At 53.6% G+C, this 57,434-nt stretch carries 53 protein-coding genes and 1 riboswitch (2 of these 54 only partly in view); of the genes, 30 read left to right on the top strand and 23 right to left on the bottom strand.

Annotation, left to right across the window (positions count from 1 at the left end):
- A protein-coding gene (gene aroG / locus OGX94_RS02170) for a 3-deoxy-7-phosphoheptulonate synthase AroG (protein ID WP_003831449.1) crosses the window boundary here: on the top strand, positions 1-756 show its 3' portion. Its footprint begins 297 nt before the window's first position; only the last 756 of its 1,053 coding nucleotides appear in the window; the start codon falls outside the window, past its left edge; its stop codon occupies positions 754-756.
- A gap of 108 nt (positions 757-864) precedes the next feature.
- Here aroG and gpmA read toward each other — a convergent pair whose 3' ends face one another.
- From gpmA to modE, 7 genes are all read right to left on the bottom strand, one after another.
- Positions 865-1,617, bottom strand: a complete 753-nt coding sequence (gene gpmA, locus OGX94_RS02165; RefSeq protein WP_003022999.1) for a 2,3-diphosphoglycerate-dependent phosphoglycerate mutase — start codon at positions 1,615-1,617, stop codon at positions 865-867.
- 232 nt (positions 1,618-1,849) lie between these two features.
- Complete coding sequence (galM, locus tag OGX94_RS02160; RefSeq protein WP_126318791.1) at positions 1,850-2,890, bottom strand: galactose-1-epimerase; 1,041 nt, start codon at positions 2,888-2,890, stop codon at positions 1,850-1,852.
- Positions 2,884-4,032 (bottom strand): galactokinase, encoded by a 1,149-nt coding sequence (galK, locus tag OGX94_RS02155; protein ID WP_126318789.1) that lies wholly within the window; start codon positions 4,030-4,032, stop codon positions 2,884-2,886. The genes galM and galK overlap by 7 nt, the downstream gene beginning before the upstream one ends.
- A gap of 3 nt (positions 4,033-4,035) precedes the next feature.
- The gene (gene galT, locus OGX94_RS02150) at positions 4,036-5,082 is read right to left on the bottom strand and encodes a galactose-1-phosphate uridylyltransferase (protein ID WP_148362246.1); all 1,047 of its coding nucleotides are present in this window, start codon (positions 5,080-5,082) and stop codon (positions 4,036-4,038) included.
- A gap of 9 nt (positions 5,083-5,091) precedes the next feature.
- Positions 5,092-6,108 carry a UDP-glucose 4-epimerase GalE gene (galE, locus tag OGX94_RS02145; protein WP_003831462.1) on the bottom strand — a complete coding sequence of 339 codons (1,017 nt, stop codon included), beginning with the start codon at positions 6,106-6,108 and terminating at the stop codon, positions 5,092-5,094.
- 217 nt (positions 6,109-6,325) lie between these two features.
- The gene (gene modF, locus OGX94_RS02140; protein WP_003831463.1) at positions 6,326-7,798 is read right to left on the bottom strand and encodes a molybdate ABC transporter ATP-binding protein ModF; all 1,473 of its coding nucleotides are present in this window, start codon (positions 7,796-7,798) and stop codon (positions 6,326-6,328) included.
- A gap of 67 nt (positions 7,799-7,865) precedes the next feature.
- Entirely contained in the window at positions 7,866-8,654 is a 789-nt protein-coding gene (modE, locus tag OGX94_RS02135) for a molybdenum-dependent transcriptional regulator (RefSeq protein ID WP_257661503.1), read from the bottom strand.
- A gap of 129 nt (positions 8,655-8,783) precedes the next feature.
- Between modE and OGX94_RS02130 the strand changes: the two genes are divergently transcribed.
- From OGX94_RS02130 to modC, 4 genes are all read left to right on the top strand, one after another.
- Positions 8,784-8,933, top strand: coding sequence for an AcrZ family multidrug efflux pump-associated protein (locus OGX94_RS02130; protein WP_003023026.1), 150 nt, complete (start codon positions 8,784-8,786; stop codon positions 8,931-8,933).
- Positions 8,934-9,117: 184 nt separating this feature from the next.
- Positions 9,118-9,891 (top strand): molybdate ABC transporter substrate-binding protein, encoded by a 774-nt coding sequence (modA, locus tag OGX94_RS02125; RefSeq protein ID WP_257661504.1) that lies wholly within the window; start codon positions 9,118-9,120, stop codon positions 9,889-9,891.
- On the top strand, positions 9,891-10,580 hold the full coding sequence (modB, locus tag OGX94_RS02120; protein ID WP_008784169.1) for a molybdate ABC transporter permease subunit: 690 nt from the start codon (positions 9,891-9,893) through the stop codon (positions 10,578-10,580). The genes modA and modB overlap by 1 nt, the downstream gene beginning before the upstream one ends.
- A 2-nt stretch (positions 10,581-10,582) precedes the next feature.
- A complete protein-coding gene (gene modC / locus OGX94_RS02115) occupies positions 10,583-11,641 on the top strand; it encodes a molybdenum ABC transporter ATP-binding protein ModC (protein ID WP_003831474.1) in 1,059 nt (352 codons plus the stop codon).
- On the opposite strand, the gene OGX94_RS02110 is transcribed toward modC, so the two are convergent.
- Positions 11,642-12,460 (bottom strand): pyridoxal phosphatase, encoded by an 819-nt coding sequence (locus OGX94_RS02110; RefSeq protein ID WP_257661505.1) that lies wholly within the window; start codon positions 12,458-12,460, stop codon positions 11,642-11,644.
- Between the two features lie 165 nt (positions 12,461-12,625).
- Between OGX94_RS02110 and pgl the strand changes: the two genes are divergently transcribed.
- Entirely contained in the window at positions 12,626-13,621 is a 996-nt protein-coding gene (gene pgl / locus OGX94_RS02105; protein WP_257661506.1) for a 6-phosphogluconolactonase, read from the top strand.
- Positions 13,622-13,675: 54 nt separating this feature from the next.
- Here pgl and OGX94_RS02100 read toward each other — a convergent pair whose 3' ends face one another.
- Positions 13,676-14,626: a LysR family transcriptional regulator gene (locus OGX94_RS02100; protein WP_003831484.1), complete on the bottom strand. Its 951-nt coding sequence runs from the start codon at positions 14,624-14,626 to the stop codon at positions 13,676-13,678.
- Positions 14,627-14,807: 181 nt separating this feature from the next.
- Here OGX94_RS02100 and OGX94_RS02095 point away from each other — a divergent pair, with 181 nt between their 5' ends.
- The 3 genes from OGX94_RS02095 (at position 14,808) to OGX94_RS02085 (ending at position 19,708) form a co-directional block, all read left to right on the top strand.
- Positions 14,808-15,860: a 4-oxalomesaconate tautomerase gene (locus OGX94_RS02095; RefSeq protein ID WP_257661507.1), complete on the top strand. Its 1,053-nt coding sequence runs from the start codon at positions 14,808-14,810 to the stop codon at positions 15,858-15,860.
- A gap of 80 nt (positions 15,861-15,940) precedes the next feature.
- Positions 15,941-17,374, top strand: coding sequence for an anion permease (locus tag OGX94_RS02090; RefSeq protein WP_063940673.1), 1,434 nt, complete (start codon positions 15,941-15,943; stop codon positions 17,372-17,374).
- Positions 17,375-17,443: 69 nt separating this feature from the next.
- Positions 17,444-19,708, top strand: a complete 2,265-nt coding sequence (locus OGX94_RS02085; RefSeq protein ID WP_063940672.1) for a hydratase — start codon at positions 17,444-17,446, stop codon at positions 19,706-19,708.
- 95 nt (positions 19,709-19,803) lie between these two features.
- Here the strand turns inward: OGX94_RS02085 and OGX94_RS02080 are convergent, their stop codons facing one another.
- Positions 19,804-21,087: a putative acyl-CoA thioester hydrolase gene (locus OGX94_RS02080; RefSeq protein WP_032934550.1), complete on the bottom strand. Its 1,284-nt coding sequence runs from the start codon at positions 21,085-21,087 to the stop codon at positions 19,804-19,806.
- Between the two features lie 224 nt (positions 21,088-21,311).
- Between OGX94_RS02080 and hutI the strand changes: the two genes are divergently transcribed.
- From hutI to hutH, 5 genes are all read left to right on the top strand, one after another.
- Positions 21,312-22,535, top strand: a complete 1,224-nt coding sequence (hutI, locus tag OGX94_RS02075; protein WP_197385117.1) for an imidazolonepropionase — start codon at positions 21,312-21,314, stop codon at positions 22,533-22,535.
- On the top strand, positions 22,532-23,473 hold the full coding sequence (gene hutG / locus OGX94_RS02070) for a formimidoylglutamase (protein WP_126318775.1): 942 nt from the start codon (positions 22,532-22,534) through the stop codon (positions 23,471-23,473). Before hutI ends, hutG begins: the two co-directional genes overlap by 4 nt.
- 87 nt (positions 23,474-23,560) lie before the next feature.
- A complete protein-coding gene (locus OGX94_RS02065) occupies positions 23,561-24,280 on the top strand; it encodes a histidine utilization repressor (protein ID WP_003831502.1) in 720 nt (239 codons plus the stop codon).
- 136 nt (positions 24,281-24,416) lie between these two features.
- Positions 24,417-26,102: a urocanate hydratase gene (hutU, locus tag OGX94_RS02060; RefSeq protein ID WP_257661509.1), complete on the top strand. Its 1,686-nt coding sequence runs from the start codon at positions 24,417-24,419 to the stop codon at positions 26,100-26,102.
- A 1-nt stretch (position 26,103) separates the two neighbouring features.
- On the top strand, positions 26,104-27,624 hold the full coding sequence (hutH, locus tag OGX94_RS02055; protein ID WP_257661510.1) for a histidine ammonia-lyase: 1,521 nt from the start codon (positions 26,104-26,106) through the stop codon (positions 27,622-27,624).
- A gap of 95 nt (positions 27,625-27,719) precedes the next feature.
- Here the strand turns inward: hutH and OGX94_RS02050 are convergent, their stop codons facing one another.
- Both OGX94_RS02050 and bioA read right to left on the bottom strand, forming a co-directional pair.
- Entirely contained in the window at positions 27,720-28,196 is a 477-nt protein-coding gene (locus OGX94_RS02050) for a kinase inhibitor (protein ID WP_257661511.1), read from the bottom strand.
- A 57-nt stretch (positions 28,197-28,253) separates the two neighbouring features.
- A complete protein-coding gene (gene bioA, locus OGX94_RS02045) occupies positions 28,254-29,543 on the bottom strand; it encodes an adenosylmethionine--8-amino-7-oxononanoate transaminase (protein ID WP_126318767.1) in 1,290 nt (429 codons plus the stop codon).
- A 76-nt stretch (positions 29,544-29,619) separates the two neighbouring features.
- Here bioA and bioB point away from each other — a divergent pair, with 76 nt between their 5' ends.
- The 4 genes from bioB to bioD are packed head-to-tail and all read left to right on the top strand — an operon-like array spanning position 29,620 to position 33,244.
- Positions 29,620-30,660 (top strand): biotin synthase BioB, encoded by a 1,041-nt coding sequence (bioB, locus tag OGX94_RS02040; protein WP_008784180.1) that lies wholly within the window; start codon positions 29,620-29,622, stop codon positions 30,658-30,660.
- Complete coding sequence (gene bioF, locus OGX94_RS02035; protein ID WP_200920643.1) at positions 30,657-31,814, top strand: 8-amino-7-oxononanoate synthase; 1,158 nt, start codon at positions 30,657-30,659, stop codon at positions 31,812-31,814. Before bioB ends, bioF begins: the two co-directional genes overlap by 4 nt.
- Positions 31,798-32,553 carry a malonyl-ACP O-methyltransferase BioC gene (gene bioC / locus OGX94_RS02030; protein ID WP_003831518.1) on the top strand — a complete coding sequence of 252 codons (756 nt, stop codon included), beginning with the start codon at positions 31,798-31,800 and terminating at the stop codon, positions 32,551-32,553. The genes bioF and bioC overlap by 17 nt, the downstream gene beginning before the upstream one ends.
- Positions 32,546-33,244 (top strand): dethiobiotin synthase, encoded by a 699-nt coding sequence (bioD, locus tag OGX94_RS02025; RefSeq protein ID WP_257661512.1) that lies wholly within the window; start codon positions 32,546-32,548, stop codon positions 33,242-33,244. Before bioC ends, bioD begins: the two co-directional genes overlap by 8 nt.
- On the opposite strand, the gene OGX94_RS02020 is transcribed toward bioD, so the two are convergent.
- Positions 33,210-33,932, bottom strand: a complete 723-nt coding sequence (locus OGX94_RS02020) for an ABC transporter ATP-binding protein (protein ID WP_286568577.1) — start codon at positions 33,930-33,932, stop codon at positions 33,210-33,212. The genes bioD and OGX94_RS02020 overlap by 35 nt on opposite strands.
- A 768-nt stretch (positions 33,933-34,700) precedes the next feature.
- Between OGX94_RS02020 and uvrB the strand changes: the two genes are divergently transcribed.
- Positions 34,701-36,722 carry an excinuclease ABC subunit UvrB gene (uvrB, locus tag OGX94_RS02015; protein WP_008784186.1) on the top strand — a complete coding sequence of 674 codons (2,022 nt, stop codon included), beginning with the start codon at positions 34,701-34,703 and terminating at the stop codon, positions 36,720-36,722.
- Positions 36,723-36,944: 222 nt separating this feature from the next.
- On the opposite strand, the gene yvcK is transcribed toward uvrB, so the two are convergent.
- Complete coding sequence (yvcK, locus tag OGX94_RS02010; protein ID WP_257661514.1) at positions 36,945-37,853, bottom strand: uridine diphosphate-N-acetylglucosamine-binding protein YvcK; 909 nt, start codon at positions 37,851-37,853, stop codon at positions 36,945-36,947.
- Positions 37,854-38,182: 329 nt separating this feature from the next.
- A riboswitch (molybdenum cofactor riboswitch) is annotated at positions 38,183-38,328 on the top strand.
- Here yvcK and moaA point away from each other — a divergent pair.
- From moaA to OGX94_RS01980, 6 genes are all read left to right on the top strand, one after another.
- On the top strand, positions 38,316-39,305 hold the full coding sequence (moaA, locus tag OGX94_RS02005; protein ID WP_257661515.1) for a GTP 3',8-cyclase MoaA: 990 nt from the start codon (positions 38,316-38,318) through the stop codon (positions 39,303-39,305). (Overlaps the previous riboswitch by 13 nt.)
- 19 nt (positions 39,306-39,324) lie before the next feature.
- Positions 39,325-39,837, top strand: coding sequence for a molybdenum cofactor biosynthesis protein B (moaB, locus tag OGX94_RS02000; RefSeq protein WP_003035187.1), 513 nt, complete (start codon positions 39,325-39,327; stop codon positions 39,835-39,837).
- A gap of 2 nt (positions 39,838-39,839) precedes the next feature.
- Positions 39,840-40,325: a cyclic pyranopterin monophosphate synthase MoaC gene (moaC, locus tag OGX94_RS01995; protein WP_003831529.1), complete on the top strand. Its 486-nt coding sequence runs from the start codon at positions 39,840-39,842 to the stop codon at positions 40,323-40,325.
- The gene (gene moaD, locus OGX94_RS01990) at positions 40,318-40,563 is read left to right on the top strand and encodes a molybdopterin synthase sulfur carrier subunit (RefSeq protein ID WP_003831530.1); all 246 of its coding nucleotides are present in this window, start codon (positions 40,318-40,320) and stop codon (positions 40,561-40,563) included. Before moaC ends, moaD begins: the two co-directional genes overlap by 8 nt.
- A gap of 1 nt (position 40,564) precedes the next feature.
- Positions 40,565-41,017: a molybdopterin synthase catalytic subunit MoaE gene (gene moaE, locus OGX94_RS01985; protein WP_003831533.1), complete on the top strand. Its 453-nt coding sequence runs from the start codon at positions 40,565-40,567 to the stop codon at positions 41,015-41,017.
- Between the two features lie 41 nt (positions 41,018-41,058).
- The gene (locus OGX94_RS01980) at positions 41,059-41,763 is read left to right on the top strand and encodes a Bax inhibitor-1/YccA family protein (protein WP_003831536.1); all 705 of its coding nucleotides are present in this window, start codon (positions 41,059-41,061) and stop codon (positions 41,761-41,763) included.
- An 86-nt stretch (positions 41,764-41,849) separates the two neighbouring features.
- On the opposite strand, the gene OGX94_RS01975 is transcribed toward OGX94_RS01980, so the two are convergent.
- The 3 genes from OGX94_RS01975 to OGX94_RS01965 are packed head-to-tail and all read right to left on the bottom strand — an operon-like array spanning position 41,850 to position 44,811.
- Positions 41,850-42,812: a lysylphosphatidylglycerol synthase domain-containing protein gene (locus OGX94_RS01975; RefSeq protein ID WP_257661516.1), complete on the bottom strand. Its 963-nt coding sequence runs from the start codon at positions 42,810-42,812 to the stop codon at positions 41,850-41,852.
- Positions 42,812-44,053 (bottom strand): cardiolipin synthase ClsB, encoded by a 1,242-nt coding sequence (clsB, locus tag OGX94_RS01970; RefSeq protein ID WP_257661517.1) that lies wholly within the window; start codon positions 44,051-44,053, stop codon positions 42,812-42,814. The genes OGX94_RS01975 and clsB overlap by 1 nt, the downstream gene beginning before the upstream one ends.
- Positions 44,050-44,811 carry an endonuclease/exonuclease/phosphatase family protein gene (locus OGX94_RS01965; protein WP_126318751.1) on the bottom strand — a complete coding sequence of 254 codons (762 nt, stop codon included), beginning with the start codon at positions 44,809-44,811 and terminating at the stop codon, positions 44,050-44,052. Before OGX94_RS01965 ends, clsB begins: the two co-directional genes overlap by 4 nt.
- Positions 44,812-44,942: 131 nt before the next feature.
- Here OGX94_RS01965 and OGX94_RS01960 point away from each other — a divergent pair, with 131 nt between their 5' ends.
- Positions 44,943-45,353, top strand: coding sequence for a YbhQ family protein (locus OGX94_RS01960; RefSeq protein WP_003831542.1), 411 nt, complete (start codon positions 44,943-44,945; stop codon positions 45,351-45,353).
- Here OGX94_RS01960 and OGX94_RS01955 read toward each other — a convergent pair.
- The 5 genes from OGX94_RS01955 to cecR all read right to left on the bottom strand — a co-directional run bounded on the left by OGX94_RS01955 (position 45,315) and on the right by cecR (position 51,061).
- On the bottom strand, positions 45,315-46,421 hold the full coding sequence (locus OGX94_RS01955; RefSeq protein ID WP_003831543.1) for an ABC transporter permease: 1,107 nt from the start codon (positions 46,419-46,421) through the stop codon (positions 45,315-45,317). The two genes, OGX94_RS01960 and OGX94_RS01955, sit on opposite strands and share 39 nt — an antisense overlap.
- A 115-nt stretch (positions 46,422-46,536) precedes the next feature.
- Complete coding sequence (locus tag OGX94_RS01950) at positions 46,537-47,670, bottom strand: ABC transporter permease (RefSeq protein ID WP_286568573.1); 1,134 nt, start codon at positions 47,668-47,670, stop codon at positions 46,537-46,539.
- The gene (locus OGX94_RS01945; protein ID WP_003831546.1) at positions 47,663-49,399 is read right to left on the bottom strand and encodes an ATP-binding cassette domain-containing protein; all 1,737 of its coding nucleotides are present in this window, start codon (positions 49,397-49,399) and stop codon (positions 47,663-47,665) included. Before OGX94_RS01945 ends, OGX94_RS01950 begins: the two co-directional genes overlap by 8 nt.
- A complete protein-coding gene (gene hlyD, locus OGX94_RS01940; RefSeq protein ID WP_003831548.1) occupies positions 49,392-50,387 on the bottom strand; it encodes a secretion protein HlyD in 996 nt (331 codons plus the stop codon). The genes OGX94_RS01945 and hlyD overlap by 8 nt, the downstream gene beginning before the upstream one ends.
- Entirely contained in the window at positions 50,384-51,061 is a 678-nt protein-coding gene (cecR, locus tag OGX94_RS01935) for a transcriptional regulator CecR (protein ID WP_003831550.1), read from the bottom strand. Before cecR ends, hlyD begins: the two co-directional genes overlap by 4 nt.
- 221 nt (positions 51,062-51,282) lie before the next feature.
- Here cecR and rhlE point away from each other — a divergent pair, with 221 nt between their 5' ends.
- Complete coding sequence (gene rhlE, locus OGX94_RS01930) at positions 51,283-52,629, top strand: ATP-dependent RNA helicase RhlE (RefSeq protein ID WP_197385115.1); 1,347 nt, start codon at positions 51,283-51,285, stop codon at positions 52,627-52,629.
- A gap of 68 nt (positions 52,630-52,697) precedes the next feature.
- Here the strand turns inward: rhlE and OGX94_RS01925 are convergent, their stop codons facing one another.
- Entirely contained in the window at positions 52,698-53,432 is a 735-nt protein-coding gene (locus tag OGX94_RS01925; protein WP_003831553.1) for a GntR family transcriptional regulator, read from the bottom strand.
- A 203-nt stretch (positions 53,433-53,635) separates the two neighbouring features.
- Here OGX94_RS01925 and OGX94_RS01920 point away from each other — a divergent pair, with 203 nt between their 5' ends.
- The 3 genes from OGX94_RS01920 to dinG form a co-directional block, all read left to right on the top strand.
- Entirely contained in the window at positions 53,636-54,988 is a 1,353-nt protein-coding gene (locus tag OGX94_RS01920; protein WP_286568570.1) for a class-II fumarase/aspartase family protein, read from the top strand.
- A 33-nt stretch (positions 54,989-55,021) separates the two neighbouring features.
- Positions 55,022-56,443, top strand: coding sequence for a DASS family sodium-coupled anion symporter (locus tag OGX94_RS01915; RefSeq protein WP_003831557.1), 1,422 nt, complete (start codon positions 55,022-55,024; stop codon positions 56,441-56,443).
- Positions 56,444-56,620: 177 nt separating this feature from the next.
- Positions 56,621-57,434 carry the start of an ATP-dependent DNA helicase DinG gene (gene dinG / locus OGX94_RS01910; protein WP_071445151.1) on the top strand. The gene runs 1,337 nt beyond the window's last position, so only the first 814 of its 2,151 coding nucleotides appear in the window; its start codon is at positions 56,621-56,623; its stop codon lies off the right edge, out of view.

The following is a 57,434-nucleotide window of genomic DNA, read 5'->3' as shown; positions in this document are numbered from 1 at the left end:
ACTACCGTCGGCTGGAAAGGGCTTATCAACGATCCGCACATGGACAACAGCTTCCAGATCAACGATGGGCTGCGCATTGCGCGTAAACTGCTGCTGGATATCAATGACAGCGGATTGCCTGCTGCGGGTGAATTCCTCGATATGATTACGCCGCAATACCTCGCCGACCTGATGAGCTGGGGCGCGATTGGGGCACGTACCACAGAATCTCAAGTGCACCGCGAATTGGCGTCTGGTCTGTCCTGCCCGGTTGGCTTTAAAAACGGTACTGATGGCACGATAAAAGTAGCGATTGATGCGATTAACGCCGCGGGAGCGCCGCACTGCTTCCTGTCTGTGACCAAATGGGGCCATTCGGCGATCGTGAATACCAGTGGTAATGGCGATTGCCATATTATTCTGCGCGGCGGCAAAGAGCCGAACTACAGCGCTCAGCACGTTGCCGACGTGAAAGAAGGTCTGATCAAAGCAGGGCTTTCAGCGCAGGTGATGATCGACTTTAGCCATGCCAACTCCAGCAAGCAGTTCAAAAAGCAGATGGATGTTGCGAAAGATGTTTGCGGACAAGTTGCTGGGGGCGAAAAAGCAATTATTGGCGTGATGATCGAAAGCCATCTGGTAGAAGGTAATCAGAACCCGGATAGCGGTGAGCCGCTGACCTACGGTAAAAGTATCACTGACGCCTGCATTGGTTGGGAAGATACCGATGCGGTGTTGCGCCAGCTGGCGGATGCTGTAAAAGCGCGCCGCGGTTAAAAAATTCATCCGGGCTACGCTCGGTAGGCTGGATAAGGCAACGCCGTCATCCGGCAATAAAAAAGCGTGGAGCATTCCACGCTTTTTTCGTTTGACCCGGGAGGAAAATTACTTCGCTTTACCCTGGTTCGCAACGGCTGCCGCTTTTGCTGCGATCTCGTCAGCGTTACCCAGATAGTAGTGTTTGATTGGTTTGAAGTTTTCGTCGAACTCATATACCAGCGGTACGCCGGTCGGGATGTTCAGTTCAAGGATCTCATCTTCGCCCATGTTATCCAGGTATTTAACCAGCGCACGCAGAGAGTTACCGTGAGCGGCGATAATTACGCGCTCACCACTTTTCATACGCGGCAGAATGGTTTCGTTCCAGTAGGGGATAACGCGATCGATGGTCAGCGCCAGGCTTTCGGTAACCGGTAACTCTTTGTCGGTCAACTTCGCATAACGCGGATCGTGACCTGGATAACGCTCGTCATCTTTGGTCAGCTCCGGTGGTGTTACCGCAAAGCCGCGACGCCATTGCTTAACCTGCTCGTCACCGTATTTTTCAGCGGTTTCAGCTTTGTTCAGACCCTGCAGCGCGCCGTAATGACGTTCGTTCAGTTTCCAGGATTTTTCAACCGGCAGCCAGGCCTGATCCAGTTCGTCCAGTACGTTCCACAGGGTGTGGATGGCACGTTTCAGCACAGAGGTATAAGCAAAATCGAAGCTGTAGCCTTCTTCTTTCAGCAGTTTACCTGCCGCTTTTGCTTCGCCCACGCCTTTCTCTGACAGATCAACGTCATACCAACCGGTAAAACGGTTTTCGTTGTTCCACTGACTTTCACCGTGACGTACCAGAACCAGCTTAGTTACAGCCATACACTCACTCCTATAAATCATATTGAATGATAATAATTCTCATTATATTGCCGTAAAGCGTCAGCGGCAATGCTTACGCATAACCATAGCGAAAATAGCGCCACAGTGTAAGGTTCTTGTGAATTCAAGGTTGCGATTTTGTCTTTGAGTGGTGGGGATTTGAGCGGTTCTACTGTGATAAACAAATAACAGGCCCGCTACGTTACGTCATCGGGCCTGTGAGGGGAAAGGATCAGACTGGAATAAACTGATATTCCGTCACGCTGGCATATTCTTCGCCCGGACGCAGGAAGCAGTCCGGCTGCTGCCACTCAGGATGATTTGGGCTGTCCGGGAGAAACTCACTTTCCAGCGCCAGACCTTGCCAGTCTTCGTAGGCGTCTGGTCCGCGAGATGGTGTACCGCCGAGGAAGTTGCCGGAGTAAAACTGCAATGCCGGGGCGGAGGTGTATACCACCATCTGCAGTTTTTCATCCTGGGACCACAATCGAGCGACCGGCGTACGCGCATTGCCCTGTGCCTGAAGCAGGAAGGCGTGATCGTAACCTTTTACCTTGCGCTGATCGTCATCGGCAAGAAATTCACTGCTGATGATTTTAGGCGTGCGGAAATCGAAACTGCTACCAGCGACGGATTTCAGCCCGTCATGCGGGATGCCCATTTCATCAACCGGCAAGTACTCGTCTGCCATAATTTGCAGCTTATGCTGGCGCACATCTGTTTTGTCACCATCGAGGTTAAAATAAACGTGATTCGTCAGATTCACCGGACAGGGCTTATCGACCGTGGCGCGGTAGGTTATCGAAATACGATTATCGTCAGTCAGGCGATACTGCGCGGTGGCGCATAGATGGCCAGGGAAACCCTGGTCGCCATCGTCAGATGTTAAGGCGAACAGCACCTGACGGTCATTCTGATTGACTATCTGCCAGCGACGTTTGTCGAAACCGTCCGGCCCGCCGTGCAACTGGTTTTCACCCTGACTTGGTATTAATTCAACGGTTTCGCCGGCAAAGGTATAGCGGCTGTTGGCGATACGGTTAGCGTAGCGACCAATCGAAGCCCCCAGAAATGCAGCCTGCTCCGGGTATTGTTCCGGACTGGCGCACCCGAGCAATGCTTCGCGCACGCTGCCATCGCTAAGCGGAATACGTGCAGAGAGCAGTGTCGCGCCCCAGTCCATGAGCGTGACGACCATCCCTGCGTCATTGCGCAGGGTGAGCAGGCGAAACGGCTGACCGTCCGGAGCCTGCACCGGGATTTCGTTTAACATTGTCCTGCTCCTTGTGAAGGTTTGCAGACGTAGAATGTTTCTTTGATACCGGTTTTCGCTTCGTATTGTTCCGCGACGGCCTGCTGTACGGCAGGAACCAAATCTTGCGGGATCAGCGCCACGATGCAGCCGCCGAAGCCGCCACCGGTCATACGGACACCGCCTTTATCGCCAATGGTCGCTTTGACAATCTCTACCAGCGTATCAATTTGCGGCACGGTAATTTCAAAGTCATCGCGCATGGAGGCGTGAGATTCCTCCATCAATTGGCCCATACGCAGCAGGTCGCCTTTTTCCAGCGCCTGCGCGGCTTCAACGGTACGCGCATTTTCCGTGATCACGTGGCGAACGCGTTTGGCGACAATCGGATCCAGCTCGTGGGCGACGGCGTTAAACGCTTCAAGGCTGACATCACGCAGCGCTGGCTGTTGGAAGAAGCGCGCGCCGGTTTCACACTGTTCGCGACGGGTGTTGTATTCGCTACCGACCAATGTGCGTTTAAAGTTACTGTTGATGATCACCACCGCGACGCCCTCAGGCATGGAAACGGCTTTGGTGCCCAGCGTTCGGCAGTCGATCAGTAGCGCATGATCTTTCTTACCAAGTGCCGAGATCAACTGATCCATAATGCCGCAGTTACAGCCGACAAACTGGTTTTCAGCTTCCTGACCATTCAGGGCAATTTGCGCGCCGTCGAGCGGCAGATGATAGAGCTGCTGGAATACCGTACCAACAGCGACTTCCAGCGAGGCAGAAGAACTTAAGCCCGCACCCTGCGGGACATTACCGCTGATCACCAGATCAGCACCGCCAAAGGCGTTATTGCGCTTTTGCAGATGTTTCACTACGCCACGCACGTAGTTTGACCACTGTTGGCTGTCATGAGCGATAATCGGCGCATCAAGCGAGAACTCATCAACCTGATTCTCGTAATCAGCGGCGATCACACGGACTTTTCGATCGTCGCGTGCCGCACAGCTGATAACGGTTTGATAGTCGATAGCGCAGGGCAGAACGAAGCCGTCGTTATAATCGGTATGTTCACCGATCAGGTTCACACGACCCGGTGCCTGAATAGTATGGGTGGCAGGGTAGCCAAATGTTTCAGCAAACAGAGATTGTGTTTTTTCTTTCAGACTCATTATTTAAACTCCGGATTCGCGAAAATGGATGTCGCTGACCGCACGCAGTCGTTCAGCTGCTTGTTCGGCCGTCAGGTCGCGCTGGGTTTCTGCCAGCATTTCGTATCCGACCATAAATTTACGCACGGTCGCGGAACGCAGCAGCGGCGGATAAAAGTGTGCATGCAACTGCCAGTGTTGGTTTACTTCACCGTTGAACGGTGCGCCGTGCCAGCCCATGGAATAGGGGAATGAGCACTGGAACAGGTTGTCATAACGACTGGTCAGTTTTTTCAACGCCAGCGCCAGGTCAGCACGCTGTTCGTCGGTCAAATCGGTAATACGCAGCACATGCGCTTTCGGCAGCAGCAGCGTTTCGAACGGCCACGCGGCCCAGTAAGGTACAACCGCCAGCCAGTGCTCGGTTTCAACGACCGTACGGCTGCCATCCGCCAGTTCTCGCTGGACGTAATCAACGAGCATCGGCGCGCCTTGTTCGGCGAAGTACGCTTTCTGCAGGCGATCTTCACGTTCGGCTTCGTTAGGCAAAAAGCTGTTGGCCCAAATTTGTCCGTGTGGGTGCGGGTTCGAGCACCCCATCGCTGCGCCTTTATTCTCAAATACCTGCACCCAAGGGTAGGTTTTCCCTAAGTCTTCGGTCTGTTCCTGCCACGTTTTTACGATTTCTGTCAGTGCAGGGACGCTGAGTTCCGGCAACGTTTTGCTGTGATCGGGTGAGAAGCAAATCACACGGCTGGTACCGCGCGCGCTCTGGCAGCGCATCAACGGATCGTGACTGTCCGGTGCGTCCGGGGTATCGGACATCAGCGCCGCAAAGTCATTGGTAAAGACATAGGTCCCGGTGTAATCCGGGTTTTTGTCGCCGGTAACTCGCGTATTGCCAGCGCACAGGAAGCAGTCCGGGTCATGTGCAGGCAGTACCTGCTTAGACGGAGTTTCCTGCGCCCCTTGCCACGGGCGTTTGGCGCGATGCGGTGAGACGAGGATCCACTGCCCGGTGAGCGGGTTAAAACGGCGATGTGGATGATCGACAGGATTGAATTGCGTCATGATTGGTCCTTAATCCGAATATCCCTGCGGGTGGCGTGACTGCCAGTGCCAGGTATCTTGTGCCATTTCATCCAGTGTGCGGGTCACGCGCCAGTTGAGCTCGCGATCGGCTTTGCTGGCATCAGCCCAGTAGGCAGGAAGATCGCCATCACGGCGCGGGGCGAAATGGTAATTAACCGGTTTACCACAGGCTTTGCTGAAGGCGTTGACCACGTCCAGCACGCTGCTGCCGATGCCTGCACCGAGGTTATAAATATGCACACCCTGTTTGCCTGCCAGTTTTTCCATGGCGGCAACGTGGCCGTCGGCGAGATCCATCACGTGGATATAGTCGCGTACGCCGGTGCCATCTTCAGTAGGGTAGTCATTGCCAAATATGGCAAGAGACTCGCGGCGGCCAACGGCTACCTGCGCGATGTAAGGCATCAGGTTGTTTGGAATACCTTGCGGATCTTCCCCCATATCTCCCGATGGATGAGCACCAACCGGGTTAAAGTAGCGCAGCAGGGCAATGCTCCAGTCGGGCTGCGCTTTTTGCAGATCGGTCAGGATTTGTTCCACCATCAGCTTGCTTTTGCCGTACGGACTCTGCGGCGTGCCGGTGGGGAAGCTTTCAACGTAAGGAATTTGCGGCTGATCGCCATAGACGGTCGCGGAGGAGCTGAAAATGAAGTTTTTCACGTTAGCAGCGCGCATTGCATTCACCAGACGCAGAGTGCCGTTGACGTTGTTGTCATAGTACTCCAGCGGCTTGGCAACGGATTCTCCAACGGCTTTTAAACCGGCAAAATGGATGACCGTATCAATGGCATGATCGTGCAGAATTTCGGTTATCAGCGCTTCGTTACGGATGTCTCCTTCCACGAAGGTCGGATGCTTGCCGCCTAAACGCTCAATGACGGGCAGTACGCTGCGCTTGCTGTTGCAGAGATTGTCCAGGATCACCACTTCGTGACCGTTTTTCAGCAACTGCACGCAAGTGTGGCTTCCAATGTAACCGCTACCACCTGTAACCAATACTCTCATAATTCGCTCCGTTAAGCCTATGGTATGCAATAACCATAGCATAACAAAGATGCGAAAAGTGTGACACGGAATAAATTAGTGGAATCGTTTACACTCCGGTGTTTTCACTCGATGCTGCCAGTTACTTTATTATAAATCATTATGTTAGGTTGTTATTTCAGCACTTGTCTGAAAAAAAAGCAGAAAAAAGGGCGTGATAAACGCCCTGACATGAAAATTAACGCAGAGAGGTTTGTCGATAGGCGTAGATATCACCCTCGGGTACAAACTCTAGCCGATGGGTAATGCAGCCCGGGGCATCTTCGGCGTGATGAGAGACAAACAAAAGCTGAGTTTCACCTTCACCGATCAGGACATCCACAAACCGACGGATCAGTTGACGGTTGAGCGGATCTAATCCTTGCAACGGTTCATCGAGGATCAGCAACGTAGGATGTTTTACCAGTGCACGAACAATCAATGCCAGCCGCTGCTGCCCCCAGGAAAGACTATGAAATGGCGCATCCGCGGTACGTTTATCGATGCCCAGAATATCCAGCCACTGTTGTACCAGCTTGTGCTGCCTGTCGGAGACGGCCTGATAAATGCCGATTGAATCGAAATAACCGGAGAGAATAACGTTGCGAACTGTCGTACTTACCCGGTAATCCAGATGCAGGCTGCTGCTGACATAGCCAATGTGTTTTTTGATATCCCAGATAGTTTCACCGCTGCCCCGGCGGCGGCCAAACAGGGTCAGGTCGTTGCTATATCCCTGGGGATGATCGCCGGTGATTAAACTGAGCAGGGTTGATTTCCCCGCACCGTTGGGACCGATGATTTGCCAGTGTTCCCCCGGATTTACCCGCCAACTCAGATGATGCAGGATAGGGCGATCGTTATACGAGACGGTGCCGTCGTTAAGCACAATGCGCGGCTCGTTATCTGACAACGTGTGGCGCACCGAAGGCTCATCCGGTTCGGGTAACTGGATGCCTTCCAGCCGTTCGCTATGGGCAAGCTGAGCGATTAATGCCTGTTGCAGAAGGTCTGTTTTTGCGCCGGTTTCCGTCAGCGTGCAATCGGCAAGCACGCCGGCAAACTGCACGAACTCGGGAATTTCATCAAAGCGGTTTAGCACCAGCACCAGCGTTAAACCGGCCTGGTGCAACTCAGCGAGCAAATCTGCTAACTGGCGGCGGGACGCGACGTCCAGCCCGTCAAAGGGTTCATCAAGGATCAGCAAATCTGGCGTGGACATTAATGCCTGGCAGAGCAGAGTTTTGCGGGTTTCACCGGTGGAAAGGTATTTGAAACGCCTGTTGAGCAGGGCAGAAATGCCAAACTGCTGCGCCAGCGTAGCGCAGCGGGCGGGGTCGTGAACCTCATCCTGAATGATTTCTGCGGTGGTGCGCCCGGTGTCGTCTTCACCGGGACTAAGAAGATCGGTGTTGTTTCGCTGCCACTCGTCGCTGACCAGCTTTTGGAGCTGCTCAAAGGAGAGTCGGGTAATACGTGTGAACTGGCAGCGGCGTTCGCCTTTCAGGAGCGGCAACTCGCCCGCCAGCGCGCGGGCCAGCGCAGATTTCCCACTGCCGTTAGAGCCAACAAACGCCCAGCTATCACCCGCGTTTAACGTCAACGCATCTAACTGGAGCGTTTTTGTGTCGCTAAGACGAAACGTGCCTTGCGAAATTTGCAATGATGACATTTTGTATCCCATTATTTGCAGCGATGAATAACTGGGATACGTGTTCTTCAGGCTGATGTCAATTAACTCAGCACAGTGTGGCGATAATCACTCTGTCCGCATTAAAATATGCTGTGACGTTAGCGCCTTCCGTTAATGTGTGGGTCTGCTCTATCGGCAACGTCGCGCACAGCGTCTGGCCGTCTGGCAAGGTCATCAACACTTCACACTGCTCAGCTCCGCGTTCGATATGGCTAATTGTACCCTGCAACTGGTTATCGGCGGCCTGGGCAATGGCGTCGTCCTGAGTGATTCCCACCCACGGCGCTTTCAACAGAATCAGGACTTCTTTGCCTTCTTCAAGCCCGAGACGCTCGCCGCTTTGCGCAGTGATTGCTACTTTCAGGCGCGTTTCGCCATCCGCCAGCAGGACGTCGACATGCTGTTGGACCTGAACGTGGTCGCGGGCGGTAATGGTGCCAAACCACTGGTTACGGGCGCTGGTTTGCAGCGAAAAGCGAGAGATCGCCGCCAGCAGGCTATTGAGTGGCAGGGCATCGTCATCGCTCAAAACATCGAAGGCTTTCTGTTGGATTTGCGCTAATAAATCATACAGCTGGATTAAGCGTTGGCCATAGCGCGTTAACACCGCGCCGCCGCCGCCTTTGCCGCCAGTGGCGCGCTCAACCAGCGTTTGCTCACTGAGCTGGTTCATTTCGTTAATCGCATCCCAGGCGCTTTTATAACTGATACCTGCATCCTTTGCGCCCTGACTGATGGAGCCGGAAAGCGCAATGTGTTTAAGCAGAGAAATGCGACGGGGATCGGCAAACAGTTTTTGCTGAAGTTTCAGCGTAAGAAGGATTTCGGCCTGCATCACAAGCTCCTGGCAAAAGGGGTATTGTGACGGAAAACCGCGCGCGCGCAAAGCCAACCGCACAAAAGGGGAGTGCTTTTCTGTGTTATGTGGTTAGAATACAACTAAGGACTATATCTGGAGTTGACCATGTTAGAGTTATTGAAAAGTCTGGTATTCGCCGTAATCATGGTACCTGTGGTAATGGCCATCATTCTGGGTCTGATTTACGGACTGGGTGAAGTGTTTAACATTTTCTCCGGTATCGGTCAGAAAGACCAGTCCAGACAGAATCATTGATTCCCCAAACGCCCGCTCAGTCGGGCGTTTATATTTTTTGCCTGCCAACTCGTTTTCTCAAGATCTTGCTTTCCCTGCCGATATTTTCTTTGTGTAACCTCTAATTGGTATCAATAACCACTGGGAAAATCCTGATTTACTCGCTATATTTGCGCCTACATAACGAAACGCAAAGGAGTTACAGATGGCACGTACATGGTTACGCTTGTTTGCAGGGGCAACACTTTCTCTTACCGTTGCCGGACATGCGCTGGCGGATGAAGGAAAGATTACCGTTTTTGCAGCTGCTTCGCTGACCAACGCGATGCAGGACATTGCAACGCAATATAAAAAAGAGAAGAACGTTGATGTTGTCTCCTCTTTTGCTTCTTCTTCCACGCTGGCGCGTCAGATTGAAGCAGGCGCTCCGGCCGATCTGTTTATTTCTGCCGATCAGAAATGGATGGACTACGCGGTAGACAAGAAGTCGATTGATACCGCATCGCGTGAAACGCTGCTGGGTAACAGTCTGGTGGTGGTTGCGCCGAAAGCCAGCGCGCAGAAAGACTTCACCATTGACAGCAAAACCAACTGGACCAGTCTGTTGAACGGTGGACGCCTGGCTGTTGGCGATCCAGAACATGTTCCGGCGGGCATTTATGCCAAAGAAGCGCTGCAAAAACTGGGTGCATGGGATACCCTGGCCCCGAAACTGGCTCCTGCTGAAGACGTGCGCGGTGCGCTGGCACTGGTAGAGCGTAACGAAGCGCCGCTGGGGATCGTCTATGGTTCCGATGCTGTTGCCAGTAAGGGCGTAAAAGTTGTTGCGACTTTCCCGGAAGATTCGCACAAAAAAGTGGAATACCCTATCGCGATTGTTGATGGACACAAAAACGCAACGGTTAGCGCGTTCTATGATTACCTGAAAGGACCGCAGGCTGCTGAAATCTTTAAACGTTATGGATTTACGACCAATTAATGATACTGACCGATCCTGAATGGCAGGCCGTCATCCTGAGCCTGAAAGTTTCTTCCCTGGCTGTGTTGTTTAGTTTGCCGTTTGGGATCTTCTTTGCCTGGCTGCTTGTGCGATGCAAGTTCCCGGGCAAAGCGCTGCTCGACAGCGTTCTGCATTTGCCACTGGTTCTGCCGCCGGTCGTAGTGGGCTATCTGCTGTTAGTCGCCATGGGGCGGCGTGGATTCATCGGTGAATGGCTGTACGACTGGTTTGGCATTACCTTTGCTTTTAGCTGGCGCGGTGCGGTACTGGCTGCGGCGGTGATGTCTTTTCCTCTGATGGTACGGGCAATTCGTCTGGCGCTGGAAGGTGTTGACGTCAAGCTGGAGCAGGCGGCCCGCACGCTGGGAGCTGGACGCTGGCGCGTATTCATGACCATTACGCTACCGCTGATGCTGCCCGGCATTATTGTCGGTACGGTGCTGGCGTTCGCGCGTTCCCTCGGGGAGTTCGGCGCAACCATTACTTTTGTTTCCAACATTCCTGGCGAAACCCGCACCATTCCTTCGGCGATGTATACCCTGATCCAGACTCCCGGCGGCGAAAGCGCGGCGGCGAGGTTGTGTATCATTTCTATTGTTTTAGCGCTGATTTCGCTGCTGATTTCTGAATGGCTGGCGCGTATTAGCCGTGAGCGAACGGGGCGATAATTATGCTGGAACTCAATTTCTCCCAGACGCTGGGGACGCATTGCCTGACGCTCAACGAAACGCTGCCAGCCAGCGGCATCACCGCTATTTTTGGCGTTTCCGGCGCGGGCAAAACCTCACTGATTAACGCCATCAGCGGCCTGACGCAGCCGCAGTCCGGACGCATCGTGCTCAACGGTCGGGTCTTAAACGACGTCGAGAACGGTATCTGTTTAACGCCGGAAAAACGCCGGGTGGGCTATGTTTTCCAGGATGCGCGCCTGTTCCCGCACTATAAAGTGCGCGGCAACCTGCGTTACGGAATGGCGAAAAGCATGGCCGGACAGTTTGATAAGCTGGTGGCGCTGTTGGGTATTGAACCGCTGCTTGACCGTTTGCCAGGCGGTCTTTCTGGCGGTGAAAAGCAGCGTGTCGCCATCGGTCGGGCGCTGCTGACCGCGCCTGAGTTATTGTTGCTTGATGAGCCGTTAGCCTCGCTGGATATACCGCGTAAACGCGAACTGCTGCCTTACCTGCAACGCCTTGCACGTGAAATCAATATTCCGATGCTGTATGTCAGCCACTCGCTTGATGAGATTTTGCACCTGGCAGACAAAGTGATGGTGCTGGAGAACGGGCAGGTCAAAGCGTTTGGTTCGCTGGAAGATGTCTGGGGTAGCAGCGTGATGCACCCCTGGCTGCCTAAGGAACAGCAAAGCAGTATTCTGAAAGTCAGCGTGCTGGAACATCATCCACACTATGCGATGACCGCGTTGGCGCTCGGCGATCAGCATCTGTGGGTCAATAAGCTGGAGCAACCGCTGCAAACCGCGCTGCGTATTCGTATTCAGGCATCTGATGTTTCACTGGTGCTCCAACCACCCCAGCAGACCAGTATTCGTAATGTGCTGCGGGCAAAAGTCGCGCAATGCTATGACGATAACGGTCAGGTGGAAGTTCAGCTTGAGGTGGGCGGTAAGACGCTGTGGGCAAGGATCAGCCCATGGGCCAGGGATGAACTGGGTATCAAACCTGGCCTGTGGCTGTACGCGCAAATTAAGAGCGTATCGATTACCGCCTGATTACAGCAGGTGGGAGTAGATAAATTTAGCGATGCTGTCTGTGGTGTTGTCACCAATCACGATGTTGGCGCGGGCTTTGACCGCGTCATCCGCGTTGCCCATCGCCACGCCGGTACCTGCGGCTTCCAGCATGCTGATATCGTTAAAGTTATCGCCAAAGGCAATCACGTTTTCCATTGACCCTCCCTGTGCTTCAATCCACTGGGTAAGGCGTCGTCCTTTGCTGTTGCCTTTACGGGCAATGTCGACCTGATCGTGCCAGGACCATTCACACTCCAGCCCCAGCTGTTGCTCAACGTACTGGCCAAACTGCTGCAGTTTCGGAATATCTTCGTCGGTCAGGGCAAATTTCCAGACGGCGTTGACGTCATGTGCGGCCTGCGCCAGCGAAGGTACCTGAGTGAAGGTCGGGCGCTGTTCCGGCGGCAGAGTTTGTGCCCAGTTAGCGGTACGCACCACATGCCCGGTTGGGCGCTCATACAGCATGGCCTCATCCACATACATCAGCCCTTGGATCTGATGTTCATCAAGCATTTCGATCAGCTGTAATGCCTGGTCTACCGGGAGGGGATCGGATTCCAGTACCTTTTTTGCCTGATAATCATACAAGTAGGTACCGTTACAGCAAATTGCAGGTGTATCCAGCGCCAGTGCCTGATAAAAAGGATGAATAGCAACGTGATGGCGACCTGTGACAATGATAAGTTGGTAGCCTGCTTCTCTGGCGCGCGAGAGCGCTTCGAGAGAGGATGGCAGCAAGGTTTTTTTCGGGGTCAACAGGGTACCGTCTAAATCCAGGGCAATCACGCGTGCGGTCATAGTTTTTTCCAGATTAAGGTTGAGAATTTTGTCTGCTGGAATGGTACACCGAGACGGGAGCCGGACAAAATTCTGAGCCTTAATTAAGCATTCACCGTTAAAAGCGTCTACCTTAGGCGTGTGTCAGGCAATTGCAGCCACCTGCCAAAAAGCAAAGGAGTATTCATGAAGCAAACCGTTTATACCGCCAGCCCTGAAAGTCAGCAAATCCACGTCTGGAGCCTGAATCACGATGGTTCTCTGACGCTGACGCAGGTGGTTGATGTACCGGGTCAGGTACAGCCGATGGTCGTCAGCCCGGATAAGCGTTACCTCTATGTTGGCGTGCGCCCGGAGTTTCGCGTGTTGGCTTATCGTATTGCGCCTGATGACGGTGCGCTGACCTTCGCGGCAGAGTCTGCGCTGCCGGGGAGCCCGACGCATATTTCTACCGATCATCAGGGACGTTTCGTGTTTGTCGGCTCTTATAACGCGGGTAGCGTGAGCGTCACGCGTCTGGAAGATGGTCTGCCGGTGGAACTGGTTGACGTGGTTGAAGGTCTGGATGGTTGCCACTCAGCCAACATCTCTCCGGATAACCGTACCCTGTGGGTTCCGGCGTTGAAACAGGATCGTATCTGCCTGTTTGACGTAAGCGATGATGGCCATCTGGTCGCGGAGGATCCGGCTGAAGTAACTACCGTTGAAGGCGCGGGCCCGCGTCATATGGCGTTCCATCCGAATAAGCAATATGCCTACTGCGTGAACGAGCTGAACAGCTCTGTTGATGTCTGGGAGCTGAAAGATCCGTACGGCAAGATTGAGTGCGTGCAGACGCTGGATATGATGCCTGCTGATTTCGCGGATACCCGTTGGGCAGCAGATATTCATATAACACCGGATGGTCGTCATCTGTATACCTGTGATCGTACCGCCAGCCTGATTACGGTCTTTAGCGTGTCTGAAGATGGCAGCGTGCTGACCAAAGAAGGTTTCCAGCCTACCGAAACTCAGCCGCGCGGTTTTAATATCGATAACAGAGGTAAATACCTGATTGCAGCCGGACAAAAATCGCACCATATCGCGGTGTACGAGATTGCTGGCGAACAAGGGTTGCTGACGGAGAAAGGTCGTTACGCGGTAGGACAAGGCCCGATGTGGGTGGTGGTTAACGCGTACTAAAACGCTAGCGTTACAAACAATCCGCAATCTTGTGAAGATTGCGGATTGTTTTGTTCATTTAACGAGCGGTAGATTTTCATGACATTCAGCAACGGATGTCCAAAGACTGTCTTTGTCATCTGCCCATAAATTAAGCAGAAGAGAGAAAAAGCGTTCAGCGGGAGGTGAGAGGATAGCGTCTTTACGCCGAATAACTCCCAGCGTGCGTCTAATCACAGGCTCAACCAGTGGGATCCCTATCAGCGTTGGATGCGGCGTTTGCGGCATTGCTAACCCTGGTAATGCGGAAACACCCAGTCCAGCTTCAACCAGACCCAGCGAAGTGGACAGATGACGAACCTCGTAAAACCAGTTCAATTTCCATGGTTTATCGGCCAAATGTTGTTCAATCAATAATCGGTTACCGCTTGAGGAACGAACGCCTATCAGTTTGTAATTCAGCAATTCTTGCCACTCAACCAACTGCTTATTAGCGAGCGGATGATCGCGTCGACAAGCCAGAACAAACGGTTCATTAACCAGTGGAGTGAACTCGATAGAGGAATTTGTGATGTTGTTCATGTTTATTCCAAAATCAGCCTCATTGCAAAGTACGGATTCCATACAATTATTCGTCCCTTGTTCAATAATTCGCACTTTGATATTGGGATACCGCTCATTAAATTTTCCTATTGCCAACGGCAAGAAATAGAAAACCGCGGTAGGAATACAGGACAGTGTCACTATGCCATGATGATGAACATTCACATCGCTAATATTAAAAATAGTTTCATCTAATGCCCTAATTAATTCTCTGGCTTCAGGTAAAAGCATTTTCCCCGCTTTTGTTAATGTCACTTTGCGAGTTGTTCTTTCAAAGAGTTGAGTGTGTAAATACTCTTCCATCTTTTTAATCCTGCGCGTTAATGCAGGTTGCGTAATATTAAGTAACTTGGCAGCATTGTTAAAAGAATCGGACTCTGCCAGTGTGACAAACGCCTTCATGCTCGATAACTCGTGTTTCATTTTGACTCCGGACTCAATCGGGGAAGACCCTGTCTAAGATGAAAGTGTTCAGTGTATCTGCAATTCATCACTTTTAATTAATAAAAATAAATCACTAATCACGAAAATGAAGTCATTAGTCACCCTAATCATGACATGCAACCATGTACATAGTAGAAATAATATTGAAGAGAGCATTGTCATGAAAAAAATACCTTGCGTTATGATGCGCGGAGGAACCTCCAGAGGCGCGTTTTTATTAGCTCAAGACCTGCCAGAAGAAGAAAAATTGCGTGATGAAATATTGATTGGGATTATGGGTTCTGGCAATGCGTTGGAAATAGATGGCATTGGCGGTGGCAATCCGTTAACCAGTAAAGTCGCGATTATTAGTCTTTCAAACGACCCCAACGCTGATATCGATTATTTATTTGCTCAGGTACTGGTACATGAGCAACGGGTCGATACCACACCCAACTGTGGCAATATGCTTTCCGCCGTTGGTGCGTTTGCTATTGAAAAGGGGTTGATTGCTGCTTCTACGCCGACCACCCGCGTACGCATTCGCAATGTGAACACCAACACGTTTATCGAAGCTGATATACAGACGCCGCATGGTGTTGTTGAGTATGAAGGAACGGCAAGAATTGACGGCGTCCCGGGAACATCGGCCCCTATTGCGTTGACGTTTCTTAATGCCGCAGGTTCTAAAACCGGGCATATTTTTCCGACGGGCCAACACATCGATTATATCAACTCAGTTCCGGTGACCTGTATGGATATGGCGACACCTGTCGTAATTATTCCTGCCGAATACCTTGGGAAAACGGGCTATGAATCAGCGGAAGAACTGGATGCAGACAACGAATTATTGTCGCGCATTGAGTCTATTCGTTTACAGGCCGGTGAAGCTATGGGGCTGGGTGATGTCAGCAATAAGGTTCTCCCAAAACCGATTCTCATCTCTGCACCTCAACACGACGGCGAAATTAATGTTCGTTATTTTATGCCGCACTCTTGCCATAAAGCGCTGGCGATTACTGGGGCGATAGCTATCGCCAGCAGCTGTGTCATTAACGGTACTGTTTCGCGTCAGGTAACGGCGGGTGCGCATTACGGGAATATCACTATCGAACATCCCGGAGGCACTCTTGATATTCATTTAACCAATAAAGGGGATGAACCTGAAACTATCAGAGCTTCGGTTATTCGTACCGCCAGAAAAATATTCTCTGGTGATGTTTTCCTTCCCTGACAGCATTGGCCTCATTTCTCTGCGATCGCAGAAAAACGAAAAATACTGTATTGCCTGTACAGATTATTCAGGATTAATAAATGAACGTTAAATCATTATGGAAGCTAATTTTAATATTAGCGATCCCCTGTATTATTGGTTTGATTCCTGCCCCTGCGGGATTAAGTGAACTAGCGTGGGTGCTGTTTGGTATTTATCTTGCGGCCATTGTCGGACTGGTGATTAAACCGTTTCCTGAACCGGTGGTGTTATTGATTGCCGTTGCCGCCTCTATGGTGGTTGTCGGAAATTTAGGCCATGGCGTACTGAAGACCAGCAGCGTACTGAGCGGTTATGCTTCCGGTACGACATGGCTGGTTTTCTCCGCGTTTACGTTAAGTGCTGCTTTTGTGACGACGGGGCTGGGTAAGCGCATTGCTTATATTCTGATCGGCAAAATTGGTAACACCACGCTTGGCCTTGGCTATGTGACCGTATTCCTTGATCTGGTATTAGCTCCGGCAACACCGTCAAATACCGCGCGAGCGGGAGGAATCGTATTACCCATCATCAATAGTGTGGCGGTGGCGCTGGGTTCTGAACCGGATAAGAGCCCGCGCCGTGTCGGTCACTACCTGATGATGTCGGTCTATATGGTCACTAAAACAACCAGCTATATGTTTTTTACCGCGATGGCGGGAAACATTCTGGCGTTGAAGATGATCAACGATATCTGTCACTTGCAGTTGAGTTGGGGCGGATGGGCGCTTGCTGCAGGTCTGCCAGGACTGGTCATGCTGTTGGCGACGCCGCTCGTTATCTATTTTATGTATCCACCTGAAATTAAAAAGGTTGATAACAAAACCATCGCTAAAGCTGGCCTTCAGGATTTAGGACCAATGAAAGGGCGCGAAAAAATGCTGCTGGGCATTTTCGTTCTCGCATTATTGGGATGGATCTTCAGTAAAAGCCTCGGTGTTGATGAATCAACGGTGGCGATTGTCGTCATGGGTACGATGCTTTTATTTGGCGTAGTCACCTGGGATGATGTGGTTAAAAATAAGGGCGGCTGGAATACATTAATCTGGTACGGCGGTATTATCGGTTTAAGTTCGTTATTATCGAAAGTGAAATTCTTCGACTGGTTAGCCGAACTGTTCAAAAACAATCTCGACTTTGGTAATCACGGCAACGTGGCGTTCTTCGTTATTTTGTTCCTGAGCATTATTGTTCGATATTTCTTTGCCTCAGGCAGCGCATATATTGTGGCAATGATGCCGGTATTTGCCATGCTGGCGAATGTCTCCGGCGCACCACTGATGTTAACCGCGCTGGCATTACTCTTCTCTAACTCCTATGGCGGAATGGTTACCCATTATGGCGGTGCCGCGGGTCCGGTTATTTTTGGAGTTGGCTATAACGATATTAAATCGTGGTGGCTGGTGGGGGGCATGTTGACCTTACTGACCTTTATTGTCCATATCACTCTCGGCGTGTGGTGGTGGAGCATGTTGATTGACTGGAACATGCTGTAAATCATAAACCAGGTTTAAAACTTTTTATTGGCTGTGCGCTTATGTAAGCACAGGACTACGGAGTATCAAATGATTAAGCTGTATGAAAAAGGAATTTATCTCTCCGATAATAATGAAATTGTAGCTGAGGATTCTTTGCCTCGGCATATCTGCAAAGAGGATGCGAAAAAAGGAACTATAGCGTGGTCGATTCTCTCCGCGCATAATACGTCCGGTGATATGAATAAGCTTAAAATTAAGTTTGATTCATTAGCCTCACACGATATTACCTTTGTCGGTATTATTCAGACTGCAAAAGCCTCTGGCATGGAACGTTTTCCGCTGCCGTATGTTCTGACTAACTGCCATAACTCATTATGTGCGGTAGGGGGAACTATTAACGGTGACGATCATATGTTTGGTCTGTCTGCGGCACAGCGTTACGGCGGAATCTTTGTGCCGCCACATATTGCTGTTATCCATCAATACATGCGTGAAATGATGGCGGGCGGCGGCAAAATGATCCTTGGCTCAGACAGCCATACACGTTACGGCGCATTGGGTACGATGGCGGTAGGAGAAGGGGGCGGTGAGCTGGTCAAGCAGCTGCTAAACGACACCTGGGACATTGATTATCCTGAGGTCGTTGCCGTTTATCTTACCGGGAAACCCGCAGCAGGTGTTGGTCCACAGGATGTGGCGTTAGCGATCATTGGCGCGGTATTTAAAAATGGCTACGTCAAAAATAAGGTCATGGAGTTTGTCGGCCCTGGTATTCGTCATCTCTCAACGGATTTTCGCAACAGCGTTGATGTGATGACCACCGAAACCACCTGTTTGAGCTCCGTCTGGCAAACGGATGATGAAACTCGTAGTTGGCTGGCATTACATGGACGTGAACAAGACTATCGCCAGCTCAGTCCGCAGCCGATGGCCTGGTACGACGGTTGTATTTATGTTGATTTGAGTGCGATTAAGCCGATGATTGCGCTGCCATTCCATCCAAGTAATGTCTATGAGATTGATACTCTCAATGAGAATCTGACGGACATTCTCCGGGAGATTGAAGTTGAATCTGCACGTATCGCTCAGGGTAAAGCCAGCCTCTCGTTGTTGGATAAAGTAGAAAATGGTCGCTTAAAAGTACAGCAGGGGATCATTGCTGGATGCTCGGGCGGCAACTATGAAAACGTGATTGCTGCGGCGCAGGCATTACGCGGTCAATCCTGCGGTAATGATGCTTTCTCGCTTGCTGTCTACCCCTCGTCACAACCGGTGTTTATGGATTTAGCGCAGAAAGGTGTTGTTACAGATTTACTGGGCGCGGGGGCTGTCATCAGAACCGCATTCTGCGGTCCGTGCTTTGGCGCGGGCGATACGCCAATCAACAATGGTCTTAGCATCCGCCATACCACGCGTAACTTCCCTAACCGTGAAGGCTCGAAACCGGGCAATGGTCAAATGTCAGCCGTTGCGCTGATGGATGCGCGATCAATTGCGGCTACGGCAGCCAACGGAGGATTCCTCACTGCTGCGACGGATCTGGACTGCTGGGATACGGTGCCAGACTATGCGTTTAATCCTGCACCTTATAAGAGTCGCGTATACCAGGGGTTCGTGAAAGGGGCTACGCAGCAGCCGCTCATTTACGGCCCGAACATTAAAGACTGGCCGGAACTGGGCGCATTAACGGAAAATATTCTGCTAAAAGTGGCCTCGAAGATCCTTGATGATGTGACAACAACGGATGAGCTTATCCCGTCCGGTGAAACCTCGTCGTATCGCTCTAATCCACTAGGACTGGCGGAATTTACGCTGTCTCGACGAGATCCCGGGTATGTGGGAAGAAGTAAAGCGACGTCGGAGCTGGAAAAAAGGCGCGTGGAGGGGGGCGACGTCAGCGAACTGGCGTCAGTTTTCGAACGCATCCAACAGATTGCCGGTCAGGAAAATGTGCAACCGTTGGATACTGAGATTGGTAGCATGATTTACGCCGTCAAACCTGGCGATGGCTCGGCGCGCGAGCAGGCGGCGAGCTGTCAGCGAGTGATTGGTGGCCTGGCAAATATTGCCCAGGAATATGCCACCAAGCGTTACCGTTCCAACGTTATCAACTGGGGTATGCTACCGCTCCAGATGGCAGAGCAACCTTCATTTGAAGTGGGTGACTATATCTATATTCCCGGTATTCGCCGCGCCTTAGATGAGTGCAGTAAAGAAATCGAAGCGTATGTGCTTCACGATGATGGTGAGGTGAGTGAAATCAGAGTGTATATGGAAAGCCTGACCGCAGAAGAGCGTGAAATTATTAAGGCAGGGAGTTTGATTAACTTTAATAAGTCGCGTTTGGTGTAACACTAATTGTATGCCGGAGAGGGCGATTTTCGTCGCCATCCGGCACATTGCCCGGCAGAGCATGAATCTGCCGGGCTTACATCAGAGAATGACGTTTACTGCTTAGGTTCAGCAACCACTTTGCTACCGATACCGCGGTTGTTGTATTCCCACATACGGTTGAAGTTGGTGTCGTTCAGGTTACGCTGGATTTCACCTTTGTCATCTTCCGCACCGGTATTACCGGCAAACGGGCGTTTTGCGATAACGCTGTCAGCCCATGGTTTTGCCATGTTAAAGCCTTCGTTAATCACGCTGTCACGAATCACGATCTGACCGTTAGTGTTGGAATCGACATCCAGCGAGCGGCCTAACTGCGCCACGCCATCGCCACTTGCCGTGAAGCGGCTATTAATCGCCAGGAAACCGTAGTAGATGTTTGACAGGGTAGCCGGTGCGAACACATAGGCTTCCTGCTGGGTACGGGAGTTCACTACGCGGAAATCGGTGTTATCGAACACTACGGCACCGCGACCGGAAACGATATCCACATCGCCTTCAATGTAGCTGTTGGTTACCAGCGTACGCGGTTGACGATCGTTTTCCAGACGGTTTTGTACACCGCTATTGGTCACGAAGAAGGTATTCTGGCGGCCCAGGATATTGACCTTGTTGATCTGCACTTTATCGCCATCAGTACGCAGTGCAACGGCCGGGTGGTTACCCGCATCAACGCTGTCACCCAGGTTGTTTTCGATGGTCAGGTTCTGCAATTGCAATCCGTTGTTTTGCGACCAGACGACAGCAGAACACATCACGCCAATATTCGTGCCGCGTTTGTTCTGACAATTATCAAACATATACCACGCAGGTTTACCCGGCATATATTTACCGGCTGGGTTCACCGTACGACGCCAGTCAGCGGTGCTCATTTCACCGTCAATGGCCTGGCCAATTTTCACATCAAGCGGTTTTTCGCCCATGCCGTACAGCGTCAGGCTACCTGTTGCTGCCGGGATATATACCGTGCCCTGGTACTCGCCTGGCATAATCGCGATGTACTGACGTTTGTTAGTACGTTTGATGATTGCTGCATCAACAGCGGCCTGAATGCTGGTATGGGTGACGCCCTGAGTCCCTGCCGGGCCAACGACGAAGTCAGGCTGTGCAGGCAGAGAAATAGAAGAAGGGCTCCACGGCGCAGTGTTTGGCGTCAGCGCAGAAAAATAGTGCGCAGTAACGAAGTTTTTCGCTTCATTAGCCGACAAAATCGGGCGCGAAGAGGTTCCTGGCGCGGTTTGATCGGAAGGAATTTGATCGGGCGGCGTAGAGCTACAGGCGGTCAGCGTCACGCCAAAAGCCATTGCCAGCGCCAGACGGGAAACTGATGATATGTTCACAGGTTGCTCCGGGCTTTGAAAGTTATCCATTAAAGCCTGCTTTTTTATACTAAGTTGAGCGAAACGGGAAGGCGAAAAGGTAAAAAGTTGTTTTTTATCGCAGCAATGTCTGGCGCGGAGAGTCTTTATATCACAAATAGATAACAATTATAGTTCTTCAGGTTGACAACATCCCTATAATCAAAAATAAATGTCTATACAACCTATGACAAGTGGTGAGTCGAATGCAGCAATTCTTCCCTGATGATGTTATCTGGCGCAATGTTCGTCTGGCGACTATGGACCCTGAACGTGGTACCCCATATGGGCTGTTGGACGGTCACGCGCTGATCGTCCGCCAGGGCAAGATTCGCGATATCGTCCCGGAATCATCTTTATATCTCACGCATGACAATACTTTTGATATGCAGGGCAGGCTGATTACGCCTGGCCTGATTGATTGCCATACGCATCTGGTCTTTGGCGGAAACCGCGCAGGTGAGTGGGAGCAGCGGCTAAATGGAGTCTCCTACCAGCAGATAAGCGCTCAGGGTGGGGGGATCAATGCCACCGTATCGGCGACCCGCAGCGCCACGGATGAACAACTCTTACACGTAGCCCATCAGCGGATGGAACAGCTGATCAAAGAAGGTGTTACGCTGCTGGAAATAAAATCCGGCTACGGCCTGGATTTGCCGACAGAAGAGAAAATATTGCGCGTGGTGGCAGCGCTGGCGGCAGAGAATATCGTTGAAATCAGCCCGACGCTGTTGGCTGCGCATGCAACTCCAGCGGAATACCGGGATGATCCTGACGGCTATATTACGCTGGTGTGTGAGACCATTTTGCCGCAATTGTGGGAACAAGGGCTGTTTGAGACCGTCGATCTGTTCTGTGAAAGCGTTGGTTTTTCGTTGGCACAGAGTGAGCGGGTGTTTCAGGCTGCGCAGGCGCTGGGCATCCCGATTAAAGGCCATGTCGAACAACTGTCATTGCTTGGCGGCGCACAGTTGGTAAGCCGCTACCACGGGCTATCCGCCGATCATATTGAATACCTCGATGAAGCGGGCGTGGCGGCGATGAGCCAAAGCGGTACGGTCGGCGTGCTGCTGCCCGGCGCATTCTATTTCCTCAAAGAGGAGCAGCGCCCACCGGTAGCGTTGCTGCGTCAATATCAGGTACCGATGGCGGTAGCGACAGATTTTAACCCCGGTACCAGTCCGTTTATCAGCCTGCACTGGGCGATGAATATGGCCTGCGTTCAGTTTGGCCTAACGCCGGAAGAAGCATGGGCGGGCGTAACCCGTCATGCGGCCCGGGCACTGGGGCGTCATGCCACCCACGGTCAATTGAAGGCCGGGTTTGTGGCCGATTTTGTGGTGTGGGATGCAACCCTCCCGGTCGAGATCCTGTATGAACCCGGGCGCAATCCGCTCTACCAACGCGTATTCAAAGGACAAATAGCATGACCAACTGGCAACCAGCCTCACCTGCGCTGTGGCAGGGACGTGATGACCGCGCCGAATCGCCGAATGCGCTGCGCCTGTTTCAGACTATCACCCTGAGCCCGACGTTTAGCCCAGAAATGTACCGCGAGCAGATAGCGTTGCTCGGGTTTGCCTGTGACGAAGGCGTTAAACGTAATCAGGGGCGCACGGGCGCTGCCGGAGCACCCGATGTGCTACGCAAGGCGTTGGCGAATTTAGCCAGTCATGATGGGCACAATCGACTGGTGGATCTGGGAAATATTGTGGCGCAGGCTCCCGATCTTGAGGGCGCGCAGCAGGCGTTACGCAATGCAGTACAGCGCTGTCAGCACGAGAACATGCGTACCTTTGTTTTAGGCGGGGGACACGAAACCGCCTTTGCGCACGGCGCGGGCGTACTGGATGCGTTCCCGCAGGCGAAAGTGGGGATAGTCAACTTCGATGCGCATCTCGATTTACGCCATGCCGGGCAGGCCACGTCCGGTACGCCGTTTCGCCAGCTGGCGCAGCTTTGCGATGAACAGCAGCGTGAATTTCACTATGCCTGTATCGGCGTCAGTCGGGCGGCAAACACCCAGGCGCTTTGGGATGAGGCCCAGCGGCTCGGTGTTACGGTGGTGGAGGATCTGCATCGTGATACGGCGCAGGCGCAGTTAGCGCAGTTCATTGCCAATCTGGATGTCATCTATATGACAATCGACCTCGACGTGCTGCCTGTGTGGGAAATGCCCGGCGTGTCGGCCCCCGCCGCGCTTGGCGTACCGTTGGCGACGCTGCTGAGACTGATTGAGCCTCTGTGTCGTAGCGGTAAACTCCTGGCGGTGGATATGGTTGAATTTAATCCACGCTATGACGATGATGGCAGAGCAGCACGCGTGGCGGCGCGATTAGGCTGGCAAATCGCCCACTGGTGGCACTGACATACCTGATGGCGTTGCGCTTATCAGGTTCGGGTAATGCCTGTAAACTCTAACCACTCACATTTTCAGCTTAAGGAAGGCTCACGCATGCTCCCATCCCGTTCTGCTCCGGCTCCTTTTTACGAAAAGGTCAAACAGGAGATCAGCGAAAAAATTGCCAGCGGTATCTGGCAGCCTCACGATCGCATTCCTTCTGAGGCAGAGCTGGTGGCGCAATATGGTTTCAGCCGCATGACTATCAACCGGGCGCTGCGTGAGTTAACGGATGAAGGTTTACTGGTGCGTTTACAGGGCGTGGGGACGTTTGTCGCCGAGCCAAAAGGCCAGTCCGCGCTGTTTGAAATCCGCAGCATCGCGGATGAAATCAACGCCCGTCAGCATCAGCACCGGTGTGAAGTGCTGACGCTGGAAAAAACCCAGGCCAACGCGCAGCAGGCTTTGGTGTTAAACGTCAAAGAAGGCACCTCCATTTTTCACTCTGTCATGGTGCACTACGAGAACGATCTGCCGGTACAGATTGAAGATCGCTGCGTGAATGCCGAAATTGTGCCGGAGTATCTGGCGCAGGATTACAGCCAGACCACGCCGCACGCATACCTGTCGCTGATAGCCCCTTTAACGGAAGGTGAGCATATTGTTGAAGCGGTACGTGCCAGCGCTGAAGAGTGCGCGCTGCTGAATATTAAAGAACACGATCCCTGCCTGCTGATTCGTCGTAAGACCTGGTCTGCGTCGTCCATAGTCTCTCATGCCCGCTTGCTGTTTCCAGGTTCTCGCTATCGGCTGCAAGGGCGGTTTATGTCCTGATACAGGACATGAAAACCGTGATTGCTGACGCAATATAATAAAAATGTATCCTAATTGTTAAAATCACCCTTGCGATGACTTGTATAGACAAGTATATATTTCTTATCTATCCGACGTTCGCGAGGAGTTTTCTGTCATGTCCCATAGCAAATATCGTCAGCAGGATATTCGTGCCCCGCGCGGCACCACCTTAACGGCCAAAAGCTGGCTGACCGAAGCGCCGCTGCGCATGCTAATGAATAATCTGGATCCCGATGTGGCGGAAAATCCGCATGAGCTGGTGGTATACGGTGGGATTGGCCGCGCCGCGCGGGACTGGGAATGTTATGACGCCATCGTCAACGCGCTGACCAAACTGGAAACCGATGAAACTCTGCTGGTCCAGTCCGGAAAACCGGTAGGCGTATTCAAAACTCACGACAACGCGCCGCGCGTGCTGATTGCCAACTCCAACCTGGTGCCACATTGGGCTACCTGGGAACACTTCAACGAACTGGACGCCAAAGGTCTGGCGATGTACGGCCAGATGACCGCCGGGAGCTGGATCTACATCGGCAGCCAGGGCATCGTGCAGGGGACTTATGAAACCTTCGTTGAGGCCGGGCGTCAGCATTATCAGGGTAACCTCAGCGGACGCTGGGTGCTGACCGCCGGGCTGGGCGGCATGGGCGGAGCGCAACCGCTAGCCGCTACGCTTGCGGGTGCGTGTTCGCTGAACATTGAATGCCAGCAAAGTCGAATTGATTTCCGTCTGCGTACCCGTTACGTCGACGAGCAGGCGACATCGCTTGACGATGCGCTGGCGCGTATCGACAAATACACCCGTGAGGGTAAAGCGGTCTCCATTGCGCTGTGTGCTAATGCCGCCGACGTTGTGCCGGAGCTGGTGAAGCGCGGTGTGCGCCCGGATATGGTCACCGACCAGACCAGCGCCCACGATCCGCTGCATGGTTATCTGCCGTGCGGCTGGAGTTGGGAAGAGTATCAGGCAAAAGCGGTGTCCGATCCCCAGGGCACGGTGCAGGCGGCGAAACGTTCAATGGCAACGCACGTTGAGGCGATGCTGGCGTTTAGCAAAATGGGTGTGCCGACGTTTGATTACGGCAACAACATTCGCCAGATGGCCAAAGAGATGGGCGTGGAAAACGCCTTTGATTTCCCCGGCTTCGTACCTGCTTATATTCGCCCCCTGTTCTGTCGCGGCATAGGCCCGTTCCGTTGGGTGGCGCTGTCGGGCGATCCGCAGGATATTTATAAGACTGATGCCAAAGTGAAAGAGATCGTGGCTGATGATAAGCACCTTCATCACTGGCTGGATATGGCGCGTGAGCGGATTAACTTCCAGGGCTTACCAGCGCGTATCTGCTGGGTCGGCCTGGAGTGGCGACAAAAGCTGGGGCTGGCGTTTAATGAAATGGTGCGTCGTGGTGAAGTATCCGCGCCGATTGTTATTGGCCGCGACCATCTGGACTCCGGTTCTGTTGCCAGCCCAAACCGCGAAACCGAAGCTATGCGCGACGGTTCAGACGCCGTATCCGACTGGCCGCTGCTGAACGCGCTGCTTAACACCGCCAGCGGCGCGACCTGGGTGTCGCTTCATCACGGCGGCGGGGTTGGCATGGGCTTCTCCCAGCATGCCGGGATGGTGATTGTTTGCGATGGCACCGATGAAGCTGCGGCGCGCATCGCCCGGGTATTACATAACGATCCCGCTACCGGGGTGATGCGCCACGCCGACGCCGGGTATGACATTGCGGTGGAGTGCGCCGTTGAAGAAGGGCTGAATTTGCCGATGGTTGCTGCGACGCAGGAGAAACGCTGATATGAACACCATGACTCTCACGCCGGGCCATCTGAGTTTTACCCAGCTACGTGAAATCTGGCATCAGCCGGTCAAACTGAGCCTGGATGCCGGGGCGATTGATGCAATCAACACCAGCGTCGCCTGCGTCAATAATATTGTCGCTGAAGGCCGTACGGCGTATGGCATTAATACCGGCTTTGGTCTGTTGGCTCAGACCCGTATCGCCACGGAAGATTTGCAGAATTTACAGCGTTCGCTGGTGCTTTCCCATGCGGCAGGCGTTGGCGAAGCGCTGGATGACGCAATGGTTCGCCTGATTATGGTGCTGAAAATCAACAGCCTGGCGCGCGGTTTTTCCGGCATCCGCTTGAGCGTGATTGAAGCGCTGATTGCGCTGGTGAATGCCGAGGTGTATCCACTGATCCCGGCGAAAGGGTCGGTGGGCGCATCGGGCGACCTGGCGCCGCTGGCACATATGTCGTTGACGCTACTGGGCGAAGGGAAAGCGCGCTGGCAGGGAGAATGGCTCCCGGCGACCGACGCGCTGAAAAAGGCCGGACTGGAGCCGATCACGCTGGAGGCGAAAGAGGGACTGGCGCTGCTCAACGGCACTCAGGCTTCCACCGCCTTTGCATTGCGCGGGTTAATTGAAGCTCAGGAACTGTTTGCGTCTGCGACGGTGTGCGGGGCGCTGACCACAGAAGCCGTGCTGGGCTCCCGTCGTCCGTTTGACGCCCGTATTCATGCCGCGCGAGGGCAGCGTGGGCAGATTGATGCCGCAACGCTGTACCGCCATGTGTTGACCGATTCCAGCGCGCTTTCGCAGTCGCATCATAACTGTGAAAAGGTGCAGGACCCGTATTCTCTGCGCTGTCAGCCACAGGTGATGGGGGCATGTCTGACACAAATGCGCCAGGTGATGGATGTTCTGCTGGTTGAAGCCAACGCGGTTTCCGACAACCCGCTGGTGTTTGCCGAAGAGGGCGATGTGATCTCCGGTGGGAATTTCCATGCTGAACCGGTGGCGATGGCGGCAGATAATCTGGCGCTGGCGATTGCGGAAATCGGCTCGTTATCAGAGCGGCGCATTGCGCTGATGATGGACAAACATATGTCGCAGTTGCCGCCGTTCCTGGTGAAAAATGGCGGGGTTAACTCCGGCTTTATGATTGCTCAGGTAACTGCCGCCGCGCTGGCGAGCGAGAACAAAGCGCTGGCGCATCCGCACAGTGTGGACAGCTTGCCGACATCTGCTAACCAGGAAGATCACGTGTCTATGGCTCCGGCGGCAGGGCGCAGACTGTGGGAGATGGCGGCAAATACGCGCGGCGTGATTGCCGTGGAGTGGCTGGCGGCGTGTCAGGGGATTGACCTGCGTGAAGGGTTAACCTCCAGCCCGTTGCTGGAGCAGGCGCGACAGGCGCTGCGCGAGCAGGTTGCCCACTACACGCAGGATCGCTTTTTTGCCCCGGATATTGAGTGCGCGACCGAATTGTTAGCGCAAGGAACGTTGCTGAAATTGTTGCCTGAATTTCTGTAGAAAATTGCCTGATGGCGACGCTGACGCATCTTATCAGGCCTACTGTCTGCTTTGTAGGCCGGATGAGGCTAAGCCGGCATCCGGCACAACACAGCTTAGCTAAACATCGCGGTGATCGAGGCGCTGGCGAGCGAGTGGAAATGGACGTTAAATCCAACCATCGCGCCGCTGGCACCTTCATCGACATCAATACACTCCACATCCAGTGCGTGAACTGTAAAGATATAGCGGTGGGTTTCCCCCTTCGGCGGCGCTGCGCCACCATAACCCGCTTTACCAAAATCTGTACGGGTCTGAATCACCCCATCCGGCAGCGCAACCAGCCCGGAGCCGAATCCTTGCGGGAGTACGCGGGTATCAGCCGGCAGATTTACTACCACCCAATGCCACCAGCCGGAGCCGGTTGGCGCATCAGGATCAAAGCAGGTCACGACAAAGCTTTTGGTTCCTGCGGGTACGTCATCCCACGCCAGATGCGGGGAAATATTATCCCCGTCATACCCCATAATGTTAAAGACGTGGCGATGCCCAAGCTTATCGCCATCGCGCAAATCGTTACTGATTAGTTTCATGCTGACTCCTCTCGTTAGCCAAAAAGTGTAGCCAGAAACCGTAGAGCTTACCGCTGATTAATCGCTAAAAAATGTTGCATTGCGCACAGCCTCGTTCACGGCCTGCGTCAGGCGACGCAACTGATCGGGCTGAATGATGTACGGCGGCATCAGGTAGATGAGCTTGCCAAACGGTCTTATCCACACGCCCTGTTCGACAAAGAACTTCTGTAACGCTGCCATATTCACCGGATGCGTGGTTTCGATTACGCCAATGGCGCCGAGCACGCGTACGTCCGCGACCCAACTGGAGTCCGCCGCCGGGGCGAGTTCTGCCCGCAGTTGCGCTTCAATGGCCGCTACCTGCGCGCGCCACTCGCCGGTTTCGATTAACGACAGGCTGGCGGAGGCGACGGCGCAGGCCAACGGATTGCCCATAAAGGTTGGGCCGTGCATGAAGCATCCGGCTTCACCATTGCTGATGGTTTCTGCGACCTGACGCGTGGTCAGGGTTGCAGAAAGGGTCATCGTACCGCCGGTTAACGCTTTGCCCAGGCACAAAATGTCCGGGGTTATGTCGGCGTGTTCGCAGGCAAACAGCTTGCCTGTACGACCAAATCCGGTGGCGATTTCATCGGCAATCAGCAGGATCCCTTCACGGTCGCACATCTTACGGATGCGTTTTAACCATTCGGGATGATACATGCGCATACCGCCAGCGCCCTGTACGATTGGCTCTAGGATCACCGCCGCAATTTCGTGGCGATGCGCGGCCATCAGACGGGCAAAAGGCACCATATCCAGTTCGTCCCACTCGCCTCCCATGCGGCTTTGTGGGGCTGGGGCAAACAGGTTCTCCGGCAGGTACCCCTTCCACAGACTGTGCATTGAGTTGTCGGGATCGCAGACCGACATCGCGCCGAAGGTATCACCGTGATAACCGTTACGAAATGTCAGGAAACGCTGGCGGGATTCACCTTTAGCCTGCCAGTATTGCAGCGCCATTTTCATTGCGACTTCTACGGCGACCGACCCTGAATCCGCGAGAAAAACGCACTCCAGCGCCTCTGGGGTCATCGCCACCAACTGGCGGCACAACGCAATGGCCGGGGCATGGGTAATGCCGCCAAACATCACATGCGACATGGTATCAATCTGCGTTTTCATCGCGGCATTCAGTTGCGGGTGATTGTAACCGTGGATTGCCGCCCACCAGGATGACATGCCGTCAATCAGCTTCTCACCGCTGGCTAAGATCAGTTCGCAACCTTCGGCACGCGCCACCGGATAAACCGGCAACGGGGAGGTCATGGAGGTGTATGGGTGCCAGATATGGCGTTGGTCAAACGCAAGATCGTCCGTTGTCATAATCGACTTGTAAACCAAATTAAAAAGATTTAGGTTTACGAGTCTACACCAAACTAACAACGAAACGTATACCAATATGGCTCATTCTTCTCGCTGGACAATGTCGCAAGTCACCGAATTATTTGAAAAACCACTGTTGGATCTGTTGTTTGAAGCGCAGCAGGTTCATCGTCAGCATTTCGATCCGCAGCAGGTTCAGGTCAGTACGTTGCTGTCGATTAAGACCGGTGCTTGCCCGGAAGATTGCAAATACTGCCCGCAAAGCTCCCGCTATAAAACCGGTCTGGAAACAGAACGGTTGATGGAGGTTGAACAGGTACTGGACTCGGCACGTAAGGCGAAGCAGGCCGGCTCAACGCGGTTTTGCATGGGCGCGGCGTGGAAAAACCCGCATGAGCGCGATATGCCGTACCTCGAGCAGATGGTGCAGGGCGTGAAAGAACTGGGGCTGGAAGCCTGTATGACGCTGGGCACGCTGGACGAATCTCAGGCCCAGCGCCTGGCCAATGCGGGTCTGGACTACTACAACCACAACCTCGACACCTCGCCGGAATTTTACGGCAATATCATCACCACCCGCTCGTACCAGGAGCGCCTGGACACGCTGGATAAAGTGCGCGAGGCGGGCATTAAAGTTTGCTCCGGCGGGATTGTTGGGCTGGGCGAAACGGTGACCGACCGCGCGGGTCTGCTGCTGCAATTAGCGAATCTGCCGACGCCGCCGGAAAGCGTGCCGATCAACATGCTGGTGAAAGTGAAGGGCACGCCGCTTGCCGATAACGACGACGTAGATGCTTTTGATTTTATTCGTACTATCGCCGTGGCGCGTATCATGATGCCGACCTCATACGTGCGTCTTTCTGCCGGGCGCGAGCAGATGAACGAACAAACCCAGGCGATGTGCTTTATGGCCGGGGCCAACTCGATTTTCTACGGCTGCAAACTGCTGACCACCCCGAACCCGAACGAAGATAAAGATTTGCTGTTATTTCGCAAGCTGGGTCTTAACCCGCAGCAAACTGCGGTACTGGCGGGCGATAACGAACAGCAACAACGTCTGGAGCAGGCGCTGCGTACCCCGGATACCGACGATTACTACAACGCGGCAACCGTATGACCTGGCAGCAAAAAATTGACGATGCGCTAACAGCGCGTCGTCGTGCTGATGCCCTGCGTCAGCGCTATGCAGTGACGCAGGGTGCCGGGCGCTGGCTGCAGGCCGATGGTCGCCAGTATCTGAATTTCTCCAGCAACGACTACCTCGGCTTAAGCCACCATCCGCAGATTATCTGCGCGTGGCAGCAGGGCGCTGAGCGTTTTGGCGTCGGCAGCGGCGGCTCGGGCCATGTCAGCGGTTATTCCGTTGCTCATCAGGCGCTGGAAGAAGAGCTGGCGCAGTGGCTCGGCTATTCCCGGGCGCTGTTGTTCATCTCTGGTTTTGCCGCCAATCAGGCGGTCATTGCCGCACTGATGGGAAAAGATGACAAGATTGTTGCCGACAGGCTCAGCCATGCCTCGCTGCTGGAGGCTGCCAGTCTTAGCCCTGCCGTGTTACGTCGCTTTACCCATAACGACTCGCAACATCTGGATCGTCTGCTGACAGCCCCCTGTCCGGGGCAGCAGCTGGTGGTCACCGAAGGCGTGTTCAGCATGGATGGCGACAGCGCGCCGCTGGCAGAAATCCACGTGGTGGCGAAACGGCAGGGCGCGTGGCTGCTGGTGGATGATGCGCATGGGATTGGCGTAAGCGGTGAGGAAGGACGTGGTTCGTGCTCTCGACAGCAGGTGAAACCTGAGCTGTTGGTGGTGACATTTGGCAAAGGGTTCGGCGTCAGCGGTGCGGCGATCCTGTGTTCTGATAGCGTGGCCGATTATCTGCTGCAGTTTGCCCGTCATCTGATCTACAGCACCAGCATGCCGCCAGCCCAGGCTCAGGCCTTGCGCGTCGCGCTGGCGGTGATCCGCAGCAGCGAAGGCGATGAGCGCAGAGAAAAGCTGGCGATGCTGATCCAGCGTTTTCGCGCAGGGCTGAATACCACGGATTTGACGCTGGCGCATTCAGACAGCGCTATTCAACCGCTGATCGTTGGCGACAATCATAAAGCCTTGCAACTGGCACAGACGTTACGGCAACAGGGGTGCTGGGTGACGGCGATTCGTCCACCGACTGTGCCGGTTGGGACGGCCAGGCTGCGGATTACGCTGACCCAGGCGCATGAAGTCCAGGATATCGACAGCCTACTGGAGGTGCTGCATGGCGCAGGTCAATAAGCAGGCGATTGCCGCTGCGTTTGGTCGCGCGGCCACGCACTATGAGCAACATGCGGAGCTTCAGCGTCAGAGCGCCGATGCGTTACTGGCACGACTCGATGGCCGGGCGTTCTCACGGGTTTTGGACGCGGGCTGTGGGCCTGGGCGTATGAGTCGCTACTGGCGGGAGCAGGGGAGCGAGGTCTGTGCGCTGGATCTGTCGGCACAAATGCTGACCGAAGCGCAGCGTCACGATGTAGCCCATCACTATCTGCTGGCGGATATCGAAGCCATTCCGCAGGCCGCTGCCACTTTCGACCTGGCCTGGAGCAATCTGGCCGTGCAGTGGTGCAACGACCTGCGCGGCGCGTTACGCGAGCTATATCGGGTGGTGCGTCCTGGCGGGACGGTGGCGTTTAGTACCCTGGCGCAAGGGTCGATGCCTGAACTTCGTCAGGCGTGGCGAGCAGTTGATGATCGGGAGCACGCCAACCGTTTTTTGCCGGTGGAGCAACTGGAAAACGCGCTGTGCGGCTGGGACGTTGAATACCAGTCTCATGCCGTCACGCTGTGGTTTGACGATGCGCTGAGCGCCATGCGCTCGCTGAAAGGCATTGGCGCGACGCATTTGCATGATGGGCGCGAGCAGCGTGTGCTGACCCGCTCGCAGTTGCGCCAGTTACAGCTCGCCTGGCCCTGTCAGCAGGGGAAATATCCGCTGACCTATCATCTTTTTTTGGGAGTAATTCAACGTGACTAACACGTATTTTGTCACCGGGACGGACACCGAAGTAGGTAAAACTATCGCCAGCTGTGCGTTGCTTCAGGCGGCGGGACAGCTGGGGTTGCGAACGGTCGGCTATAAGCCGGTGGCGTCAGGCAGTGAAATGACGGCTGAAGGTCTGCGAAACAGCGATGCGCTGGCTCTACAGCGCAACAGCGTTGTGGCAGTGGATTATGCGGCCATCAATCCGTATACCTTCGCCGAACCTACCTCACCGCATATCATCAGTGCTGACGAAGGGCGCCCCATTCAGGCCTCAGTGATGTCTGCGGGTTTACGCTTGCTTGAAGAACAGGCTGACTGGGTATTGGTGGAAGGCGCAGGCGGATGGTTTACGCCACTTTCGCCAACGCTGAGTTTTTCTGACTGGGTAAAAGCGGAACAACTGCCGGTGATTCTGGTGGTTGGCGTTAAGCTCGGTTGTATCAACCATGCCATTTTGACCGCCCAGGCGGTGCAGCAGGCCGGACTGACGCTCGCCGGATGGGTTGCCAATGATGTGATGCCACCCGGTAAGCGTCATGCTGAATATATGGCGACGCTAAAGCGTGCGCTTGCGGCTCCGCTACTGGGGGAAATTCCCTGGCTGGCAGAAGAGCCGGAACGAGCAGCGACAGGTCGTTATATCGATCTTAGCGTTTTGTCTCTGGCATCCACCAGTCGTTGATTAGCGGGTCGCTGAATTGTGTTATTTGCCCTTGAGCCACGTTGCGTCCACGATGTAACAAGTAATAGCAGTCAGCGACCCGACGAATAAACGGCAGGCTCTGCTCCGCGAGCATAATGGCGATGCCAAGCTCCTGGCTTAGCCTCACTATCAGATTCCCCAGTTTGTGGATATACGCCTGGCCACTTCCTCGCGTCGGCTCATCGAGAATCAGCAGGCGCGGGCGAGTGACTAACGCACTGGCGAGTGCAAGCTGGTGCTGATTTTCCTCCGACAATGCCACCCCTTTGGCCTGACGCAGTACAAACAGCTGTGGAAACAGGCGGTAAATATCGCTGCTGTTCATCGTTTCGCTTTTCTCAACCGCCTGGCGCGCAATGTGCAGATTTTCCTCTACCGTCAGCTGCGAAAAAATTCGCCGTTCCTGTGATACACAGTTAATACCCAGCGCAATGCGCTTTGCCGCCGGAATCTGAAGCAGATCGCAAGGTGGTGCGCCAGCCTGATGCCAGAACATGGTTCCGCTCTCAATCGGTAAATTGCCTGTGATGCAATTGGCCAGCGTGGTTTTTCCCATCCCTGGAAGACCCAGCACGGCGGTACATTTACCGGGCAACAGGTCGAGATCGACATCCCAAAGCGAGTGTTGATTACCGTAATAGTGATTCACTGCACGAAGACTCAACATAGATTTCTCCCTCATGATGATATCCGCCTCGCGGGCTGATGGTCGGGAGAAAACTGCAAATCTCTTGCCAGAAGCGGAATGAGGGGAAAATACAGCAGAATAGCGTATTGAGCGGGTTGCGGTATCTGGCTTGTTGTGGATGAGCGCCGCAGTGTGCACATTGTCAGTGCCTGGTGGCGTTGTGATGGTGCAGGCAGGAAAATGATGAAAATGCGAGCAAGATCTCGGCCATTCCAGGTCGCTTCGTTAGCTGATAAATATCAAAAAATAGCGATAATTTTTTTTTATCCCACCAGAAAAGACCATCAGGACGTTTTTGCCAGGCTACAGTCCATACGGGCTGGAGGCAGTTATCCACTATTCCTGTGGATAACCTTGTGTATTAGAGTTAGAAAACACAAGGTAAGCGAGAGAAGACGCGGCCTGCGACTAAATTGATGCGAAAGACGGCTTGAGATAATAGTCATTAAATTACAGTGTGTTAGATAAATGCAATGGCTGTCGCAGAAGTGTCATGTGTTGCCACAAAACTTTCATCGGGTAGCTTGACAAATGTTAAAAAAGTCATTGGTTTGGGGATAACACATTTTTGCTGGTGTTTTATCTTGCCTGCGGACAAATTTTAGCCTGTAGTCACGGCCATTTTGCTGGGGTAACAGAAATATTCTGGCGCGTTACTGTTTTTCCATCCAGTATATTTTACTGGCAAAATATACGGCTGCGAGTAAAATTACACACCTGCCCGCCCATTGCTTCAGGTAGCTGCTCATGAGTAAACCGTTCAAACTAAATTCCGCTTTTAAACCCTCTGGCGATCAGCCTGAGGCGATTCGTCGCCTGGAAGAAGGTCTGGAGGATGGACTGGCGCATCAGACGCTGCTGGGGGTGACGGGGTCGGGGAAAACATTCACCATCGCGAACGTGATTGCTGACTTACAGCGACCTACCATGGTGCTGGCCCCCAATAAGACGCTTGCCGCACAGTTGTACGGTGAGATGAAAGAGTTTTTCCCGGATAACGCGGTGGAATATTTCGTCTCCTACTACGACTATTATCAGCCGGAAGCCTACGTGCCAAGTTCTGACACCTTCATCGAGAAGGATGCCTCGGTTAACGAACACATTGAGCAGATGCGACTGTCAGCGACCAAAGCGTTGCTTGAGCGACGGGATGTCGTTGTCGTGGCGTCGGTTTCCGCGATTTATGGTCTGGGTGACCCGGATCTGTACCTGAAAATGATGCTGCACCTGACGGTGGGGATGATTATCGACCAGCGCGCGATCCTGCGTCGTCTGGCGGAGCTGCAATATACCCGCAACGATCAGGCATTCCAGCGCGGGACCTTCCGCGTGCGCGGTGAAGTGATCGACATATTCCCGGCGGAATCTGACGACATCGCGTTGCGCGTGGAACTGTTTGATGAAGAGGTCGAACGTTTGTCGCTGTTTGACCCGCTTACCGGGCAGGTCGAATCCACTATTTCGCGCTTTACCATCTACCCTAAAACGCACTACGTGACGCCGCGCGAACGTATTGTACAGGCGATGGAAGAAATTAAAGTTGAGCTGGCAGAGCGGCGTAAGGTCCTGTTGGCAAATAACAAACTTCTGGAAGAACAGCGCTTAAGTCAGCGTACCCAGTTCGATCTGGAAATGATGAACGAGCTGGGTTACTGCTCGGGGATTGAAAACTATTCCCGCTATCTGTCCGGGCGTGGTCCGGGCGAGCCGCCGCCGACGCTGTTTGATTACCTGCCTGCCGATGGCCTGCTGGTTGTGGATGAATCCCACGTGACTATCCCGCAAATTGGCGGCATGTATCGCGGTGACCGGGCGCGTAAAGAAACCCTGGTCGAATACGGATTCCGTCTGCCGTCGGCGCTGGATAACCGTCCGCTTAAATTTGAAGAGTTTGAAGCGCTGGCCCCGCAAACCATCTACGTTTCGGCGACGCCGGGCAACTATGAGCTGGAGAAATCCGGTGATGATGTGGTCGATCAGGTGGTACGACCGACCGGGCTGCTGGATCCGGTTATTGAGGTGCGTCCGGTGGCGACGCAGGTTGACGACCTGCTGTCTGAAATCCGCACCCGTGCGGCGATTAACGAACGTGTGCTGGTCACCACGCTCACCAAACGGATGGCGGAAGACCTCACAGAATACCTCGAAGAACACGGCGAGCGGGTGCGTTATCTGCACTCTGACATCGATACCGTGGAACGTATGGAAATCATTCGTGACCTGCGTCTGGGCGAGTTTGACGTGCTGGTGGGTATCAACCTGTTACGTGAAGGCCTGGACATGCCTGAGGTCTCCCTGGTGGCGATTCTGGACGCAGACAAAGAAGGGTTCCTGCGTTCTGAACGTTCGCTTATCCAGACCATCGGTCGTGCGGCGCGTAATATCAACGGTAAGGCGATTCTTTACGGTGATAAAATTACCGCCTCAATGGCCAAAGCGATTGGTGAAACCGAACGTCGTCGTGAGAAACAGCAGCTCTACAACGAAGAGCACGGTATTACGCCGCAGGGCCTGAACAAGAAAGTGGTCGATATTCTGGCGTTGGGTCAGAATATTGCGAAGACCAAAGCGAAAGGCAAAGGGAAGTCACGCGCAGGCGCGAAGTCTGAGGTTGTCGAACTGGATATGACGCCAAAAGCGCTGCAGCAGAAGATTCACGAGCTGGAAGGGCAAATGATGCAGCACGCACAGAATCTCGAGTTTGAAGAGGCCGCGACAATCCGTGACCAGTTGCATCAGCTGCGCGAGTTGTTTATTGCGGCATCTTAAGGCGGTGTCGGATGCGGGGTAAACCCCTTATCCGACCTACGGGGTAGATCGCCTTTGTAGGCCTGATAAGCGCAGCGCATCAGGCGTTGTTTGATGCCGGATGGCGGAGCCGAGCGTTTTTGTAGGCCTGATAAGCGCAGCGCATCAGGCATTGTTTGATGCCGGATGCCGGAGCAAATCGTTTTGTAGGCCTGATAAGCAAAGCGCATCAGGCAAATCCGTTCAGCCCAGCGCATGCACTGCTTTCTCCAGCGCACTATGCAATAGCTGGCGGTCATGGCGGTAGGGAATATCGCTGGCTTCCAGCACTTCCTGGATCACAACGCGGTCGGTAACGGCGGAAGCATCTACTTTCGGCCCCACAACCACCGCATCAATCACTTTCTTCCCGACGTACTGTTCAATAATGGCCAGCTTATCGCTAAGCGTCAGGCTGGCTGCTGGCAGGCTTAATTCGCGCCCAAGATTGCCTATGTAGACCATCGGAGCCGGTGTGCGACGTAATGCCTGTGACATTTCATCGAGTAACAGAATCGGCATCAGGCTGGTGTAAAAACTGCCAGGGCCTATCAAAATCAAATCCGCTTCAGCGATAGCCTCAACGGCCTCACGCGTAGTCGGGACTTTTGGCGACAGCATCAGTTCCTGAGGCGGGACGGTGAGCTGATCGATATTCACTTCGCCATAAACTTCATGTCCCTGGTCATCAATGGCCATCAGATCCACCGGCAGCTCCGACATCGGAATTAAATGTGCGTCAACTTTCAGCAGGCTACGAATTAAATTGATAGCTTCCAGAGGCCGCACGCTGAGGTGATCGAGCGCCTTTAACATCAGATTTCCGAGGTTATGTCCGGAAAGTTCACCATTACCGCCAAAACGATACTCAAACATGGCGGATGCAACGCTGGGTTGGGTAATTAACTGGTTCAGACAGTTACGCATGTCTCCCCAGGCTATCCCTCCTTCAGAGCGACGAATACGACCTGTCGACCCGCCGTTATCCGTGGTGGTGACGATACCCGTCAGGCGGGAACCTAATGGGGAAAGAGAGGAGAGAACGCGTCCTAATCCATGCCCTCCGCCGAGAGCGACAACGCGGTCCAGATCTGCCAGCGTGCGAGTGCGCATATATTTTCCTGATATCAATTGATCGGCGCTACAGTAACGTAAATAGCGTGTTTTCGGCAATTATCCAGTCGGCATCTGCCGTAATTTTTTTCTGCGATCTACTCCTTTCTGACGACACCCACCTGATAGCAAGATGATGTATATCAATGCAAAACTGCAGTTTTTGCTTATTCTGTAGCGAAATTGCACGATCATGTCGTTATGTATGTATTTATACAGCGAAAGTGTACATGGCAAAAGCGTCATTTACACGCTAGTATCGGCATAACCACAAAGTACTTTTAATAATTTGAGTTGCCGAAAGCCAACGCATCTGCAACTCGAAGTATGATGAGTATAAACACTCTAGCCTCTGCACCTGGGTCAAATGATACGGTGCTTTGGCCGTGACAAGACTTGAAAAAGTTTGTCACCAGGGCGCAGGAAGAAATGACTACGTCTCCCGTATTTGGAAAGGTGTACATGGGCTCTCAACTTACCGATGCTTTCGCACGTAAGTTTTACTACTTACGTTTGTCGATTACCGATGTGTGTAACTTTCGTTGCACCTACTGCCTGCCGGATGGCTATAAGCCCGGCGGGGTCACCAATAACGGCTTTTTGACCGTTGATGAAATTCGCCGCGTCACGCGTGCGTTCGCCAGTCTGGGAACGGAAAAAGTGCGTCTTACGGGGGGCGAACCTTCACTGCGTCGCGACTTCACTGACATCATCGCCGCCGTGCGCGAAAACGACGCCATCCGCCAGATTGCGGTAACCACCAATGGTTATCGTCTGGCGCGCGATGCCGCCGCCTGGCGCGATGCCGGACTGACCGCGCTCAACGTCAGCGTCGACAGCCTCGATGCCCGTCAGTTTCACGCCATTACCGGACAGGACAAGTTTCAGCAGGTGATGGCAGGCATTGATGCCGCCTTTGATGCCGGTTTTGAAAAAGTGAAAGTCAACACCGTGCTGATGCGCGACGTAAACCATCATCAACTGGACACCTTCCTGGCGTGGATCCAACCTCGACCAATCCAACTGCGTTTTATTGAACTGATGGAAACGGGCGAGGGCAGCTCTCTCTTCCGTAAACACCATATTTCCGGACAGGTACTGCGCGATGAGCTGCTGCGTCGCGGCTGGATCCACCAGATCCGACAGCGTAGCGACGGCCCGGCTCAGGTATTCTGTCATCCTGATTATGTTGGCGAAATTGGTCTGATCATGCCTTATGAGAAAGACTTCTGCGCCACCTGTAATCGTCTGCGCGTTTCCTCTGTCGGCAAGCTTCATCTGTGTTTATTTGGTGAAGGTGGCGTAAGCCTGCGTGATTTGCTGGAAGACGATACTCAGCAACCGGCGCTGGAAGAACGTATTTCAGCCGCGCTGCTGGAGAAAAAGCAGACCCATTTCCTGCATCAGAACAATACCGGTATTACGCAAAACTTATCTTACATTGGCGGCTGATCGCTAAAAGGAGTTTTTCATGAGTCAGGTAAGCGCTGAATTTATCCCGACACGCATTGCTATTCTTACTGTTTCCAACCGTCGCGGCGAAGAAGATGACACCTCCGGCCATTATCTGCGTGACTCGGCGCAAGAAGCGGGTCATCAGATTGTCGATAAGGCGATTGTCAAAGAGAACCGCTACGCCATCCGCGCCCAGGTTTCTGCCTGGATTGCCAGTGACGATGTACAGGTGGTGCTCATTACCGGTGGCACTGGCTTAACCGAAGGGGACCAGGCGCCGGAAGCGCTGCAACCGCTGTTCGACAGAGAAGTTGAAGGGTTTGGCGAAGTCTTCCGTATGCTGTCGTTTGAAGAGATTGGCACCGCGACGCTGCAATCCCGGGCGATTGCCGGGGTGGCCAATAAAACGCTGATTTTTGCCATGCCGGGTTCGACGAAAGCGTGTCGTACTGCCTGGGAAAATATCATTGCGCCGCAGCTTGATGCCCGTACGCGTCCGTGTAATTTCCACCCACATTTGAAGAAATAAGTATGTCGCAACTGACTCATATTAACGCCGCTGGCGAAGCGCATATGGTGGATGTCTCCGCCAAAGCGGAAACCGTACGCGAGGCGCGTGCAGAAGCATTCGTAACCATGCATAGCGAAACGCTGGCGATGATCATCGACGGCAGCCACCATAAAGGTGACGTTTTCGCCACGGCGCGTATTGCCGGTATTCAGGCTGCCAAACGGACCTGGGATCTTATCCCACTGTGTCACCCGCTGATGTTGAGCAAGGTCGAAGTCAATTTGCACGCCGAGCCGGAGCACAATCGCGTACGTATTGAAACGCTGTGTCGCCTGACCGGTAAAACCGGCGTTGAAATGGAAGCGTTAACGGCAGCCTCCGTGGCGGCATTGACCATCTACGATATGTGCAAAGCGGTACAAAAGGATATGGTGATTGGTCCGGTGCGTCTGCTGGCAAAAAGCGGCGGCAAATCGGGTGATTTTAAGGTGGATGCGCATGATTAAGGTTCTTTTCTTTGCTCAGGTACGGGAACTGGTGAACACCGATGCGTTAGAAGTTGCCGCCGAGTTTGCAACGGTAGAAGCGCTGCGCAAGCATCTGGCGGCGCAAAGCGATCGCTGGGCGCTGGCGCTGGAAGACGGCAAGCTGCTGGCGGCGGTGAATCAGACGCTTGTCAGTTTTGACCATCCTCTTAACGCGGGTGATGAAGTCGCTTTCTTCCCGCCGGTAACCGGAGGCTAAAATGGCTCAAACGCGAATTGTTGTTGGCCATGCGCCGTTCAGCGTCGGGGATGAGTATCCCTGGCTGGCAGAGCGCGATGAAGACGGCGCGGTCGTCACTTTCACCGGTAAAGTGCGCAATCACAATCTCGGTGACAGCGTGCAGGCGTTAACGCTGGAACACTATCCGGGAATGACCGAAAAAGCGCTGGCGGAGATTGTCGACGAAGCGCGTTCGCGCTGGCCACTGGGTCGGGTGACGGTGATTCATCGCATTGGCGAACTGTGGCCGGGTGACGAAATCGTGTTTGTTGGCGTGACCAGTGCGCATCGCAGCAGCGCATTTGATGCCGGGCAGTTCATTATGGATTACCTGAAAACCCGCGCGCCGTTCTGGAAACGCGAGGCTACGCCGGAAGGTGAGCGCTGGGTTGATGCCCGCGACAGCGATAAGCTAGCAGCAAAACGCTGGTAGAGTACAATTGTTGTAGGCTCATACTGATTCAGGAGATTGTCATGGACCGATTCCCACGATCCGATTCTATTGTACAGGCCCGTTCCGGTCTGCAAACGTATATGGCGCAGGTGTACGGCTGGATGACCTGCGGACTGTTGCTGACGGCGTTTATCGCCTGGTATGCGGCAAATACGCCCGCGGTGATGATGTTTGTCTTCTCCAGCAAAATCACCTTCTTTGGCCTGATCATCGCTCAACTGGCGCTGGTGTTCGTCCTGTCTGGCATGGTGCAAAGGCTGAGCGCGGGTATGGCGACCACGCTGTTTATGCTCTATTCGGCATTAACCGGGTTGACGCTATCAAGCATTTTTATCGTCTATACCTACTCGTCTATCGCCAGCACCTTCGTGGTCACTGGTGGGATGTTCGGGATCATGAGCTTGTATGGCTACACCACCAAGCGCGATCTGAGCGGCTTCGGCAATATGCTGTTCATGGCGCTGATCGGTATTGTGCTGGCCTCGCTGGTTAACTTCTGGCTGAAGAGCGAAGCGCTGATGTGGGCGGTGACCTATATCGGGGTGATTGTGTTTGTCGGTCTGACCGCCTATGACACGCAGAAGCTGAAAAATATCGGTGAGCAGATTGACCTGCGCGACAGCTCCAATCTGCGTAAATACGCGATTCTTGGGGCTTTAACGCTGTATCTGGACTTCATCAACCTGTTCCTGATGCTGCTGCGTATTTTCGGCAATCGTCGTTAATTGTCTGTTGCCGGATGCGGCTTAACGCCTTATCCGGCCTACTTTTGATACCAGGCGGTAGGCCGCATCCGGCACTATATGCACCATCATTTCGCCATCGTCTTCTCGTTCTTTGCCCGTAGCTTTTTCGCCCGACTCTCCAACAGCAAATAACACATCAGCGCCAGCAGTAGCGGAATAAAATAGTACAGCACGCGATACGCGAGCAGGGCAGCAATGATCGTGCCCTGAGACGTATTCTCTCCTGCCAGCAGCGCCATAAACACTGCCTCCAGCACGCCGATCCCCGCCGGAATATGCACAATCACCCCGGCAATACTGCTTACCAGCAGCACGCCCAGCACGAAGAAATAGTTGATGTTCTGGCCCAGCAACAACCAGATAATCGCCCCCATTACCATCCAGTTAGCCCCGGATATCGCCATTTGCGCGAGGGCAAATTTCCACGAGGGTAGCACCAGCTTTTGGCCCTTGATGGTGATGTGACGATGTTTAGCGAAAGCGCAAAACCACAGATAAACAACAATAATCATCAGCAGCGCTATGCCTAAAATGCGCAATGTGCCTTCATCGATATACCAGTGTGCGGGCAGTTCGACGACGCCGAAGGTAAATATAAAACCGCCCAGCAGAATATAGCCCAGCCAGTTTGTGGTTATGCTCAGCGAAAAAATCCGCGTTATTGTGCCCCCCGGCAACCCGAGACGCGAGTAGAGCCGATAACGCATCCCAATACCACCCACCCAGGTGCTTAACGTCAGGTTGAACGCGTAACAGATAAACGACACCAGCATGACCTGGCGTTTTGCCAGTTTGTGACCGCAGTAGTAGCGCCCGAGCAGATCATAACAGCCGTAAAGTAAATAACTGACGATCACCAACCCCACGGCGCTGAGCAGGGCGATCCGGTTGTAATCGTGAATTACCGTCCACACTTCCTGCCAGTTGACTTTGCTGGCATAAACAACCAGCAACACGATCACCGCAATAAAAAATAACCATGTGAGGATCTTTTTCGCTAACCGCCAGCGTCGGTGATTTTTTGCCATCAGGTTTTCCCTCCTGCATCCTCAGTTTGTATACGGTCCTGAGTTTCCAGAGCGGGCTGCGCGGGCGGCTCTATCTCGGCCAGATGCGGGGTATGCGCCGGAAGCCAGCCGACCAGCGCCGGGAAGTGGCGTAAAAAGTGGAAGGCCAACACGCTTTTAGTCAGGTTCCACCAGGTGCGTTTTGGCAGCATGGATTCATCAACCCGCTTGCAGTCCTGCGCAATAATAGGGTTCAGGTTGTCGCGCAGGGTCTGGTTAAACGTGCGGTCATGAATAATCAGATTCGCTTCCAGATTCAGCGACAGGCTCAGCGGATCAAGATTGCTGGATCCCACCGTCGCCCAGTGATCGTCCATCAGCGCCACTTTGCCATGCAGAGGTTTACGGCGGTATTCATAGACATGGACGCCACCTTTAACCAGATAGTTGTACAGCAGGCGGGCGCCCACTTTCACAATCGGCATATCCGGTTCACCCTGCACGATGAGTTTTACCCGAACGCCGCGTCGCGCCGCTTTACGCAGGGCATGCAGCAGACGATAACCGGGAAAGAAATAGGCATTGGCAATGATCACTTCCCGTCGGGCCTGGGTCAGCATTTTCAGATAGTGGCGTTCAATATCATCGCGATGCTCTTCGTTATCGCGCCAGACAAACAGCGCCTGCGCTTCGCCAGGGCGATGATTGTCGATTGCCCGGTGATGACGTCGCCACCAGCGTCGTACGGCGCTCTGTCCGGGCAAGTTTTCCAGCACGAATCTTAGGATGTCGGCTACGACTGGACCTTCAACGCGCACGGCGTAATCCTGTTTGGCCTCCGGGCCGTAATCAGACATATGTTCAGCGGAGTAATTGATGCCGCCGACAAAGGCAACATGGTCATCAATGACCACAATTTTTCGATGCATACGGCGAAAGAGATTGGTGCGCATACCGAACAGGCGTGGGCGCGGATCGTAGTAGCGGAAAACAATGCCGGCTACGGTCAGCTCTTCAACAAAACTGTCGCTCAGATCCGGCGAACCGTAGCCATCCAGCAGCACCTCTGCTTTGATGCCTCGCCGGGCGGCTTCGAGCAACGCGGCATGCAGCCGTTTTCCGACCGCATCTTCAAACCAGATAAAGGTCTCAAGGATAATTTTTTGCTCTGCCTGCTCAATGGCGTCAAAGACGGCGGGGTAGAATTGATCGCCATTTTCCAGCAGTTGAATTTGATTGCCTTCACGCCAGCCATATTTCATAAATGAATCTCCGCACTCAGGGGGGCATGATCTGACAAATGTCGCCAGTGACGCAGCGCCAGCGTCGTTGGGGTACTGGCATTCGCGTTTTTCACATAGATCCTGTCCAGGCGCAGCAGGGGAAACTGCACCGGAAAGGTTCGCGCCGGGCGGCCGTGGGCGCGGGTAAAAATCTCGTCAAGGCCAGCTTTGGCTTTCAACGGACGATTGGCCGTTTGCCGCCAGTCATTAAAATCTCCGGCAATCACTACGGGCTCCGCGTTGGGTAGGGCGTTAACCCAGTCTGCCAGCATAGAGAGCTGGGTCTGGCGGTGAGCTTCACGCAGGCCGAGATGTACACACATCACATGGATGGGGTGGGAGAGCATTGGCGGTACGATTCGGCAGTAAAGGACTCCGCGCTTTTCACTCGCGCCGACTGACACATCACGATTTTCATAATGCTCAATGGGATACCGCGACAGCACCGCATTACCATGATGTCCCTGCGGGTACACGGCGTTACGCCCGTAGGCGAAGTCGCTCCACATGGTGTCCGCCAGAAATTCGTAATGGCTGGTATCCGGCCAGTTATCAATGTGCAGCGAATGCGCTTCGTGTGCGCCCATGACTTCCTGCAGACATACAATGTCTGCACCAACCGTTCTGACGGCCTCCCGTAGCTCAGGCAAAATAAAACGCCGGTTGAAGGCGGTGAACCCTTTGTGAGTATTAATGGTGAGCACATTGAATGAAAATTGAACTCCCGATCCGCTCATGAGCCTCCCGATGGCGTCACTTCCTAAATAAAATAGTGTAGTCGTCGTCACAAAAAGATGCGGTGTTGCGGAATTTTCCGTAAAGTCCGGTACTCTGAACAATTAGTCGAAAATCCTTCAGGAGAATAGCCATGAGGTGGCAACAACGTGTTCGTGTCGCAACGGGTCTAAGTTGCTGGCAGATAGTGTTGCATTTACTGGTAGTGGCGTTGCTGGTAATGGGCTGGATGAGCGGCAGACTGGTGCATGTCGGCCTGGGATTGTGCGTCGTGTACGGCGTTACGGTTTTATTGATGCTGGCATTGCAACGTCACCACGAACAGCGCTGGCGCGACGTGGCTGATGTGCTGGAAGAGTTGACCACGACGTGGTATTTCGGTGCCGCAATGATCGTGCTGTGGCTGCTGTCGCGTGTGCTGCAAAACAACGTCTTGCTGGCACTGGCGGGGCTGGTAATCCTTGCCGGACCCGCCGTGGTCTCGCTGCTGGCGAAAGACAAAAAGCTACATCACCTTGCGTCTAAACATCGCATACGCCGCTGATCCGGTCGTGGCCGCTATCACCAACAGCGGCCACAAGCTTCCCCAGACAATCTTCAAACTCGCATCTTTCAGGTAAATTTGTTTCGTGATGTCCGTAAAATGGCGGATCGGGTTTATCCACGTCAGATTCTGCAACCAGACCGGCATGTTTTCGACCGGTGAGACGTAGCCCGAGAGTAAAATCGCCGGCATCATAAACACAAACACGCCGATAAACGCCTGCTGCTGGGTGGCGCACAGTGACGAAATCAGCAGACCAAAGCCAACCAGCGACAGCCCGTAAATCACCATTGTGAAATAGAACAGCCCCAATGAACCGGCAAACGGAATGTGATAAGCCCAGATACCGATCGCCAGCACAATGGTGGCCTGAAAAGTAGCCACAATGAGCGCGGGCACCGCTTTACCGATAAAAATCTGCCAGGTGGTCAGCGGGGAAACCAGCAGTTGATCCAGTGTGCCTTGCTCACGCTCGCGGGCAACCGAGAGCGAGGTGACGATCATTACGCCGATGGTGGTGATCATGGCGATCAGCGACGGAACCACAAACCATTTGTAATCCAGATTCGGGTTGTACCAGTTACGCACTACCAGCTCACTGTTGTTCGGTTTCGGCTTGCCGTCCATCAGCTCCTGCTGATACTCCTTAACGATTTGCTGCAGGTAATTCGCGGCAATTTGCGCGCTGTTGGAGTTTCGCCCGTCTAGGATAATCTGCATGGGTGCCTGCTGGAAGGTATCCAGATTACGCGAAAAATTGGCCGGGAAACGCACCAACAGCAGGGCTTTTTGCGTGTCGATGGTGGGCTGGATCTCCTGCGGGCTTTTCAGCAGCAGAACATGCGTAAAAGCGCTGGCGCGGGCGAAGCGCTGGGTAAGCTCAACCGAATGTTTACCGTTGTCTTCGTTATAGATAGCAATTGTGGCGTTGGTGACTTCCAGCGTTGCCGCGAACGGGAACAGGATAACCTGAATCAGCACCGGTAAAATCAGAATGGCTCGCGTCTGCGGTTCGCGTAATAGCGATTGCAGCTCTTTGCGAATTAATGTCCATAAGCGATGAAACATGCCCGTCCTCTCAGTCCAGTTTGTAGGCCTGATAAGCAAAGCGCATCAGGCATAATGCCGGATGGCGACGTGAACGCCTTATCCGGCCTACGGCTACAATTATCCATACACATATTTAATCCAGCCGACGTTTGGTTTTAAGCCACGTCAGGCCAATAAACATCACCGCCGAAGCGATTAAAAACAGCACGTTGATAATCAGCACCACCGGAATATTGCCCGCCAGGAACAGGCTTTGCAGGGTGCTGACGAAATAACGCGCCGGAATAATGTAGGTTACCGCCCGGATAATCGCGGGCATGCTGTCTATCTGGAAGATAAAACCCGATAACATAATCGAGGGCAGGAAGGCGGCGTTCAGCGCGACCTGCGCGGCGTTAAACTGGTTGCGGGTGATGGTGGAAATAAGCAACCCCATACCCAGCGTACTGAGCAGAAACAGGCTGGTAATTAAAAACAGGATCAGCAACGAGCCGCGGTAGGGCACGCCAAGAATAAACACCGACACCAGCATACACAGCAGCATCGCCAGCATGCCCAGAAAGTAATACGGGATCAGTTTGCACAGCAGTAGCTCGACGCGGGTGACTTCGGTAGACAGCAGCGCTTCCATGGTGCCGCGCTCCCATTCGCGCGCCACCACTAATGAGGTGAGGATGGCGCCAATCACCGTCATGATGATGGTGACCGCCCCGGGAATAATAAAGTGCTGGCTGATGGCCGCCGGGTTAAACCAGTAACGGGTCTGCACGTCGATCAATGGTTTGAACGATTCCCCACGATCTTCTGCCCGCTGTTGCTGCCAGATTTGCCAGATGCCTTCGACATAACCCTGCACAAAGTTGGCGGTATTGGGTTCGCTGCCGTCGGTGATCACCTGGATCGGTGCCACGTCATTGGGTCGTGCCATCTGCTGGGCAAAATCCACCGGGATCACCACCAGCCCGCGAATGCGCCCGGCCTGCATTTTCTCAATCAGTTCCTGGCGATTATCGCTGATGGTGGCGTCAATATACGGCGAACCGGTCATGGTATGGGTAAAATCCAGCGCCTCTTCGCTCTGCTGTTCGAGCAAAATCCCTACCCGCAGCTTGCTGGAGTCGAGGTTGATCCCGTAGCCGAAGATAAACAGCAGCAGCAGCGGGATCACCACCGCAATCAGCCAACTGCTGGGATCGCGGACGATCTGGCGCGTCTCTTTCACGCAAAGCGCACGTACGCGACGCCAGGAGAGAGCGGAGTTACTCATGCGTATGCTCCTTATCCCAGTCATTGATTAGCGTGATGAACGCCTGTTCCATGGTCGGGTCCGGCGTGTCGCTGTCGGCAGCCTGAGCCTTCAGGTCGTCTGGCGTACCGCTGGCAATCAGCTTGCCGCGATATACCAACCCGATGCGATCGCAGTATTCCGCCTCATCCATAAAGTGGGTGGTCACCATCACCGTGACGCCTTTTTCCACCATGCTGTTGATATGCAACCAGAACTCGCGGCGGGTGAGGGGATCGACCCCAGAAGTGGGTTCATCAAGGAACAGAATGTCGGGTTCATGCATCAGCGAGCAGGCCAGCGCCAGACGCTGCTTAAAGCCCAGCGGCAGTTCGTCGGTGGCGTGGGAGGCGATACTTTTCAGGCCAAATGCCTCGCTCATACGATCGATTTTCTCTTTCTGCGCCCGACCGCGCAGGCCGTAGACGCCGGAGAAAAAGCGGAGATTCTGTTCAACCGTCAGGTTACCGTACAGGGAGAATTTCTGCGCCATATAGCCCAGATGCTGACGCGCTTTGCCGGAGCTGACTTTCAGGTCCATATCCAGCACCAGCGCTTTGCCGGAAGTGGGGACCAGCAGGCCGCACATCATTTTAAAGGTGGTGGATTTGCCAGCGCCATTAGGGCCTAACAGACCAAAAATCTCGCCGCGCTGCACGGCAAAGTCTACGTGGTCGGTAGCGGCAAAATCGCCAAATTTCTTGGTCAACGCTTTGGCTTCGATCACCGTTTCACCAGGCGTGCCTTCCACGGTATGCAGGATAGCGCCCAGCGGGGACTCCGATGTTCCGGCTCCGCCGAGTAAATCGATAAAGGCATCTTCGAAGCGGGGGGCTGTTTCGTTGATGGTTATCTCCGGCATGCCGTCAGCGTTTTGGATCTGCTGAGCAGTAGCCTCTTTTTTCAGGATTAAACGGACGGATTTGCCCTGAATCATTCCGTCGCTGACCAGCGGCAGCTTTAACGCGCGTTGCAGCAGTCGGCGGTTGTTTTCCTGTGGACTGCTCATCAGGAAGCTACGACCCGCCATGGTTTGCGTAAGCTGAGTAGGATCGCCCTGGTATAACAGTTCACCTTCGTTCATCAGCAGCACATCACGGCATTGCTCTGCTTCATCCAGATACGACGTACTCCAGAGGATCAGCATGCCGTCCCCGGCCAGTTCGTGGACCATTTGCCACAGTTCGCGACGGGAAATAGGGTCGACACCCACGCCTGGCTCATCCAGCAGCAACACTTTGGGTTCGCCAACCAGCGTACAGGCAAGCCCGAGCTTCTGCTTCATGCCGCCAGAAAGCTTGCCCGCCAGTCGCCCGGTAAACGGCCCTAACGAGGTAAACTCCAGTAGTCGGGCAAAGGTTTTTTCTCGCGCTTCACCGGTGACGCTGCGTAAGTCGGCATAGAGATTGAGGTTCTCCATGACGGTTAAATCTTCGTACAGACCAAATTTCTGCGGCATATAGCCCAGCACCGCATGCAGCGCGCTGTCGTCTTTGATGGGGTCAAAACCAATCACCGCAGCACTTCCGGCATCAGGTTTTAATAATCCCGCCAGCATTCGCATCAGCGTGGTTTTGCCCGCGCCGTCAGGCCCGACAAGTCCGGTCACGTAGCCCGCATGAACGGTACAGTCGAGCGGGGCGACGGCCGGCTTTTCCATTCCGGCAAAGTTTTTCGTCAGCCCTTTAAGCGTAATGACGGCGTCATTCATGCCGTGCCTCATCGCCAAACTTAATCGTTACCGGCATTCCCTGGCGCAGCGAATCGTCCGCGTCGGTGACGACAATTCGCAGGCGATAAACCAGGTCGGTACGCAGGTCAGGAGTCTCGACCGTTTTCGGGGTAAATTCGGCGGTAGGAGAAACGAAGCCGATTTTGCCGTGATACGGTTTGTCCGGTCGGCCATCGGTATAGAGCAGGATCTCACGTCCTGGCTGCGCCTGGCTCAGATTTCGTTCGTCAACGTAAGCACGAACCCAAACCGGACGCGTGAGCGACAGCGTCAGTACTGTGCCCCCTTCGTTCAGCATGCTGCCGGGTTCAACCGCACGGGTGAGAAGCGTGCCGTCAGACGGCGAGGTCAGCGTGGTGTCATGCAAATTAAGCTCTGCCTGTGCCAGCTCGGCCTGAGCTTGTTCGAGCGTGGCTTTCGCCTGCTCGATGTCCTGCACACGATTACCGCTGCGATATTGCGTGAGTTTATCCTGTGCGGATTTAAGCGAAGCTAACGCCTGATCGCGAGATGAACGGGCGTTTTCCAGATCGTTGGCAGAAATGGTGCGGCTTTTCCACAATCCGACCTGCCGATTGTAAAAGTTCTGCGCGTAATCATAGGCGGCCTGCGCCTGTTTGACTGCTGCCGCGGTTTGCGCGATCTCTTCTTCGCGATACCCTGCCAGCATCAGATCGTATTGTGCCTGTGCGGCGGCAACGTTGGCTTTTGCCTGCATCAATGCGTTTTCATACGGTGCGCGGTCCAGTTCACCCAGCACCTGACCGGCGGTAATGGCATCGCCTTCGTCAACCGCCAGCGAGGCCAGCCTGCCGCCGACGCGAAAACTCAGGTTGACGCTACGGATATCGACATTGCCGTACAGTGTTAAACCATTATCTTGCCGACTTTGATACCACCACGTTCCACCGGCAATCACGGCAACGAGGGCCGCGATAACCAGCCCGAGAACGACAGGTTTTTTCATGACTCCAGACTCCTTTGCGTTAAACCTTGCAGAATAAGATCGATGTGACAGGTGATCGTTTGGTCAATCAGCGCGGTTTTATCCTCATCAAATTGTGACCAGCCCGTACGCAACAGAATGGTTTCTTTCCCCAGACGAAAAGCCAGCACCTCGCCGAGAATGGCGTGGGTGTGCAGAATCATTTGGGTATCATTGGCATCGCCGCCCGTATAGGCGGCAATCAGGCGCGTCAGATGTGTATGCAGCGGATTGATAACCTGGTCGTGCACCAGTTGATAAGCCGCGGTGGGGGAAAGCTGTTCACGCGAGATAAATTTGCTCAGGTTAACGGTGTCGTCCTGAGTTAACAGCATGATCATATTTTTGCAGGCGCGCAGGATCAGTTCGCGCATCGCGCCACGGTCCGGCTCTGGTTGGGCGAATAAACGCTCGGCCTCTTCAGCGTGCGGGCGAAACTGTGCACCGATAAAATCCGCAATCCACTGGGCGCAGGCGAGATATAAATCCTCTTTTGAGCCAAAATAGTAGGTGATAGCCGCAATGTTTTGCCCGGCCTGTGCAGCGATATCGCGCGTCGTGGCGTGCAGACCATACTCGCCGAATTGCGCCAATGCGGCGGCAATGAGCTGGTTCTTCGCCTGTTCACCTTTGGTTGTCATGGTGGGTGTATTCATGGCACGACTCTGATCTTAATCAATCGATTGATTAAGATTATGACTGATGTGTAGCCTTGTCCAGTCCGGAGCGTTATTTTCCAGTGAAGGGATAATTTATGCGGCACATCACAAAAACTGCTACACTCCGCCCCTTCATGACATTGTGGTTTTTGTCATCTCTATTGTATGTATCTCCCTGAAAACGACACCGGTAACGGTCAGGGCGGTTCGGAGTTGTTATGTCTTTTGATTCCCTTGGTTTAAACCCTGAAATTTTACGTGCCGTTGCCGAGCAGGGTTACCGTGAACCTACCCCTATTCAGCAGCAGGCTATTCCTGCCGTGCTGGAAGGCCGCGATCTGATGGCCAGCGCCCAGACCGGTACGGGGAAAACGGCAGGATTTACCTTGCCGCTGTTGCAGCACCTGATCACCAATCAGCCGCATGGTAAAAGCCGCCGTCCGGTTCGTGCGCTGATCCTCACGCCAACCCGCGAACTGGCGGCCCAGATTGGCGAAAACGTCCGTGATTACAGTAAGTATCTGAATATTCGCTCGCTGGTGGTTTTCGGTGGCGTCAGTATTAACCCGCAGATGATGAAGCTGCGTGGCGGCGTAGATGTGCTGATCGCCACTCCGGGTCGTTTGCTCGATCTGGAACACCAGAATGCGGTGAAACTGGATCAGGTTGAGATCCTGGTACTGGATGAAGCTGACCGCATGCTGGATATGGGCTTTATTCACGATATTCGTCGCGTTCTGGCAAAACTGCCGGCAAAACGTCAGAACCTGCTGTTCTCGGCAACGTTCTCTGATGACATTAAATCGCTGGCCGAAAAACTGTTGCACAACCCGCTGGAAATTGAAGTGGCGCGTCGTAATACCGCGTCAGAGCAGGTTACTCAGCACGTTCATTTCGTTGATAAAAAACGTAAACGTGAACTGCTGTCGCAGATGATTGGTCAGGGCAACTGGCAGCAGGTGCTGGTGTTTACCCGTACCAAACATGGCGCGAACCATCTGGCAGAGCAGCTGAATAAAGACGGCATCCGCAGTGCGGCTATCCACGGTAATAAATCTCAGGGTGCGCGTACGCGTGCGCTGGCTGATTTTAAATCCGGTGATATTCGCGTGCTGGTAGCGACCGATATTGCCGCGCGTGGTCTGGACATTGAAGAGTTACCGCACGTGGTGAACTACGAGCTGCCAAATGTCCCGGAAGACTACGTGCACCGCATTGGTCGTACCGGTCGTGCGGCCGCTACCGGCGAAGCGTTGTCTCTGGTGTGCGTCGATGAACACAAGCTGTTGCGTGATATCGAGAAGTTGCTGAAAAAAGAGATCCCGCGTATTGCAACGCCAGGCTACGAGCCAGATCCGTCCATTAAAGCTGAGCCGATCCAGAACGGTCGCCAGCAGCGTGGCGGCGGCGGTGGTCGTGGGCAGGGCGGAGCAGGGCGTGGCCAGCAGCCGCGTCGTCAGGATGGCGGTGCGCCAAAAGCGAAACCGCGTAGCGGAGAAGGCAAACCGGTAGGCGATAAGCCTCGTCCACCGCGCCGTCCGCGCAAACCGTCTGCAGCACAGTAATTCACCTTGCTGTATGGCAGTATAAACACGCTATCCGGCCTACACACTGTGTAGACCGGATAGGTCAATCACTCCCCCGAACTTTGTGATTTCAGCACGATTGAGCAGGTATATCGTCCTGCCGGGTGAATCGAAATCGTCGTCTCAAATACTTTCCCGTCCCTGTCCAGATAACGACGCACGATTCTCATCGCTGGCGAATCAGGTGCTACATTGAGAATCTTTGCCACCTTTTTGGGCACGCCGACAGCCGTAATGGTCTGATGCACCTCATGGCTTTTAATACCGTAATGCGTTTCGATCAAATCGCTGATTAACGAGTGTGGGTCGTCACGGATGTACGTACGCAGTTTGGCGTAATCCGTGCTGGCATAACTGTCCGTCCAGCAGATTGGCGCGTCGGGGTTTTGCGCATCTTCGCGAGTGCTGGCAATGTGCAGCCAACGGGAACCGGGCGGGCAGCCAATCATCTGGGACAACTCTATGTCCGCCACAATCTCATCGATTTTCTTGATGACGCGCAGATTGTTTTTGGCCAGCAGCAACAGATCCTCAAGATGCGATAGCGGGTGATTGACGCCGTTAGCCTTAGGTTCGCAAACGCGGGTTCCCGCGCCTTTACGCCGTGATATCAGACCTTGCTCTGTTAATTCCCTTAACGCCTCACGCATGGTGTGGCGGCTGACCTGCCATGTTTCGCACAGTTCCATTTCCGTAGGAAACAGCGAACCGGGGGCAAAAGTTCCCACCGCAATTTGCTGCGCCAGTTCACGTGCTATTCGCTTGTACAGAGATTCTTTCATCGCAGTTTCATCAAAATATTAGTGATCTTTATCACGAAAATTTGTACGGACTATTCCCTACATTTCTTATGAATACTATTAATGTCCGTACATTCAAATGTACGGACATTTGTTTATGTCTGGACATTTGTGGCGGCATTTGAATATCCAACAAACTGCCGTAAACACGCATCTTATCATTATCAGATTTTCCAGGGGGATTTATGGCTTCGAATGTACTTGATTCTGTTCTGTTCAGGGATTTTTTCGGCACACCGGCGATGCGCGCGGTGTTTGACGATCGTGAGCTGGTGCGCAAATACGTGGAAGTGGAAGTGGCATTAGCCAAAGCCCAGGCACGCTGCGGTGTGATACCCGAGGCTGCGGCGCAGGAAATCGCAGAAAAATGTAATGCTGACACGCTCGATTTTGATTTATTGCGCCATGAAACCGAAATTGTGGGTTATCCGATCCTACCGCTGGTGCACCAGATTTCTAAACAGGCTGGCGAGTCCGGTGGTTATGTGCACTGGGGGGCCACCACTCAGGACATTATGGACACCGCAGTGGTTCTGCAAATTCGTGATGCTTTTGCGCTCATTGAGTCCGATATGGACAAACTCCGCGCCACGCTGGCCGATCTTTCACGCCGCTACCGTGATACGCCGATGGCCGGGCGAACCCATTTACAACAGGCTTTGCCCGTGACCTTTGGCTACAAAACTGCCATCTGGCTGGATATGTTTGAACGCCACGCGGAACGTCTTACCCAGGCGCGTCCTCGTGTATTGGTCGGCGAATTTGCGGGGGCAGCCGGTACGCTGGCATCACTGGGGTATAAAGGCCTCGTGGTACAAAAAGCGATGATGGAAGAGCTTGGGCTAAATGTCCCAACATCCACCTGGCACGTCGCGCGTGATGGTTTTGCCGAAGCGGTGAACCTGTTAGCGGTGATTACCGGGTCGCTGGGCAAGATTGCCTACGACGTAATGCTGCTGGCAGCAAACGAGTTTGGCGAACTGTATGAGCCGTTTGTTAAAGGGCGTGGCGCCAGCAGTACCATGCCGCAGAAACGCAACCCTATTTCCAGTGAGCTGATGCTGGCCTGTGCCAAAGGCGTTCGCCAACAGGCAGGGTTGATGCTTGATGCGATGGTGCAAGATCTGGAGCGCGCAACCGGGCCGTGGCATGCCGAATGGATTGCTATCCCAGAAAGTTTCGTTCTCAGCGCGGGGGCATTGCATCAGGCCAACTTTATGCTGGCGGGGCTGGTGGTCGATGAAGAGGCGATGAAACGTAACCTCGGCATGACTAACGGATTGATTGTGGCTGAAGCGGTCATGATGGGGTTGGCTCCGTATATTGGTCGTCAGGATGCACATGACGTGGTGTATGACGCCTGTCGTATCGTCAACGAACAAGGTGGACGATTGGCTGATGTGCTGAATGCGATGCCATCTGTCTCTGAACGACTGGACCCACAGTTGATTGAAAAACTGACCGACCCAGCAAATTACCTTGGAATGGCACCGGCGATGGTGGATCAGGTATTAGCAAGATACATGTCGCGGAAATGAATGCTCTCGGGCTAACGGAATAAGGATATTTTTATGTCAACGAATTCTGTCACGGGAAAATCCATTCTGTCGTTCCTGATACCGCTGGCGATAGGCGCGATCATTTGGTTTTATCCTGTTCCTGATGGTCTAACGCCTCAGGCCTGGCATATGTTCGCGATATTTGCCGCGACCATTGCCGCCATTCTCACTCAGCCGCTCCCTTCGGGGGCGGTGATGTTGATTGCACTTTGCGTGGTTATTTTCACCAAAACGTTACCAGAGGCAAAGGCGCTGTCAGGGTTTGCGTCCGGTACGGTATGGCTCATTTTCTGCGCCTACGTCTTGTCTCTGGGGTTTGTGACGTCAGGACTGGGGAAACGTATTGCGTATAAAATGTTATCGCTCTTTGGCGGCAGCAGCCTGGGTATTGCTTACTCACTGGGGGTTTCCGATCTGATTATGGCCCCGGCAATGCCGTCAGTAACTGCGCGGTCCGGGGGCATAATTTTTCCCATCACGCGTTCCATCAATGATGTGTTGGGCTCCGCTCCAGGGGTAACGGGCAAACGTATTGGCGATTTCTTAACCATGGTGTGCTTCCAGTTTACGCCGATTACCGGGGCGATATTTCTCACCGGGATGGCGGCGAATCCGCTGGTAGCGAGCCTGGCGAAATCGTCATTGGGTATGGAGATAACCTGGGGCGGATGGTTTATTTCCGCAGTAGTCCCTGCGATGGTTTGTTTCTGTCTGATGCCGCTACTGGTCTATAAATTATTGGATCCTGAGCTTAAGCGTACGCCAGAGGCAAAAGCGATGGGTAAGCAGGCGCTCGGTGAGCTCGGTTCGATGAGCAGCAACGAGAAAAAGGTCGCGTTTGGTTTTGTGCTGGCGCTGGTTGGCTGGGGCACCAGTTTGATTACTGGATTGTCTGCCACATCTGTCGGGCTGGGGCTGGCTGCTTATCTGTTTGCTTCGGGTGCTGTTAGCTGGAAAAGTTTGCTTAATGACCATGCAGCCTGGGATACGGTTATCTGGTTTAGCGTCATTATTAGCCTTGCGACCGGACTTGCCGATCTGGGTTTTATTAAATGGATGACAATAAAGTTAGGCAGCGGTATTCAAGGGTTTGGTGCGATTGAGTCCTTTATTGTGCTGGGGATCCTTTACATTTACGTCCACTATCTCTTTGCTACGGCTACCGGGCACGTAGCTGCGCTGTATGCTCCTTTCGCGGCCACGGCGATAGCTGCGGGTGCACCGCCGATGATGGTTGCTATTTGCTTCGGTATCTTTAGTAATCTGATGTGGGGGAATACCGAGTATGGTGGCGGACCTGGTCCTATTTATTTTGCCCAGGGCTATTTTGAACGACCGCGTTTTTACAAAATTAACCTCTGTGTGGTAACGGCAAATGTGATTATCATTTTTGCAGTGGGCATGCTGTGGTGGAAGCTGCTGGGATACTATTAACCGACACGTTTATTCGGCCTGCAATGTACCTGACTGTAGGCCGGATAAGGTGTAAGCCGCCATCCGGTAATTTAAGCCAGAGCTGCGAAGCGCTTTCCAGAATGGGGGAAAAAGGTACATCCAACGCCTGAAATGTGCCACAATAGTGGCTGTTTATACAGTATTTCAGGTTTTCTCATGGCACTTACGGCTGCGCTAAAAGCGCAAATCGCCGCCTGGTACAAGGCGCTTCAGGAACAGATCCCCGACTTTATCCCCCGTGCGCCGCAGCGGCAGATGATTGCTGACGTCGCGAAAACGCTCTCCGGGGAAGAAGGGCGACATCTGGCGATTGAAGCACCGACCGGGGTGGGGAAAACCCTGTCGTATCTGATCCCCGGTATTGCCATCGCGCGTGAAGAACAAAAAACGCTGGTGGTCAGTACCGCCAACGTCGCTTTGCAGGACCAGATCTACAGCAAAGATTTACCGCTGCTGCGCAAAATTATCCCCGACCTGCGTTTTACCGCTGCGTTTGGTCGCGGACGCTATGTCTGCCCGCGTAACTTAGCGGCGCTGGCCAGCACTGAACCCAATCAGCAGGATCTGCTGGCTTTTCTCGACGATGACCTGACGCCCAACAACCAGGAAGAACAAAAGCGCTGTGCCAGGCTAAAAGGCGATCTCGACAGCTACAAGTGGGACGGGCTGCGCGATCACACCGATATCGCTATCGACGACGGACTCTGGCAGCGTCTGAGCACCGATAAAGCCAGCTGTCTGAATCGCAACTGTCACTACTATCGTGAATGCCCTTTTTTTGTCGCCCGCCGGGAGATTCAGGAAGCTGAAGTGGTCGTGGCTAATCATGCGCTGGTAATGGCGGCCATGGAAAGCGAAGCCGTTTTGCCGGAGCCGAAAAATCTACTGCTGGTACTTGATGAAGGCCACCATTTGCCGGATGTCGCGCGCGATGCGCTGGAGATGAGCGCAGAAATCAGCGCTCCCTGGT

This window comes from Citrobacter sp. Cpo037, assembly GCF_030332945.1.
In the GTDB taxonomy this organism is placed as follows: Bacteria; Pseudomonadota; Gammaproteobacteria; order Enterobacterales; family Enterobacteriaceae; genus Citrobacter; species Citrobacter portucalensis.
Note: the sequence above shows the minus strand (reverse complement) of the source record. Positions and strands in the feature narration are given on the sequence as shown.

Excerpts from the sequence above, each read along its gene's own strand:
- gpmA (WP_003022999.1), bottom strand. The coding sequence starts at position 1,617 with ATGGCTGTAACTAAGCTGGTTCTGGTACGTCACGGTGAAAGTCAGTGG.
- galM (WP_126318791.1), bottom strand. The coding sequence starts at position 2,890 with ATGTTAAACGAAATCCCGGTGCAGGCTCCGGACGGTCAGCCGTTTCGC.
- galK (WP_126318789.1), bottom strand. The coding sequence starts at position 4,032 with ATGAGTCTGAAAGAAAAAACACAATCTCTGTTTGCTGAAACATTTGGC.
- galT (WP_148362246.1), bottom strand. The coding sequence starts at position 5,082 with ATGACGCAATTCAATCCTGTCGATCATCCACATCGCCGTTTTAACCCG.
- galE (WP_003831462.1), bottom strand. The coding sequence starts at position 6,108 with ATGAGAGTATTGGTTACAGGTGGTAGCGGTTACATTGGAAGCCACACT.
- modF (WP_003831463.1), bottom strand. The coding sequence starts at position 7,798 with ATGTCATCATTGCAAATTTCGCAAGGCACGTTTCGTCTTAGCGACACA.
- modE (WP_257661503.1), bottom strand. The coding sequence starts at position 8,654 with ATGCAGGCCGAAATCCTTCTTACGCTGAAACTTCAGCAAAAACTGTTT.
- OGX94_RS02130 (WP_003023026.1), top strand. The coding sequence starts at position 8,784 with ATGTTAGAGTTATTGAAAAGTCTGGTATTCGCCGTAATCATGGTACCT.
- modA (WP_257661504.1), top strand. The coding sequence starts at position 9,118 with ATGGCACGTACATGGTTACGCTTGTTTGCAGGGGCAACACTTTCTCTT.
- modB (WP_008784169.1), top strand. The coding sequence starts at position 9,891 with ATGATACTGACCGATCCTGAATGGCAGGCCGTCATCCTGAGCCTGAAA.
- modC (WP_003831474.1), top strand. The coding sequence starts at position 10,583 with ATGCTGGAACTCAATTTCTCCCAGACGCTGGGGACGCATTGCCTGACG.
- OGX94_RS02110 (WP_257661505.1), bottom strand. The coding sequence starts at position 12,460 with ATGACCGCACGCGTGATTGCCCTGGATTTAGACGGTACCCTGTTGACC.
- pgl (WP_257661506.1), top strand. The coding sequence starts at position 12,626 with ATGAAGCAAACCGTTTATACCGCCAGCCCTGAAAGTCAGCAAATCCAC.
- OGX94_RS02100 (WP_003831484.1), bottom strand. The coding sequence starts at position 14,626 with ATGAAACACGAGTTATCGAGCATGAAGGCGTTTGTCACACTGGCAGAG.
- OGX94_RS02095 (WP_257661507.1), top strand. The coding sequence starts at position 14,808 with ATGAAAAAAATACCTTGCGTTATGATGCGCGGAGGAACCTCCAGAGGC.
- OGX94_RS02090 (WP_063940673.1), top strand. The coding sequence starts at position 15,941 with ATGAACGTTAAATCATTATGGAAGCTAATTTTAATATTAGCGATCCCC.
- OGX94_RS02085 (WP_063940672.1), top strand. The coding sequence starts at position 17,444 with ATGATTAAGCTGTATGAAAAAGGAATTTATCTCTCCGATAATAATGAA.
- hutI (WP_197385117.1), top strand. The coding sequence starts at position 21,312 with ATGCAGCAATTCTTCCCTGATGATGTTATCTGGCGCAATGTTCGTCTG.
- hutG (WP_126318775.1), top strand. The coding sequence starts at position 22,532 with ATGACCAACTGGCAACCAGCCTCACCTGCGCTGTGGCAGGGACGTGAT.
- OGX94_RS02065 (WP_003831502.1), top strand. The coding sequence starts at position 23,561 with ATGCTCCCATCCCGTTCTGCTCCGGCTCCTTTTTACGAAAAGGTCAAA.
- hutU (WP_257661509.1), top strand. The coding sequence starts at position 24,417 with ATGTCCCATAGCAAATATCGTCAGCAGGATATTCGTGCCCCGCGCGGC.
- hutH (WP_257661510.1), top strand. The coding sequence starts at position 26,104 with ATGAACACCATGACTCTCACGCCGGGCCATCTGAGTTTTACCCAGCTA.
- OGX94_RS02050 (WP_257661511.1), bottom strand. The coding sequence starts at position 28,196 with ATGAAACTAATCAGTAACGATTTGCGCGATGGCGATAAGCTTGGGCAT.
- bioA (WP_126318767.1), bottom strand. The coding sequence starts at position 29,543 with ATGACAACGGACGATCTTGCGTTTGACCAACGCCATATCTGGCACCCA.
- bioB (WP_008784180.1), top strand. The coding sequence starts at position 29,620 with ATGGCTCATTCTTCTCGCTGGACAATGTCGCAAGTCACCGAATTATTT.
- bioF (WP_200920643.1), top strand. The coding sequence starts at position 30,657 with ATGACCTGGCAGCAAAAAATTGACGATGCGCTAACAGCGCGTCGTCGT.
- bioC (WP_003831518.1), top strand. The coding sequence starts at position 31,798 with ATGGCGCAGGTCAATAAGCAGGCGATTGCCGCTGCGTTTGGTCGCGCG.
- OGX94_RS02020 (WP_286568577.1), bottom strand. The coding sequence starts at position 33,932 with ATGTTGAGTCTTCGTGCAGTGAATCACTATTACGGTAATCAACACTCG.
- uvrB (WP_008784186.1), top strand. The coding sequence starts at position 34,701 with ATGAGTAAACCGTTCAAACTAAATTCCGCTTTTAAACCCTCTGGCGAT.
- yvcK (WP_257661514.1), bottom strand. The coding sequence starts at position 37,853 with ATGCGCACTCGCACGCTGGCAGATCTGGACCGCGTTGTCGCTCTCGGC.
- moaA (WP_257661515.1), top strand. The coding sequence starts at position 38,316 with ATGGGCTCTCAACTTACCGATGCTTTCGCACGTAAGTTTTACTACTTA.
- moaB (WP_003035187.1), top strand. The coding sequence starts at position 39,325 with ATGAGTCAGGTAAGCGCTGAATTTATCCCGACACGCATTGCTATTCTT.
- moaC (WP_003831529.1), top strand. The coding sequence starts at position 39,840 with ATGTCGCAACTGACTCATATTAACGCCGCTGGCGAAGCGCATATGGTG.
- moaD (WP_003831530.1), top strand. The coding sequence starts at position 40,318 with ATGATTAAGGTTCTTTTCTTTGCTCAGGTACGGGAACTGGTGAACACC.
- moaE (WP_003831533.1), top strand. The coding sequence starts at position 40,565 with ATGGCTCAAACGCGAATTGTTGTTGGCCATGCGCCGTTCAGCGTCGGG.
- OGX94_RS01980 (WP_003831536.1), top strand. The coding sequence starts at position 41,059 with ATGGACCGATTCCCACGATCCGATTCTATTGTACAGGCCCGTTCCGGT.
- OGX94_RS01975 (WP_257661516.1), bottom strand. The coding sequence starts at position 42,812 with ATGGCAAAAAATCACCGACGCTGGCGGTTAGCGAAAAAGATCCTCACA.
- clsB (WP_257661517.1), bottom strand. The coding sequence starts at position 44,053 with ATGAAATATGGCTGGCGTGAAGGCAATCAAATTCAACTGCTGGAAAAT.
- OGX94_RS01965 (WP_126318751.1), bottom strand. The coding sequence starts at position 44,811 with ATGAGCGGATCGGGAGTTCAATTTTCATTCAATGTGCTCACCATTAAT.
- OGX94_RS01960 (WP_003831542.1), top strand. The coding sequence starts at position 44,943 with ATGAGGTGGCAACAACGTGTTCGTGTCGCAACGGGTCTAAGTTGCTGG.
- OGX94_RS01955 (WP_003831543.1), bottom strand. The coding sequence starts at position 46,421 with ATGTTTCATCGCTTATGGACATTAATTCGCAAAGAGCTGCAATCGCTA.
- OGX94_RS01950 (WP_286568573.1), bottom strand. The coding sequence starts at position 47,670 with ATGAGTAACTCCGCTCTCTCCTGGCGTCGCGTACGTGCGCTTTGCGTG.
- OGX94_RS01945 (WP_003831546.1), bottom strand. The coding sequence starts at position 49,399 with ATGAATGACGCCGTCATTACGCTTAAAGGGCTGACGAAAAACTTTGCC.
- hlyD (WP_003831548.1), bottom strand. The coding sequence starts at position 50,387 with ATGAAAAAACCTGTCGTTCTCGGGCTGGTTATCGCGGCCCTCGTTGCC.
- cecR (WP_003831550.1), bottom strand. The coding sequence starts at position 51,061 with ATGAATACACCCACCATGACAACCAAAGGTGAACAGGCGAAGAACCAG.
- rhlE (WP_197385115.1), top strand. The coding sequence starts at position 51,283 with ATGTCTTTTGATTCCCTTGGTTTAAACCCTGAAATTTTACGTGCCGTT.
- OGX94_RS01925 (WP_003831553.1), bottom strand. The coding sequence starts at position 53,432 with ATGAAAGAATCTCTGTACAAGCGAATAGCACGTGAACTGGCGCAGCAA.
- OGX94_RS01920 (WP_286568570.1), top strand. The coding sequence starts at position 53,636 with ATGGCTTCGAATGTACTTGATTCTGTTCTGTTCAGGGATTTTTTCGGC.
- OGX94_RS01915 (WP_003831557.1), top strand. The coding sequence starts at position 55,022 with ATGTCAACGAATTCTGTCACGGGAAAATCCATTCTGTCGTTCCTGATA.